This window comes from Rhodococcus gordoniae (assembly GCF_001646655.1).
Classification (GTDB): Bacteria; Actinomycetota; Actinomycetes; order Mycobacteriales; family Mycobacteriaceae; genus Rhodococcus; species Rhodococcus gordoniae.
This window is the reverse complement of record NZ_LPZN01000002.1, coordinates 1-55,494: the sequence shown is the minus strand read 5'-3', so window position 1 is coordinate 55,494 and position 55,494 is coordinate 1. Positions and strand designations below refer to the sequence as shown.

The following is a 55,494-nucleotide window of genomic DNA, read 5'->3' as shown; positions in this document are numbered from 1 at the left end:
AGACCTTCCTGCCGCGCATCGGACCGTGGGCACTGTACGGACTGCTGTTCACCATCGTGATCCTGTTCGCACTGCAGGGCGAGCAGATCACCTCACGACCACTCGACGTCGTACGCATCGCCCTGCCATTGCTGGCGTACTTCGCGATCATGTGGGGGAGCGGTTACCTGTTCGGTGCTGCCGTAGGACTCGGCTACGAACGCACCACCACACTCGCCTTCACCGCCGCGGGAAACAACTTCGAACTCGCCATCGCCGTCGCGATCGGCACGTTCGGAGTTGCGTCCGGGCAGGCCCTGGCGGGAGTCGTCGGCCCTCTCATCGAAGTGCCCGTCCTCGTCGCGCTCGTCTACGTGGCTCTGGCTCTGCGCACACGTTTCGCCACACGCGCCGGAGGTGCGTCGTGACCGCTGTTCCGTCGGTGCTGTTCGTGTGCGTCCACAATGCCGGTCGGTCCCAGATGGCAGCCGGATTCCTGAGCCACCTCGCGGGGGACCGCATCACAGTCCGTTCCGCCGGGTCCGCGCCCGCCGACGAGGTGAACCCTGCTGCGGTCGCAGTGATGGCCGAGGCCGGAATCGACATCTCCGGCGAGAACCCGAAGATCCTCACCGCCGACGCCGTGCAGACCTCCGACGTCGTGATCACGATGGGGTGCGGCGACACCTGCCCGGCGTTCCCCGGCACCTCGTACCGGGATTGGGTGCTCGACGACCCGGCCGGACGAGGAATCGACGCCGTGCGTCCGATCCGTGACGAGATCCGGGCGAAGGTCGAAGCTCTGATCGCCGAGCTGACATCGTCGGCATGATCGAGTTCGGCGACCGCATCCACCGGGTACCCACAGGTCTGTCACACTGGGCGCCCGCGTAGGGCGCTCGGTGTGGACGCACGTCGTCCCCGGCATGCTCCGGACACCGCGTTGCACGTCATCGCAGGTCCGGTAGCGTTCCGAGACGACTCGTAATCGCGTGTCGGTCGATCGGCTCGGTGCAGCCGAACTGTGGGAGGTTCCCGTGGCTGGTGGTCTCGTCGCCCTTCTGGACGACGTCGCGGTACTTGCGAAGGCAGCCGCGGCATCCATAGACGACATCGGCGCTGCGGCCGGCAGGGCGAGCGTCAAGGCAGCGGGCGTGGTCGTCGACGACACGGCCGTCACCCCTCGCTACGTGCACGGGTTCACCCCCGATCGCGAGCTGCCGATCATCCGCAAGATCGCGATCGGGTCGATCCGCAACAAGCTGCTGATCATCCTGCCGGTCGCGATGATCCTGAGTCAGTTCCTCCCGCAGGCCCTGCCGTATCTGCTCATCGCCGGTGGTCTGTTCCTCTGTTACGAGGGCGCCGAGAAGGTCTACGAAGCGCTCACCGGCGGTCACCACGAAGAAGAAGCCACCGCGGCGGAGAAGGGCCCCGAGTTCGAGAAGGCCATGATCGGCGGCGCGATCCGCACCGACCTGATCCTGTCCGCCGAGATCATGGTGATCTCGCTGGCCTCGGTCGAGGACGAACCCTTCCTGACCCGCCTGCTCGTCCTCATCGTCGTCGCCGTCCTCATCACCGTCCTGGTGTACGGCGTGGTCGCCCTGATCGTGAAGATGGACGACGTCGGCCTGGCGCTCGCGAAACGGAAGTCCACCTTCGCTCAGCGCGTCGGTCGCGGTCTCGTGACGGCGATGCCGAAGCTGATGACCGTTCTCACCGTTGTCGGTATCGCCGCCATGCTGTGGGTCGGTGGGCACATCCTGCTCGTCAACGTCGGCGAGGCCGGATTCCACTGGCCCGCCGATCGCCTGCACGACCTCGAGCACTGGTTCGGCGAACTCGTGCACGGCGGATTCGGCGGCGTTCTGTCGTGGACGGCGGGAACGGTAGCGTCGGCCGTCGTCGGTCTCCTCGTGGGCGCGATCGTCGTGCTGATCATGCACCTGATCCCGCGGCGGAAGAAGGCCGACGCCGCGCACTGACGCACGGTTCGCTCGGCCGAACAGGTCACTCCGGGGCTCGTCCCCGGACCGACCACGCGAACGCCCTCATGAGACCGGCATCCTTGACGCCGCGCTCGGCTTCGATACCGCTGGAGACGTCGACACCCCACGCCCCGGACGTGGTGATCGCCTTGTTCACATTCTCGGGATTCAGTCCGCCCGCGAGGATCCATCGACCGGACGGCAGAGCACTGCGATCCTGCCAGTCCCACGTCTTGCCGGCACCGGCGACGGCACCGTCGACGAGCAGCAGGTCGGCACCGAAGTCCTCGGACAGTGCCTCGGCTCCTCCGGTGTTGACCGCGCGGATCACCGTCAGCCCGGCGTCGTGCAATATGCGTACGTCGTCGGCCGACCGCAGGTCGTGCACCTGGACGTGGTCGAGATCGGCAGCGCGGGCGGTCGCGATGATCTCGTCGAGCGGCATCTTCACGTAGACGCCGACCGCGAGTGTTCCGGCGGGCACGCGGGCGCGAAGGGCTGCAGCCCGGTCGGGGGGGATTCGACGGGGACTCTCGGCGAAGACGAAACCGACCGCGTCGACATCCAGTTCGACGGCGAGATCGACCGTCGCCTCGTCCTGCAATCCGCACATCTTGATGAACGTCATCGTCTACCTTCCCACCGGTCCGCCACGTCGAGGATAGGCCCGGCAGTGACGCAGACGATCGCCGCGCCTACCGCGACAACTCGTCGGCCAGGTCGGAGGGAACGGTCATGGGCGTGGTCAGCCCTGCACTCACTCGTCCCGTGTTGCCCTCGGGATATCGTCCCGTCCACGAGCCTGGGGCAGCGACGAGGATTCGCACCACCTGTCCGAGCGCCTCCCGCCGATCACGTTGCCGCAATGCGAGGGCGAGCATGGCGACGTGATTGCATGTGTGCAACCACGGATCGGGCTGGGACGCAATGTGGGCCCGCTCGAGGTGACGCCACCGATCCTCGGCCTCTGCAGCATTTTTCGCTGCGTCCATCTCGTGCCGATACACCTCACGAGCCCTGCCCGTCATTCGTGCCTTCATCGATGTCCGCCCTTCTCGTCGTCACAGCAGTCGCAATGGGTTCCGGTTGCCGACGAAGCAGCACTCGGGGTCGACGTCCAGCACGAGGCCGATCAGGCCGTCGAGTGCATGCCCGAGTCGGGGATCCGCCGACCCGTATCGATTCCGCCGGCTTTCCGGGACCGCGACCATCGATCCGCAACCCCGCAGGCACGCGAGGTGATTCGAGAGGATCTGCCGGGAGACGCCGGTCTGTTCCTCGAGGCCGGACGGATAGCGAGGCGCCCACTCGTTTCGCGGATTCGATCAACGGCAGCAGTTCGGATCCAGAACGACCCTGAGCGCCTCGAGGGACTCGGAGCGGGCGCGGTGATAGACGTTCATTCCGCGTCGCTCGGATTCGACCATGCCGGCCTTGCGCAATTGTCCGAGATGATGACTCACCGTCGATTCCGCAAGATCCACACCGGCTGCAAGATCGCATGTGCACACCGCACCTTCGTCTGCGGTGAGCAGGATCGACACGAGTTTGATGCGCACCGGGTCGGCCAGGGCCTTCAACCTCAACGCGACTTCGAGGGCGGCATCGTCACTCATCGGTGCGGCCGATACCGGTGCGCAGCAGATCGGAGCGCGAACATCGATCACGGGCAGAGCTTTCGGCATGATTCGACTCTAGCGACCTTCTTGACATATGTCGAAATAGGGGAGGATCCTGTAGTAGAAATTCGATATATGTCACACTAGTGGAGGCTGTCATGTCACGCATCCAGCTCGCCCTCGACGTCGACGATCTGCCCGAAGCGGTCGCCTTCTACTCGACACTGTTCGGCACCGAACCGGTCAAACTCGAACCGGGCTACGCCAACTTCGCGATCGCCGATCCACCGTTGAAACTGGTGCTGTTCGAAAATCCCGGCAAGGGCGGGACCATCAACCATCTCGGGGTCGAGGTCGACTCGTCCGAGAAGGTGCACACCGAGATCGCCCGATTGACCGAAGCGGGCCTGTTCGCCGACGAGGAGATGGGCACGACCTGTTGCTACGCCACGCAGGACAAGGCGTGGGTGACGGGACCGGCAGGGGAGAAGTGGGAGGTGTACACCGTCCTGGCAGATTCGGAGACCTTCGGGTCGAGCCCACAGCATCTCGACGGCCCGAGGGAATCCGGCAGCGGAGCCTGCTGCACGGCCGGCACCCCGGACGAGCAGCAGGACGGCAACTTCACGTCGAAGTCCGACGCAACCTCCTGCTGCTGAGCACCTTTCACTACGAAGCTCGCAGAGTCAGGACGAGGGCTGTCGCCTCCCCACAGGCCGAAGCGACGACTCGGATCAGCCTCGCGCCATGTCCACGAACCGCGACAGGTGCAGCTGGTGGGCAACAGTGATGGTCGCGGTCGGGCCGTTACGGTGCTTGCCGACGATGAGGTCGGCCTCGCCACCACGCGGGTCGTCGCGCTCGAATGCATCAGGGCGGTGCAGCAGGATGACCATGTCGGCGTCCTGCTCGAGGCTGTTGTGCACCGCGATGCCGTCGGCGACGAAATTGTGTGTGCCGGGCACCGTTCCGTCGTAGACGTCCTGTTCGCCGAGGCTCGTGATCGAGACGATCTCGTCCCAGAACACGTTGTTGGTGGCAACCATGTCGATGTCGGCCGTGTCGAGGACGTCGGCGACCCGGGCAAGTCGCGAGCGTGCGCCCGTGACGGTGCGCGGGGTGGCGGATGCGACCGGCCCGATCGGGGCGAGCTGCTCGACCGCGAGCAGTTCGCCGAGCTCGGCTTCGATCTCGGGCGTGACGGTGTCGGGGCTGTGCTTGACGAGCTTCGGTCCGAGCTGCGCCAGGACCCACTGCGCCGCGGTTCCGTGCTTACCCACGTCGTGGAGGAAGACCGCCTGGTTCTCCGCCCCGGTGACCGTGAGGTCCCAGCCGTCGCCGGTATCGGTGATCCGCGCGAACACGCCGATGCGCAGGAGCAGGCGCGCGAGGTCGTCGGCGAGGCGGCGATCCGCCGACCGGTAGCGGACGACGGCGCGGGCAGTGCCTGCGTCCCAGGAGACCTCACCGCCGTCTTCCCAGATGTGGCAGACCAGCTCGGCGACCTGCTCCTTGGGGAGCGAGAACGCGCGGGTGGGGACCGGTCGGCCGGCCACGGCGGTATCTGCGAGAGCGGCCACCTCGTCGTCGGACGCGGGCATGACGTCGAGCGGTGCGGGCACCGCGCGCGGCACTGCGACACGCTCACCGGCGATCAACTCGCCCAGCGGCATCCAGCCGTCGATGGTGAGGAAGGGATGGTTCGCCGTGGCGTCGACACGGCGCCCCGAGGCCAGCTCCAATCGGAAGACTTCCTTACGTCCGCTGGGGAAGACCTTCACCATCGGCCGGACGACCATCCGCATGCGTTCGTCGAGCGACCACACGAGGGGCTCCTCGCCCGACTCGAGCAGTTCGCCGAGCGTGACCTCGGCACCGGTGTCGGCGCGCATGATGCGCGTGGACGCCGGCAGGCAACCCGACTCACGAAGGTCGGAGACCTGCGGCCGCTTGTCGGTGCGCTGCTCCGGGCCACGGTTGAGCTGACACACCGCGACGACCGGAACCTCGAGCTCCTTCGCCAGAAGCTTGAGGCTACGCGAGAATTCGGAGACCTCCTGCTGACGCGACTCGACCTTCTTACCGGACGACATGAGCTGCAGGTAGTCGATGACGATGAGACGAATGTCGTGTTTCTGCTTGAGCCGCCGCGCTTTCGCGCGAATCTCCATCATCGTGAGGTTCGGTGAGTCGTCGATGAACAGCGGCGCCTCGCTGATCTCGCTCATGCGGCGGGCGAGGCGCGTCCAGTCGTCGTCGGTCATGCGCCCGGATCGCATGTCGCCGAGCTTGATCTTCGCCTCCGCGGACAGCAGACGCATGACGATCTCGGTCTTGCCCATCTCGAGGGAGAAGATGACCGACGCCATGCCGTGCTTGATGGAGCACGACCGCATGAAGTCCATGCTGAGCGTGGAGTTGTGCGTGGGCACCATCGCGCGACCCGCGAGGTACATGTGGTCGCCGTCGACCTCGACGCACCGCACCGGGACCGACGGAACCGGACGGACGGCGACGACGCGGCGTCCACGCGGCGCCTCGGCACGGCATTCCTTGTGCCGCACGGCCTTACTGGGCAACACGAAGACGTCGTCGTCGGCGGTGAAGGAGATCTCGACGCCGTCGAGAGCGGGTGCGTAACCGAGACCTGCGAGAAGTTCGGCGACGCCCTGCGCCAACTGCTCGGACGAGCCGACGAACCGGATGGTGCCGTCGTCGTCGACTTCTCCACCGGCGTCGAGCAGGCCCGCGAGGAGTTCGCGGCGTTGCTGTTCGGATGCTCGCTGGTACTCGGCGGGGATATGGGCACCGAGGGCGACGAGGGCGCTGGTGAAGCCGCCCTCGCCTTCGACCCGCATGTGCAGTTCGGGATCGGCCGACGGACCGCCGAGCCACGCGCCGAGTGTGAAGGGGGAGACCGGCAGTTCGACGGCGGGAAGCGCCAGGGGAGCGGCATTGGCGATATCGTGCGGTGCCTCGGCGGTGGCGAGGAGTTCACCGGTGGTGCGGATCGCACCGTCGCCGGTGCGCCACTGGTGCTGCTCGTCGGCGACGATCACAGTGCCGTCGGAGAACACGACGTCGAAGCACGGACGGCCGTGCATCACCTCGGTGGCGGCGAGGACGCGCGTAGGTCGGCCGTCGGCGCCGAGGAGTTCGTCGCCCACGCCGACCTCGCCCATGGTGGTCCAGCCGGTGGGGGTGGGCAGGGGGGTGTCGAGCGCGAGGGCCTTGCCCACACCGGGGCGGGCGGCGACGATGATCATCTGGCCGGCGTGCAGCCCGTTGGTGAGCTCGTCGAGTTCGGCGAAGCCGGTGGGCACACCGAGGGAGATGCCACCGCGACTGGCGATGGAGTCGATCTCGTCCATCGTGGGCTGCAGAAGTTCTTCGAGCGGCACGAAGTCTTCGGTGGTGCGTCGTTCGGCGACCTCGAAGACCTCGGCCTGCGCGCGGTCGACGACCTCGGCGACATCCTGGCCTTCGGCACCGGCGTAGCCGTACTGGACGATGCGGGTGCCGGCCTCCACGAGCCGTCGCAGGACGGCCTTCTCGGCGACGATCTCGGCGTAGTAGCCGGCGTTGGCCGCGGTGGGCACGGTCTGGGTGAGCGTGACGAGGTAGGCGGCTCCGCCGAGACGCTTGAGCTCGCCGCGCCGGTCGAGTTCGGCCGACACGGTGACCGGGTCGGCGGGTTCGCCACGGCTGTAGAGATCGAGGATCGCGTCGTACACGGCCTGGTGAGCGGGCCGGTAGAAGTCGCCGGGCCTCAGTACCTCGAGAACGTCGGCGATGGCGTCCTTGCTCAGCAGCATGCCGCCGAGCACGGACTGCTCGGCCACGAGATCCTGAGGGGGCTGGCGGCCGAAGTCTCCACTCGGTTCCTCGGGAGGTCCCGAATATTCGGGATTACCACGATCGTCAACGACGGCCACTGCAGTGCCTGCCTTCCTCCACATGTCCCCACTCGGTGCGCTGCGCACCGGCGGATACCTGCACGCACTCCCGGTGTCGGTACCCGGGGTTCGTGTCCGGTTCTACTCGCCCCTACCGACATCCTGTGTGTGGAGTCGTGCGCCCGACGTTAGGGATCTGGATGATCGTCCACAACTCGGGTTGTGCACACACTTGGGGATGAATTGTGGAAAGGGGAGGACAGGGTTGTGCACCGGATGTGCACAACCTGGGGACAACACATCTCACATCTCACATCTCCGCAGGTAGAAAGCAAAAAATGGCTTCTCACACCTGTGGAGGAAAAGAATTTCGGCGTGTCGCAGGGCCGGGCGTGTTCACCCTTTCGTTCCCCGAACGACATTCCGAGGAGTCACAACGGTGTGGTTTACCCCCCGGTTTATCCACAGGCTGTGCACAGACGACGAGGAGCCCCACGCCAAGCAGGCGCGGGGCTCCTCGGGAGGCCGGAATCAGGCAGCCACGACGTTCAGTGTGAACTTCGCGGTGACGTCCGGGTGCAGCTTCACGACGATCTGGTGCTTACCGGTCGCCTTGATGTGAGCCTTGGGCAGCTCGACGATGCGCTTGTCGACAACCGGGCCACCGGCAGCCTTGAGAGCACCGGCGACATCGGCAGCGGTGACCGAGCCGAACAGCTTGCCCGAGTCGCTCGAGGTCTTGACGCTCAGCGAGACGTCCTCGAGGCCCTCGATGGCGGTCTTGAGCTCCTGGGCGTGCTCGAGGCCACGCACGGCGCGAGCCTCCTGAGCACGGCGGATGCCCTCGACCTGCTTCTGGGCACCACGGGTGGCAACGATCGCCAGGCCGCGGGGCAGCAGGTAGTTGCGGCCGTAGCCGTCCTTGACCTCAACGGTGTCGCCAGGCGCACCGAGGTTGTCCACGTCAGCAGTAAGGATGAGCTTCATCGTGTCCCTCCCTTTCCTCAGCGAGTCGTCGAGACGTAAGGGAGCAGAGCCACCTCACGAGAGTTCTTCACAGCAACAGCGACGTCGCGCTGGTGCTGCACGCAGTTGCCGGTGACGCGGCGAGCGCGGATCTTGCCGCGATCGCTGACGTACTTGCGCAGCAGCGTCGTGTCCTTGTAATCGATCTGCACGTTCTTTTCCTTGCAGAAGGTGCAGACCTTCTTCTTCAAAACCTTCTCGCGCGCGGGCGACTTAGGCATGGTCGTTCTCCGTAATTTTGGATGTTCCGATCGAGGTCGGATCAGAACGGAGGCTCGTCGTCCCCGGAACCGCCGAAGGAGCCCGACTGCGGGGCATCGCCCCACGGGTCGTCTCCGCCGACGTTCGCGTTCTGAGCGGGACGGCCACCGCCCGATCCACCGGAGGAACCACCGAAGCCTCCGCCACCGCCGCCGCGACCGGCCTTGGTGACCTTGGCCGTGGCGTAACGGAGCGAGGGGCCGATCTCGTCGACCTCGAGCTCCACGACAGTGCGCTTCTCGCCTTCACGCGTCTCGTAGCTGCGCTGCTTGAGCCGGCCCTGCACGATCACACGCGAGCCGCGAGTCAAGCTCTCGGCCACGTTCTCCGCTGCCTCACGCCAGATGTTGCAGCGCAGGAACAGAGCCTCGCCGTCCTTCCATTCGTTGGACTGACGGTCGAACACGCGGGGCGTGGATGCGACGGTGAAATTCGCAACCGCAGCACCCGCGGGGGTGAAACGCAGTTCGGGGTCGGCGGTCAGATTGCCGACCACGGTGATGACGGTATCGCCTGCCATGTGGTTCCTCCTGCAGTGTGGGGAGTCCTGATGCGCCAGAGCCTACGGCCCGGCGCCGACAGGCTCACTTGCCGTGGCGCAGAACCTTGGTGCGGAGCACCGACTCGTTCAGGCCGAGCTGGCGATCCAGCTCTGCAACGGCAGCAGGCGTCGCGCTGATGTCGACCACCGCGTAGATGCCTTCGCTGTTCTTGGCGATCTCGTAGGCGAGACGGCGCTTACCCCACACGTCGACCTTGTCGACCTTGCCGCCTTCCTGGCGAATGACGTTGAGGAACGTCTCCAGCGAGGGAGCGACGGTGCGCTCGTCCAGGCTGGGGTCCAGGATGATCATCAATTCGTAATGACGCATAAGACCTCATCACCTCCTATGGACTGTGAACGGTCACGGACGTTCCGTGACAGGAGGGTCGTTGCGTCAGCAACCCATGAAGGGTACACGACAGCCCGGCGACCAGCGAAATCGCCGGCCTTCGCAGGCAGAGGATTTGTCCTAGGGTGAGGACATGCGCACGAGTTCCGGGACCGTCTCACTCGTCGCCGTCCTGACGTGCGCGGTGATGACGTGGTTCGGCTACCTGAACAAGGCCCGGTGCGCCGGCCCCACCTTCGACGCCGAGGGCCGCACGCTGCGGTTCGAGGACATCAAGGACGCGAACGTCTGCTATTCCGACATCCAGCAGTTGTGGATCGGCCGCGGTATCAACACGCACGTGTTCCCCTTCGTCGACGGAGGGATCACCTCCTCGGGAGCACTGACCGGAGGCACCGTCGAATACCCCGTGCTCAGCGGGGTGCTCATGTGGGTAGGGGCGATCGGTGCCCACACCGACGCGGAGTTCCTCCTCCAGTCGGCTCTCCTGCTCGCGCCCTTCGGTCTGCTCACCGCATGGTTGCTCGCCCGGATGGCCGGGTGGGCCGCACTGTTGTGGTCGCTCACGCCGCCGCTCGTGCTCTACGCCTTCCTCAACTGGGACCTGCCGGTCGTGGCGGTCACCGTCGCCGCCGTCGCGGTGCTGACGCTCGAACGCTGGTCGCTGCGGACTCGCGGGGTGGTCGCGGCGGTGCTGCTGGGAGTCGGATTCTGTCTCAAGCTCTATCCGGGCATCTTCGTGCTGCCGCTCGTCGCCTACGTCTTCACCGGCGGGCCGGATTCCGATCGGAAGCGGGACGTCCCCGGCGCCCTCGCCGTCGCGGGCACGGCGGCGGCCACGGTCGCCGCGATCAACCTGCCCTTCGCACTCCTCGGCTACGAGGGCTGGCGCGCGTCGTTCGCCTTCCAGCAGAACCGGGAAGCCGACGGGACCAGCAACTCCATCTGGTACTGGGGGCTGCGGCCGTTGATGGGCGGCTACCAGGGATACGAGAACACCCCCGCATACAACGACCTGGTGGCCCAGCTGTCGCCGACGCTGATCGCGCTGTCGTTCGCGCTCGCGCTGTGGCTCGGATGGCGCCGGTACCTGCGCGACGGCATCTATCCCTGGCTCGGCACCGGTGCCGCGATGCTGTGCGGTTTCGTGCTCTTCCACAAGGTGCACTCACCGCAGTACACCCTGTGGCTGCTGCCGCTGCTGATCCTGTTGCGTGTGCCGTGGGGTCTCGTCGCCGCGTATCTTCTCGCCGACCTCGCCATCGGCATCGGCATCTTCCGGTGGTTCGCCGCCACCGCCGGCGAAACGGACATGGCCCTGCCGCTCACGCTCGTCCACATCGGGGTGTGGGGACGTGCGGTCCTACTGGTCGTGCTGTTCTTCGTCTTCCTGCGCGTCTCGCCCAGAACTCCGTGGCAGCAGACGGAACGAACCGGTTACGCTCGCCCTCCGACGACGACCGGGGGAGGGCGATGAACGACAACTGGACGGAACATCCCGTCCTCGAGGGTCCTCGTATCCGACTCGAGCCCGTCACCGACTCGCACGCCGAGGGGCTGCTGAAGGCCGCCGACGATCCGGACACGATCTTCCGGTGGTCGTCCACCGAGATCCGCGACCTCGACAGCGCACACGCCTTCGCCCGCGACGCCGTGGCCGATCCCGGGCGCCTCCCCTACGCGATCGTCGACCGGACGACCGGCGAGGTGCTGGGGTCGACGTCGTACTACCTGCTCGAGCCCACCTACCGCACGCTGGTGATCGGTTACACCTGGCTGTCGACGCGCGTGCAACGGACCCACGTCAACAGCGAATCGAAACTGCTTCTGCTGCACCGCGCGTTCGACGAGCTGGGATCCGTGCGTGTGACCTGGCACGCCGACGAGCACAACACCCGTTCGCGCGACGCCCTGCGCCGACTCGGCGCCACCGAGGAAGGCCTGCTCCGCAAGCACCGCAGACGCCGCGACGGCAGTTGGCGGAGCACCGCGTTGTTCTCCCTCACCGACGACGAGTGGCCGGAGGTACGCGCCCGGCTCGAGGAACGCCTGAGGCGATGAGGACGAGGCGCGCGCTCGCAGCCCCCATGGCGGTCGCCGCGGGTGCGATCGCGGTGTGCGCAGCGGTGGCGTGGGCCGACCCGACCACGCCCGGCGGGATCATTCCGCCCTGCCCCACCTATTCGCTGTTCGGAATCCTGTGTCCCGGTTGCGGTTCCTCCCGGATGATGTATTCGCTCGTCCATCTCGACGTGCCGGCCGCGCTGCACTACAACGCCCTCGCCCTGGTCGCGCTGGGCGTGCTGGTCGTGGTCTTCGGAGCATGGACGTGGAGCAGGAGGCGGGGCACACCGATGCCGCGGTGGACGCGGTACCGGTGGGCCCCGCACATCGTGCTGGTCCTCACCGCGGTGTGGTTCGTCGTGCGCAACATTCCGGTCGCGCCGTTCACCGCCCTACGGATCTGACCGTCGGAGGACCGGGCAGTCGACCGTGTGCTCCCGATCCGTCCCGGGTCACCGGTCACGCGGACGAGAACCGAGTTCGCGCTCCCTGCCGGCACGTTCACCACCGCCGATCCGGTGCCTTCGTCGATGCTGTCACCGATACGGCCCGTGTCGTAGATCGGGGAGCCGCCGTAGAACACCTGGATTCGGTCGGGAACGTCGTAGGTCTTCCGTTCCGGCAGGAACGAGGTCGGATATCAGCGACGAACTTCACGAAGATGCGCTGTTCGTCCACCCGGCTTCAGGCTGCGCGCAGTGAGCTCAGGGCCGCGTGTTGCTCGAGACCGACCCGTCCCGGCGCGACGGCGAGAGCCACCGCGGTCTGCCGCGCATCGAGACCGACGATGGTGCGCAGGATGAGGATCTCCTGCTGGAGACGAGTCAGGGGGATCGCCTCCGAGCTCACGAACTCGGAATCGGCAGTGTCGGAGACCACCGTGTACGCCAGCCGCAGGAAAGGCCGGTCGGCCCCGGACGGCGCGGCGAGTTCGGCGAGGATCGCGCGGCAGGCGGCCGGAGCGAGCCGGTCGGCCTCGGCAAAGGTGCCTCCGGCGGCTTTCGCGCGTGCCCGGAAGTAGGCGGTCACGAGCGGATGCAGGTCGCGCAGAAGTCGCGGGATCGCGGTGGCGTCGCCGGCCGCGACCGTCCACGCCAGCTCGCACGTCGTGAACTGCGATGCGGTGACATCCGTCCCCGCGCCGAATCTCCATCTGCCGCTCGTCATTCGCCCCCCTCGTGGCTCGATTCCGAGCCTAGGGCGAGGACGTCGCCTCCGGCAGCCATCGTTCGGATGATTCTTCTCTTGTGACCCGATGGTGAGCGGGCCGCAATCTGTGGGGCAGCCACCGGGGCGGACGATCGGGTGCCTGATCGAGTACCCCACCGACGGGATCGTCGACGAAGCCGTATCGCACAGGATCCCTCACCGGACGCCGGATCTGCCACAGCACCACCGCACACAACGCCACCACGGCGACATCGCGCAGGAAGACCGTGCCGGTGAACCACTGCTCCGGCAGCCCCTTCCGATCAGGGCCCAGGTAGTAGTACATGCGCGGAACCCACACCAGCGCATCGATCGTCATCCAGGCGAGCAGCGCGCGGCGGTGGGGTACCGCCAGCACGGCGAGCGGCACGAGCCACAACGAGTACTGCGGACTCCACACCTTGTTGGTGAGCAGGAAGGCCGCGACGAGAAGGAAACACAACTGCGCCAGGCGGGGACGCCGCGGCGCGGTGAGCCCGATCCAGCCGATCACAATGCAGGCCGCCGCGAACAGCACGAGCGACACCCCGTTGAAGGTCGACGCCGACCAGCTCGGCCACCCCAGGAAAGAACGCAGCACGTTGTAGATCGAATCGGGATCCGCTCCGCGATCGGAGTTGAGGCGGAAGAACTCCGCCCATCCGCGCGGGTACAACACCATGATCGGCAGATTCACGGCCAGCCATGCGGCGGCAGCAGCTCCTGCGGTGCGGGCGAACGACCGCAGGTGGCCGGTACGCAGACACAGCACCAGCAGTGGACCGAGCAACAGCACCGGATACAACTTCGTCGCCGCACCGAGACCGAGCAGGACACCGGCGAGAACCGGTCGGCGTCTGGCCCACGCCAGCAGGCCACCGGCAGCGAACGCCGTGGCCAGGGCATCGAAATTCGTGAACGCGTGCACCACGACCAGCGGGGACGCCGCGACGAGGGCAGCGTCCCAGATCCTCCGGCCCGCCGACATCGCAGTGGCCCACACCGTGACGAGCCAGGCGAGCGCGAGCCCGACCGCGACGACCGAGAAGTAGATCGCGACCTGCAGAGCGTGGGGAAGCCACGGTGTGGCATCCCACGCCTTCGCGATGCGCATCGAACCGTACTGGTACAGACCCGCGAGCACCGGATACTCCATGTACCGGGTCTGCATCTGCCCGTCGGGACCGGGTTCCTCCCACGACGTCCGGTACGGGAAGGCGCCCTCCGCAAGGCGTTCGGCGCCGTAGAGCGGAACGATGTCGGAATAACACATCGCCACGTACTGCCGGTCGCCGCTCCAGTCCAGACCGAGCGCGCCGTCGGATCCGACGGGTCCCTGCTGTACACAGGCCGCCTTCGTGAACCATCCGAAGGCGAGGAAGACGACCGCGAGCAACAACATCGCCCGCAGGGGAGTGAAGAAGCGGGTGCGACCCAGCACGGCATGCCGCCCGACCGGACCACCGATGACCGCGGTCAGCCGCGTCACCGTCGGATCGGTGCGCCCGGGGGTGTCGCGCCAGTCCAGGGAACGACGATCCTCGGCCGGTGGTGCAGCGGACACCACCGGCCGGACGTCGGATCGCCGGTCGTCGCTCACGCGGCGAGGCTACCCGGCCGGAGCGTATTCGAACGCGCCCTGGGGACTACCGCCCTGCGCGCCCGGAATCGCGGGGCTCTCGAGTCCCGGGATGCGGTTCTGCGGAGGCGATCCACCGCCGTCCGACTCGTCTCCCGTGCCACCACCGGTTCCGCCGCCGGTGTCCTCGCTCTCCTCCTGCTGACCGCCGGTACCGGGACGGGTGGGCACACTCTGGGTGGTCGTCTGCGGAGCGACACCCGGAACCGGGATCGTGACACCGGGGAAGATCTCCACGTTCTGAGTGGTGATCTCGGGAACCTCCGGCAGGCTCGGCACCACACGCGAGGTGGTGGTCTCCTGACGGGTGGCCGGGGCGGTGGTCGTCGCGGTCCAGGCCGGTACCCCGGAGACACCGGCGATCGCTGCCGGCTTCGGGAACGACTCGACCTCGGTGCCCTCGAGAGCGCCGTCCATCGTGTCCTTCCAGATGTCCGACGGGATGCCCGAGCCGTAGATCATGCCGCCCCAGCTGTTCTCCAGCGGCAGTCCCTCCTCCGTGCCGACCCACACCGCGGTCGACAGGGACGGCGTGTAGCCGACCATCCACGCGTCCTTGTTGGAGCCGGTGTCACCGAGCTGGGCGGTGCCGGTCTTCGCCGCGGACGGACGGCCTCCGGCCAGGGCGTGACCGTTCGAATACGCGGCGATCGGGGTCATCGCGGAGGTGGTGTTGTCGGCCACCGCCGCGTCGACGACCTGCTCGCCGGTGGGAGTGCCGCGGTCGAGGAGGACCTCACCGTCGGACGTCACGACCTTCTGCACGAAATAGGGCTCGTGATGACGGCCGGACGCCGCGAGCGTGGCATAGGCCGACGCCATGTCGAGCACGCGTGACTGGTACTGACCCAGGACGATGCCGTAGTTGGGGCCGGCACCGTCCGGCTCGGTGAGGGTCTCGCCGATGCCCGGCAGCTCCTTCGCGACGCCCAGCTTGTGCGCCATGTCGGCGATGGCCTGCGGGCCGTTGTCCATCGCGAGCATCATCCGGTAGAAACTCGTGTTCAACGACCGCTTCAGGGCTTCGGCGATGGTGCACTGCCCGCACGACTCGCCCTCCACGTTGCCGATCTCGATGCCGTTGACCGTCAGCGGACCGCTGTCGTAGGTCTGCGACAGCGGCACACCCTGATCGAGGTTGGCCGCCAGACCGAATACCTTGAACGACGAACCCGTCTGCAGACCCGACTGCGCGAAGTCGTAACCGACACCGCTCTCACCGCCGTAATAGGCGCGGATCGCCCCGGAGCGGGGATCGACGGACACCACCGCGGTGCGCAATTCCTCGGGCTCCCCCTCGAGATTGGTCTGCGCCGCCTCGACCGCCGACTGCTGTGCCTGCGCGTCGATCGTCGTGGTGATCTGCAGTCCGGCCGTGTTGAGGAGATTCTCGTCGATACCCTCACGCGCCAGCTCGGCGAGCACCTGGTTCTTGATCAGCCCCTCGGGACCGGACGACTGGTCGCCGTTGTCGAGTTCCGCGATCGGCATGTATGCCGGGTACCGCATTCCCGACCGCTCGGCCGCATCGAGCGTGCCGGCGGAGACCATACCGTCGAGCACGTAGTTCCACCGTGCTTCCGCACCCTCGGGGTTCTGCTCGGGATCGAGCAGCGACGGCAGCTGGATCGACGAGGCGAGCACGGCACCTTCCTCGACGGTGAGTTCACCGACGGGCTTGCCGAAGTACGCGTTCGACGCCGCTGCGATGCCGTAGGCACCGCGGCCGAAGTAGATGGTGTTGAGATAGGCCGCGAGGATGTCGTCCTTGGCCCACTGGTTCGCCATCTTCGTCGACAGCACCAGCTCCTTGAGCTTGCGGGTCAACGTCCGCTCGGAACCGACGACCGCGACCTTCACGTACTGCTGGGTGATGGTCGAGCCACCACCGGCGCTGTCGCGACCGAGCACGTTGTCGCGGGCAGCGCGCGCGAAACCGGTGATCGAGAAGCCGGGATTGCTGTAGAAATCGCGGTCCTCGGCGGCCAGTACGGCATTGCGGACGTGCACGGGAATCGCATCGAGTTCGACCTCGGTGCGGTTGCCCTCCGGCGGGATCACCTTCGTGATGACGCCCTCACCGTCGGAATTGAAGATGGTCGCGGCCTGGTTCGTCTGAAGCTCACCCGGACGCGGCACGTCCTGGACGACGTACGCCAGCATGAACATGAGGATCGGGACGAGGATGCCCGCGGCGACCACGCCGTAACCGACCCGGCGGATCGTGCGCCAGTGGTTGCTCCTGCCGTCGCCCTTTCCGCCACCGGCCCCGCCGCCGGAACCGCCACCGGGCGGAACGGTGGGAGGACCACCCGCAGGCGGGCCCCCGGCGACGCGGGTCGTGGGCGCCTCACCCGCACGATCGGCACCGCCGACGGGTGTCGACGCGGCAACCCGCTGGGTCGGGGCGTCCGCTCCGGGACGCTGTGCCTGGGCGTCCGCTCCGGGACGCTGTGCCGGGGCGTCCGCTCCGGAACGCTGTGCCGGGGCGTCCGCTCCGGGACGCATCGCAACGGTCGGATCGGCCTGCGGCGAGCGCTGGACGGGGGGCAACGTGCCGGGACGCGGCATCGGCTGGTCGGGATTACGCGGCGGGTTCGCACCCGGGGCGGGCATCGGTCCGCGCGGCGGGTAAGGCTGCCCCGGCCGGCCCTGCTGGGGACCCGGTCCCTGCGGTCCCTGACCTTGTCCGGGACCTTGGGGACGCGGCCCCTGACCGGGAGCTTGCGGCGGGTACGGCGGGCGTGCGCCGGGACGCGGCGGCGGGCCGGCGGGACCGCTCGGCTGTCCTTGACCCCCCGGGCGACCCGGCTGCCCCGGTGCTCCCGGTTGCCCCGGTGCTCCCGGTTGACCCTGCGGTCGGGGCTGCGGAGGCAACGGGCGACCCTGCACCGGGCCCGGAGCAGGGCGCTGCTGTCCCTGACCGGCAGGAGGACCGGGGCGTTGCGGCCCGGGCTGCGGTCCGGCAGGACCACCGCGCCGGGGCGGAACGACCTTGTTGTCCTCGGGTTCGTTGTCGGGGGAACTCACGTACTCATCTCCAACTGTTCTCGCGACGCATCACGCCGCGGCCTCGACACTGCTCCACGGACAGCCGATCGACGACGCCGGTGGACGGCAGCCGTTCGACGATGTGCGCAGCGGACGACGCGACGATCAGGTCGTGCGGGTCGGACCCAGGAGCGAACTCCAGAGGAAAGCGTACGGGCACGTCGCCGGCGCCCCTTCACTCGCTGGCGGTACGACGGCTCGATCCCGTCGACCGGCGACGCGGGCTCTTGGGGGCAGGTTGCGAACCCAGGACGTACGACTGCACCAGGTGGTTCCAGCTACAGGTACGGCACACCTCGACCAGATGGACCGAGAATTCCTCCTGGCTGGCGGCCAGACGCACCAGCTCCTCGGGAGTGCGCGCCGACCCGGACACCGGACCGAGCTTGTCGCCGAAGACCCACGAGACGAGGGTCAACTGCTCCTTACGGCAGATGGGGCACACCACATCGCTGCCCCGTCCGTGGAATTTCGCCGCCCGCAGCAGATAGGGGCTCGCGTCGCAGACCTCGCTGACTCCGCGCCGCCCCGAGTAGACCTCCGCGAGCAGCGAGCGCCGCTGCAACGCGTAGTCCACCACCTGCCGCTGAATTCGCACGGCTTCCAGAGTACGTGCGGGCGATGGGGCGATGGGCGTGGAGTCGCCCACTCGATACGAACCCGTGTGGTCCCGGTCGACTCCGGAGAGGGATGTCCGTCCGGAACGTCGTGTGACATCCGGCCCGTGCGGCGTATCGTCGTATATATCGGCACGATATAGTTCTGCGTCGTATCAATCGGTTGGTTCGAACGGAAACAGGAGGTGACCCGTGCTGGAATTGGCGATACTCGGGCTCCTCCTCGAGTCGCCCATGCACGGCTACGAGCTGCGCAAGCGTCTGACCGGGCTCCTCGGGGCCTTCCGTGCCTTCTCCTACGGGTCGCTCTATCCGACCCTGCGGAGGATGCAGGCGGACGGCCTCATCGAAGAGGATTCGGGAACTCCCGGTCCCGTGAAGCGACGTGCCCGCCGCGTCTACCAGCTCACCCCGAAGGGGCGAGAACGCTTCACCGAGCTGGTCGCCGACACGGGACCGCAGAACTACACCGATGACGGATTCGGCGTGCACCTCGCCTTCTTCGGTCGCACCCCCGCCGAAGCGCGGATGCGAATTCTCGAAGGCAGGCGCCGCCAGGTCGAGGAGCGCAGAGAAGCGCTCCGCGATGCGATCGGACGGGCCAGCGGCACTCTCGATCGTTACACCCGTCAGCTCCATCAGCTCGGCCTCGAGTCGAGCGAGCGCGAAGTGCGCTGGCTCAACGAACTCATCGCCGCCGAGCAGTCGTCAGCAGCACGCAACAAAGAAGGAGAACCCGACCATGGGTGAGAACAGCACCGCGGTGCGCGTGGCCATTGTGGGCGTGGGGAACTGTGCCTCCTCCCTGGTCCAGGGCGTCGAGTACTACAAGGATGCGGACGCCGAGACCACCGTCCCCGGTCTGATGCACGTCGAATTCGGTCGCTACCACGTGCGCGACGTCAAGTTCGTCGCCGCGTTCGATGTGGACGCCAAGAAGGTCGGCTTCGACCTGTCCGAGGCGATCCTCGCGAGCGAGAACAACACCATCAAGATCGCCGACGTGCCGCCGCTCGGCGTGCCCGTCCAGCGCGGCCACACGCTCGACGGTATCGGCAAGTACTACTCCGAGACCATCGAGCTCTCCGACGCCGAGCCCGTCGACGTGGTCAAGGCACTGAAGGACGCCGAGGTCGACGTTCTCGTCTCCTACCTCCCCGTGGGTTCCGAAGAGGCCGACAAGTTCTACGCGCAGTGCGCCATCGATGCCGGTGTCGCCTTCGTCAACGCCCTCCCCGTGTTCATCGCCTCCGATCCCAAGTGGGCGCAGAAGTTCACCGACGCCGGTGTCCCGATCGTCGGCGACGACATCAAGTCGCAGGTCGGCGCCACCATCACCCACCGCGTGATGGCGAAGCTCTTCGAGGACCGCGGTGTCGTGCTCGACCGCACGTACCAGCTCAACGTCGGCGGCAACATGGACTTCAAGAACATGCTCGAGCGTGAGCGTCTCGAGTCCAAGAAGGTCTCCAAGACCCAGGCCGTCACCTCGAACCTCAACGGCCCGCTGGCCGGCAAGGTCCACGACCGCGACGTGCACATCGGTCCCTCCGACTACGTGCAGTGGCTCGACGACCGCAAGTGGGCGTACGTCCGCCTCGAGGGTCGCGCCTTCGGCGATGCCCCGCTCAACCTCGAGTACAAGCTCGAGGTGTGGGACTCCCCGAACTCCGCCGGCATCATCATCGACGCCATCCGCGCGGCGAAGATCGCCAAGGACCGCGGCATCGGTGGCCCGATCCTCCCGGCTTCGGCCTACCTGATGAAGTCCCCGCCGGTCCAGATGGCCGACGACACGGCACGCGCCGAGCTCGAGGCGTTCATCATCGGAGCCGACGCGTAGAGCCGCTCTCCGGAGCGATTTCCGACGAAGGCCGCATCCTTTCGGGATGCGGCCTTCGTCGTTGTCGCTCTGCGGGTTCCGACCCCGTCTACGCCATCTTCCGGATCACCGACAGCGGCAGCACCTTCATGGCGTAACCGAGCGGAATCCACGGCCATCCCGGCACATACGCCTTGGCGGGCTCCTTTTCGATCGCAGCAGCCAGTGCGCGACAACCTGTTTCGGTGTCGACGATGAACGGGACCTTCTTCACCTTCTCGTTGATCTCCGACCGGATGTATCCGGGGAAGATCGTGCTCACCGAGATATCGGTGTCGGCGAGGTCGGCACGCATCCCCTCACCGAGAGAGGCGACGGCGGCCTTGGACGCGGCATAGGTCGTCAGGTTGCGCGGCATGCCGCGGAGCGCACTCATCGACGAGATCAGCACGACGTGGCCGCGCCCGCGGGGGCGCATGAGTTCGAGCGCCGCTTCACTCTGCGCGAGCGCACCGAGGAAGTTGGTGTTCGCAGTCTGGGCATTGGCACGGAAGTAACCGGTGCCCAGGGGCTGCCCCTTGCCGAGACCGGCATTGACGATCACCCGGTCGAGACCGCCGAGCTCGTCGTCGAACTCGCGGAAGACGGTGAACACGTCGTCGTGCCGGTTCACGTCGAGGGCGCGCACGCTCACGGTGATGCCCGGGTGCGCGGCGAGCAGTTCGTCCCGCAACTCCTCGAGTCGTTCGACGCGACGGGCGGCGAGCGCGAGATTCCTTCCACGCGCCGCGAACTCACGCGCCATACCGGCACCGAGCCCGGAACTCGCACCGGTGATGAGGATGTTCCGTCGCTGCGGGCGGCTCATCGGTTCTCCTTCTCGTATCGATCGATCAATGCACTGCAACGGGATTCGAGGTAGCCGACCACGATCCAGAAGTCCTCGAAGGCCGAATTGGTGGTGTGGCCGTGGTGGTAGCGGTAGTAGATCTGCTGGGCGATCACGGCGAGGCGGAACAGTCCGAACACCTCGTAGAATCCCCAGCCGTCCACCGGTAATCCGGTTCGCTCGGAATAATATTCGACGATCTCCTGCCGGGTGAGCATGCCGGGCAGGTCGGACGGTTGCCGCTTCGTGAGCAGCAGCATGTCGTCGTCGTCCGCCTGCACCCAGTAGGCGAGCGACGATCCGAGATCCATCAGGGGGTCGCCGATGGTGGCCAGTTCCCAGTCGAGCACCGCGACCGGCTTCAGCGGGTCGTTCTCGTCGAGAACGATGTTGTCGAGGCGGAAGTCGCCGTGGATCACGGTCTGTGCGACGTCCTCGGGTTGCCGCGCCGCCAACCACGTGGTGACACGGGCGAAGTCGGGAACGTTGTCGGTGCGGGCCTTGGTGTAGCGCGACGTCCAGCCCGCGACCTGCCGTGCGACGTAGCCGGAACCGCGACCCAGTTCGGACAGTCCTGCGGACTCCGGATCGATGCCGTGCAGTTCGACGAGCAGGTCGACGATGCGCAGGCACAATGTGCGGGTGTCCGCCTCGGTGAGGTCGAGGTCGGTGGGCGGATTCGTCCGCAGGATGGTGCCGGGAACCCGGTCCATGACGTAGAAGTCGCTGCCGAGCACACCGCGATCGGTGCACAGGCCGACCATGGTGGGAACGTACGGGTAGACCGGTGCGAGCATCGACTGGATGCGGTACTCGCGTGCCATGTCGTGCCCCGACGACGGCTTCGCCCCCGCCGGCGGGCGACGCAGCACGAGATCGCGGTCCGGATACCGCAGCAGATAGGTGAGATTGGATGCGCCGCCGGAGAACTGGCGAACCTCCGGGACCCCTCGGATACCGGCGTTCTCGTCGAGCCAGGCGGCGACCGCGTCGACGTCGAAGGCGTCCTCGTCGCGAACGGTGCGGGCGTTGTCGGGAAGTGCGGTCATCGTCGGAATCTCCCGTCTCACGCGTACTTGCCGAGTTCGAACCGGGCGACGAGCCCCTGGTGCACCTCGTCGGGCCCGTCCGCCAGCCGCAGTGCGCGTGCCGCCGTCCATGCACCGGCGAGGGGGAAGTCGTCGGAGAGCCCACCGCCGCCGTGGATCTGGATGGCGAAGTCGGCGATCTGCTGGGTCACGCGCGGTGCGACCACCTTGATCTCGGAGACCGCCGAGCGTGCCCCGGCGAGTCCCTGTGTGTCGAGCAGCCATGCCGCGTGCAGGACGAGCAGACGCAGCTGGTTGATCGCGATGCGCGCGTCGGCGATCCGTTCCCGGTTGCCGCCGAGATCGATGATCGGCTTGCCGAAGGCGGTGCGTTCGAGACCGCGACGGCACGCGAGCTCGAGAGTGCGTTCGGCGAGCCCGACGAGGCGCATGCAGTGGTGGATGCGTCCCGGTCCGAGGCGTCCCTGCGCGATCTCGAATCCCCTTCCGGGGCCCGCGATGACGGCGTCGAGCGGCAGGCGCACGTCGGTGAAGGACACCTCGCCGTGGCCGCTGGGCTCGTCGAAGAAGCCCATCGTCGGGAGCATGCGCTCGACCTCGACGCCCGGCGTGTCGATGGGCACGAGCACCATCGAATGTCTTTGGTACTTGTGGGCTTCCGGATCGGTCAGGCCCATGAAGATGAGCACCTTGCAGTCGGGGTGGCCGATGCCGGTGCTCCACCATTTGCGGCCGTCGAGGACGATCTCGTCGCCGTCGACCACGGCGGTCGCGGCCATGTTGGTGGCGTCCGACGAGGCGACCTCGGGTTCGGTCATGCAGAAAGCCGAGCGGATCTCGCCGTCGAGCAGGGGCCGCAGCCACTGCTCCTTCTGCGCGGCGCTGCCGTAGTGATAGAGCACCTCCATGTTGCCGGTGTCGGGCGCGTCGCAGTTGAACACCGCGGAGACGAACGGCGAGCGGCCCATCTCCTCGGCGAGCGGGGCGTAGTCGACGTTCGACAATCCGGCACCGAGTTCGGCGTCGGGAAGGAAGAGGTTCCACAGGCCCTCGGCGCGGGCCTTGCGCTGCAGCTCGCGGAATTCGGGGGAGACGGCCCACCTCTCGGCGGCGTCGATGTCGCGTCGTCCTTCACCCGCCGTGCGTCGCGCGGCCCGCAGTTGCTGCTCGACAGGCGTGACCTCGCCTGCGATGAACGCCCGCAGACGTTCGAGATAGTCGCGACTGCGCTCGGACTGTGCGAAATCCATCGGGTGCCTTCCGTCGAGTCGACCGGGAACTGCCCGGCCGGGCGGCCTTAACTGAGCGATGCTCAGTTAGGCTATCGGTGTGAGCACCCCGCGACAAGAGGCATCCACAGGTCGGCGTCGTCTGCCGCCGGCGGAACGTCGCCGGCAACTCGTCGCCATCGGACTGCAGGAACTGTCGACCCGGCCCATCCACGCCCTGTCCATCGACCGCGTCGCCGAGATCGCCGGTATCTCCCGCGGCCTGCTGTTCCGTTATTTCCCCACCAAGCAGGACTTCTACGTCGCGGTCGTCGGCGCCGCGTCACGCCGGTTGCTCCGCGCCGCGGATCCCGACCCGGACGAGCAGGATCCGCTCCGGGCCGTAGTGCACCCGTTCGTCTCGTTCATCGACCGCCACGGCGACAACTATCAGGCCTTCTTCCACAGCGGCGTCGGATCCGACCCCCAGATCCGCGACATCCACGACTCTATGCGCGACACCATGGTCGGGCGAGTCGTCGCGGCGCTGGGCTGCGACGACACCCGCGTGACCCGAATGCGGCTGCGGGCCTGGTGGGCACTCGTGGAGTCGCTGGCGATCGACCGGTTCCGCGACGGGACGCCGAGCATCGACGAGGTCGTCGACTATTCGGCCGCCCTGCTGCCGACGGTGCTGACGGGGCCGTAGTCCCCGGCCGGCTCGTCGACGACGAAGGGGTGGAGTACATGTCTACAAGCCGGGGATCTGGATCGTGACGCCGGGGAACACCTCGATCTGCGAGGGCACCGGAACGGGGAGATCGACCGGCGGTGCGGGAATCGTGATCGGCGGCAGGTTCGACAGGTCGGGCAGCCTGAAGGTCGGCGGCGGGGGGGTGCTGGTCTCGATACCGGCGTCCTTGGGGACACCCGCCTGTCCACCGATGGGCGCCGGCCACGGGAAGCTCTCGACCGGCGTGCCCTCGAGGGCGCCGTCCATCGTTCCCTTCCAGATGTCCGAGGGCAGACCGGAGCCGTAGATCGACCCACCCCAGCTGTTGGTGATCGGCCCGGCGTCGGGTGTGCCCATCCACACGGCCGTCGACAGCGACGGGGTGTACCCGACCATCCAGGCATCCTTGTTCAGGCCGGTGTCGCCGAGCTGCGTGGTACCGGTCTTCGCCGCCGACGGCCGGCCACCGGCGAGCGCGTGCCCGCGCGAATACGCGGCGATCGGCATCATGGCCTGGGTCGTGTTGTCGGCGACCGCGGCGTCGAGGCGCTGCTCGCCGGGTGACGCCGGTCGATCGAGGAGCACGACCCCGTCGGCCGTCACGACCTTCTGCACGAAGTACGGCTCGTGGAAGACACCGGACGCGGCGATCGTCGCGTAGGCCGACGCCATGTCGATCACCCGCGCCTGGTACTGACCGAGAACGATGCCGCCCTCCGGGGAACCGCCGTTCTCGCTCAGCGTCTGCCCCTCGACGCCGGGGATCGTCAGGGGGATTCCCGCGGCGTGCGCGGCGTCGGCGATCTTCTGGGGACCGTTCGACATGGACATCATGAGCCGGTAGAAGCTCGTGTTCAGCGACCGCTTGAGCGCCTCGGCGATCGTGCACCGCCCGCACGACTCGCCTTCGACGTTGCCGATGCGGACAGTGCCGACCGTCAGCGGCGAGCTGTCGAAGCGCGCGTTCAGGCCGATCCCGTCGTCGAGCGCGGCGAGCAGGCCGAACACCTTGAACGCCGACCCGGTCTGGACGGGCGCCTGCGCGAAGTCGAAGCCGGCGCCGTCCTCACCGCCGTAGTAGGCGCGCACGGCCCCCGAGCGGGGGTCCACCGAGACCACCGCGGTACGCAATTCCCCGGGTTCCCCCGACAGCGTGGACCGGGCGGAGTCGATCGCCGCCTGCTGTGCCCTCGGGTCGATCGTGGTGGTGATCCGCAGACCCTCGGTGTTGAGGGTCTGTTCACTGATCCCCGCCGCGGACAGCTCGCGCAACACCTGCGTGCGGATGTGGCCTTCCGGCCCCGTCGCCTCCGTGGCCAACACGAGGGTGTTCGACGGCACCGTCGGGGGGAACACCTGGGCCGACCTCTCCGACGGGTCGAGGACGTCCATGTCGACCATGCCGTCGAGCACGTAGTTCCAGCGCTCTTCGATCGCCGGCAGGTTGTACTCGGGATCGAGCGAGGACGGTGTCCGGATCACCCCGGCCAGGACGGCACCCTCGGAGACCGACAGCTCCTCGACGGGCTTGCCGAAGTACGCCTGGGACGCCGCGCCGATGCCGTAGGCACCCCGGCCGAAGTAGATGGTGTTGAGGTACGCCTCGAGGATCTCGTCCTTCGACCACTGCCGCGCCATCTTGGTGGAGATGACGAGTTCGCGCATCTTGCGTTCGAGCGTGCGGTCGGCGCCGACGAGCACGTTCTTGACGTACTGCTGGGTGATCGTGGAACCACCACCGGCGGTGTCCTTGCCCATGACGTTGTCGCGGGCCGCACGAGCGAAACCGGTGATCGAGAAGCCGGGGTTGCTGTAGAAGTTGCGGTCCTCCGCCGACAGCACGGCGTTGCGGACGTGCTCGGGGATCTGCGCGATCCCGACCTCGAGACGGTTGCCCTCCGGCGGGACCACCCGGGTGATCTCGGTGGCGTCGTCGGCCGCGTAGACCCGCGCGAGCTGGTTCGTCTTCATGTCCGACGGGGTCGGCACGTCCGCCGAGTAGTACGCGGTGGCGAAGACGCCGAGCGGTACGAGCACGGCGAGAACGAACGCGACGAGTACGGCGTAGCGGACGATGTGTCCCCTGCTCTTCTTCGCTGCGGCCGCAGCGGCACGCGAGGAGGTAGACCTCTTGGGGCTCGTCACTCGTTCCACCTTCTCCGTACCGGACATCCGAGCGGGAGGGACTCCCGCCCACCGTATGGTACGGAAACGACCGAGGGACACCTCCGGACCACCGTTCCGGTGCTTCTCACGCCACGTGCGTGGTCATCCCGATCGGCGCCACGCGCGGAACGCGAGCCCCCACATCACGACGAATGCGAGCAGCACGAGAGACGGCACGACACCGGGTTGCGGCGACGTCAGCTCGGCGACTGCGGCGATCACGGCCATCGCCGTGAACACCGTGAGGAGGCCGAGCAGCATCTCGAGTCGGTTCCGGCGCGGAACCTTCCTCACGACTTGACGCCACCCGCGGTCAGGCCCGAGATGATGCGCCGCTGGAAGATCAGCACCATCACCACGAGCGGCACCATGACGAGGGTGCCACCGGCCATGATCGATGCATACGGGGTGACGTACGGATCGGTGCCGGTGAATCGTGCCATCGCGACCGTCACCGGGGCCGTGCTCTCGTTCGACAGCTGCGACATCAGCAGATACTCGTTGACGGTCGCGATGAAGGCGAGGATCGCTGTGGTGAACAGGGCGGGGGCGGCGAGCGGCAGCATGACCAGACGGAACGCCTGCCCCCGCGTCGCACCGTCCATGCGGGCGGCCTCCTCGAGTTCCCACGGCAGTTCCGAGAAGAACGAGGTGAGCGTGTAGATGGTCAGCGGCAGCACGAACGAGATGTTCGGGATGATCAGCGCCTGGTACTTGCCGATCCAGCCGATGTCGGTGAACAACTGGAACAGCGGCGTCACGAGCGCGACGACGGGGAACATCGACGCGCCGAGGATGATGCCGGTGACGAAGTACTTGCCGCGGAAGTCGAAGCGCGACAGTGCGTAGGCGGTGAACACGCCCAGCAGCAGCGCGACCGCCGTGGTGGCACCGGCGATGATGACGCTGTTGAGCAGCGCCCGCGAGAAGTTGACCTTGGCGTCGGGGTCGAGTGCGTCGGCGAAGTTCTGCAGCGTCGGGTTCGACGGCCACAGGGTCGTGCTGAACGTCTCCGACGGGTCGCGCAGAGCCGTGACGACCATCCAGTAGCAGGGGGCCAGACCCCACACGACGATCAGCGCGACGCCCGCATAGGTGCCGACCGTGCTCAATCGGCGCTTCATCGGCACCTTGCGGACCTGCACCGGATCCGGCTCGGTGCGGGGTGCCTCGGTGGTGGTGACGGTCATACGACTTCCCCCTTACGCTGCTTCTCCTGCGTGCTCACCGCGTTGGCGCCGAGGAACCGCACCAGCACGAAGGCGACGGCGAAGATGAGCAGGAAGGTGATCGTGGACAGGGCGGACGCGGAGTTCGCACCCTGACGCATCTGGTCGACGACGAGCACCGAGATCGTCGACGTCGCGGGATTCGAACCCATCATGATCGCGGGCAGGTCGTACATGCGCAGCGCATCCATGGTGCGGAACAGGATCGCCACCATGAGGGCGGGCTTCACCAGCGGCAGGGTGATCATCTTGAACCGCTGCCAGGCGTTCGCGCCGTCGACCTTCGCCGCCTCGTAGACGTCCTGCGGGATCATCTGCAGTCCGGCGAGGATGAGCAGCGCCATGAACGGCGCCGTCTTCCACACGTCGGCGACGATGATCGCGACCCGGGCGGGCCACGGATCGGCGGTCCACAGGTAGTCGGTGCCGAGCAGCTTGTTGGCGGCACCGTCGTTGGCGAAGATGAAGAACCACAGCTTGGCGGTGACGGCGGTGGGGATCGCCCACGGCACGAGCACCGAGGCACGCAGCAGACCGCGACCCCGGAACGACTTGGCCATCACGACCGCCATGGCGAAACCGATCACCGTCTCGAGCGAGACCGTGACGACGGTGAAGAAGAAAGTGTTGAAGATCGACTGCCAGAACTGCGAGCCGAGGGTGCCCGGAGGGCAGGGGATCGAACCGGTGGCGGTACCGCAGGTCTGGGTGATCCAGCGCGTGTAGTTCTCGATCCCGACGAAGCCTCCGGTGACGAACCGCCCGGTCTCGGGATCGAGCCGCTTCGCGTCACCCTGCAGCGACATCCACATCGCTCGACCGAGCGGATACAGGATGATCACGGCCAGGACGAGCATCGACGGTGCGACGAACATCCATACCGGGACCTTGCGCCGCGTCTTCACCTCCGCGGCGGGAGGCGCGGGCACGCGGTGACGTCCGCCGACACGTCCGCGGTCGGGACCGGACACGGTCCCGACCGCGGAGGCGTGTGACGGATCCGCGGGATTATCGACCTGCGGGTCAGCCATGTACTTGCTCCTGGAGCATCAGTTGCCGGCGGTCTCGATGCCGGCCTCGGTGTCGTCCAGCGCCTGCTGGACGGTCTTCTCGCCACGGATCGCAGCGTAGGCGTTGTCGGCGATCGCCTTCGACACGGCCGAGTAGTACGGCGACGCCGGACGCGGCTTCGCGGCCTCGAGGGCTTCCTTCAACGTCGAGAAGTAGGGGTACTGCTCGAGGATCGACGCGTCGTCGTAGACCTCGGCGAGAACCGGGGCGCCGCCCGCCTCCGCGTAGTGCATCTGCGACTGGCGGGTCTGCATGAACTCGAGGAAGTCGCGCGCGGTGGCGGGAGCATCCGAGAATGCGCTGATGCCGACGTTGTACCCGCCGAGCGTCGAGACGCCGGGACCGTCGACGCCGGGCAGGACGGCGATGCCGTACTTGCCGGCGACCGACGACGTCTCACCGTCGGTGTAGAAGCCCGGCCACGTGCGCAGGAACAGCGCCTCACCGTTGCCGAAGGCGGTCTGCGACTCACCCTCGGTGTAGGTCTGGGCGGCGGCCGGGATGATGCCGTCCTCGAAATTGTCCACGAGGAACTGCAGGCCTTCGGCCGTCTTGTCGTCGACGGCCGGGGTCAGGCCGTCCTCGGAGACGAAGGAGCCGCCGAAGGCATTGACGATCTCGGTGACGTTGACCGTCAGGCCCTCGTAGTTCTTGAACTGACCGATGTAGCAGGCGATGCCCGCCTCCTCCGCCTTCGGGCACTCGGCCTTCAGGTCGTCCCAGGTCGCGGGCGCCTTGTCGACGAGATCGGTGCGGTAGTACAGGAACGCGCCGTTGGTGTTCTTCGGGGCGGCGTAGAGGGTGCCGTTGTAGGTACCCGACTCGACGGTCGCGGGCAGCACGCCCTCGGTGTCGATCGCCAGGTCGCCCTCGAGGGGAAGCAGCCAGCCGTTCGCGGCGAACTCCGCCGTGTTGGTGACATCGACGGCGATGAGGTCGTACTCGTCGCTCTTGGCCTGCATCCGCTGGGCGATATCGGCGTACTGGTCGTTGGCCTCCTTGGCGAGCGGCTTGAACGTCACCTGCTCGTCGGGATGCTCGGCGTTCCAGTCGGCGATGATGCTCTCGAGCGCCGTGTTCAGGGGATCCTGCCCCTCGACGATCGTGATGGGGCCGCGGCCCTCACCGGAAGCAGCGGTGCCCTCACCGCCGGTCGAGGTGTCGTCGCCCCCGCTGTCCGACGAGCAACCCGCGAGAACGAGCGCGGTCGCGGCCGTTGCGGCGATCGCAGCCCTCCGCATCGCCTTCGTATTCAGAACCATCAACAACTCCCCATTTCGAGGTCGAAGAACACACGTCGGTGACCAGGTGCACCGACACCGGCCACTACTGTGGCACGCACCACCGGTAAAAGTCGGCATTCCGCCCATCCTGAATCGGTCGAGTGTCGACTCCGCGGCCCGATTCCGGAGCGGGGGTCAGCCGATTCGCTTCCCGTCCGACGTTCCGAAGACGTGCACGTGCTCGGGGTCGAAGCGCAGGTACAGCCGGTCGCCCTTCTGCGGAGGGTTGCGCCAGTCGCTGCGCGCGACGATCTGCTGCACGATGCCGCCGACGTCGGCCCGGCCGTAGACGTACGCCTCGGATCCGAGTTCCTCGACCACATCGACGTCCATGGCCAGGCCGTCGTTCGAGATCTCGAGGTGTTCGGGGCGGATGCCGAGCACGACCTCCTTCTCGGTGACCTGGCCGACCACGTCGCGTGGGATCGGGACGTGCGTGTCGCCGAGCAACGCGCCGCGGTCGAACACGGGGAGGCGGAAGAGGTTCATGGCGGGCGAGCCCATGAAGCCGGCGACGAAGACGTTCGCGGGCCTGTTGTAGAGCACGCGCGGCGACGCGCACTGCTGCAGGATGCCCTTCTCGAGCACCGCGACGCGGTCGCCCATCGTCATGGCCTCGACCTGGTCGTGGGTGACGTAGACGGTGGTGGTGGCGAGCCGTCGCTGCAGCTGCGCGATCTGCGTGCGGGTCTGGACGCGGAGCTTGGCGTCGAGGTTCGACAACGGCTCGTCCATGAGGAAGACCTGTGGCTGACGGACGATGGCACGTCCCATCGCCACACGCTGACGCTGACCACCGGACAGCGCCTTGGGCTTGCGGTCGAGGAACTGTTCGAGGTCGAGCATCTTCGCGACCTCGACGACCCGCTCGCGGATCTCGTTCTTGGGTGTCTTGGCGAGCTTGAGCGCGAAGCCCATGTTCTCGGCGACCGACATGTGCGGGTACAGCGCGTAGTTCTGGAACACCATCGCGATGTCGCGTTCCTTCGGATCCTGCCCGGTGACGTCGTCGTCGCCGATGAGGATGCGCCCGCTGTGCACCTCCTCGAGGCCGGCGAGCATGCGCAGCGAGGTCGACTTGCCGCAGCCCGACGGCCCGACCAGGACGAGGAACTCACCGTCCTCGATCTCGAGGTCGAGCGCGTCGACCGCGGGCGTACTCGAGCCGGGGAACAGGCATGTGGCCTTGTCGAAGGTCACCGACGCCATTTCGCAGATCCTTTCCGAAGCGGAACACGCTCGTGCGGTAGGGGAATCTACCGTGTCCTGTCCGCATCACGGTCGACCGGCGCGAGGTCCTCGTCCGTCCACACCTGGATTCCACGCACCCCCGGTACGTCGCCCGCGTGGAAGACCGGGTCGCGTCCCTGCTTGCGCTGCGCGGAGTAATGGTGGAACAACGCGTAGGCGATACCCGACAGCGGGATCAGCGCGATGAGGTTCACCGTGGCCATGATTCCCATGGCGAGGTCGGCCAGCGCCCACACGAGGGGGAGGGAGCCGACGGCTCCGAGGAACACGCACACCACGACCGCCGCCCGCAGGTAGGGGAGGATTCGGCGCGAACCGGTGAGGAACTCCATGTTCGATTCGCTGTAGTAGTAGTTGCCGATCACGGAGGTGAACGCGAGGAAGAAGATCAGCACCGCCAGGAAGTGGACCGTCCAGTCGCCGAGTTGCAGGGCGAGCGCATTCTGCGTCAGGGCCGCGCCTTCGAGGCCGCTGCCGAACTCGGGCTCGGACAACAGGATGATGAAGGCCGTGATCGAACACACCAGCAGGGTGTCGAAGTAGACACCGAGGCTCTGGACCAGACCCTGCTTCACCGGATGCGAAACTGCCGCGGTGGCACCGGCGTTCGGCGCCGACCCCATGCCCGCCTCGTTGGAGAACAACCCGCGGCGGATGCCGTTCATGAAGGCTGCGGCGAAGCCTCCACCGACGATCTCCTCGAGGCCGAACGCGTTCTCGACGATCAACCGGAACATCGCGGGAACCTCACCGATGTTGAGGATCACGACGATGACGCCGATCACGAGATAGGCGATCGCCAGGATCGGCACCAGCACCTGCGACACTCCGGAGATGCGGCGGATTCCGCCGAAGATCACCACGGCCACGAGGACGGCGACGACGAGGCCCACACCCACCTGCAACCCCGTGGACTTCTCGCCCACGGAACTCGAGACCGCGTCGACGATGGAATTGGTCTGCACCGCGTTGAACACGAAGCCGTAGGTGATCGTGATGATCACCGCGAAGATCATGCCCATCCACCGTTTTCCGAGTCCGTACTGCATGTAGTAGGCGGGTCCGCCGCGGAAGGAATCCTTGTCGCGCACCTTGTACAACTGGGCGAGGGTGGACTCGAGGAATGCGGTGGCCGCGCCGATCGATGCCATCACCCACATCCAGAACACCGCGCCCGGTCCGCCGAGGCTGATCGCGATCGCGACACCTGCCACGTTGCCGGTGCCCACACGCGAGGCCGCGGATACCGAGAACGCCCGGAAGGGCGAGATCCCCTTCGTGCCGTCGGGCATCGTCGTCGGTTTCTCGACCACGGAACGCAGCATGTCCGGCACGAGCCGGATCTGGATGAATCGCGAGCGCACGGTGTAGTACAGGCCGGAGCCGACGAGCAACGCGATCACCGCGTACCAGAAGGTGTCGTTGATATCGGTGACGAAATCGACCGCAGTGTCCATCTGCACGATCTTGCTGGGTAGTAGGCGGTTCTGCAGGAATTTCGGGACGTGTTCTCGCTCTCGTGGGTGGAGTCGGTGCCGGGCTCTACGCTCGCGGGGTGAGTTCGGACAAGATGTTGAGTCGTATCGGCGGGTTGCTCCGCCAGGCGGAGTCCACCGACAACCCTCACGAGGCCGACGCCTTCCTCGCCGCAGCGCAGCGACTCGCGACGTCCGCCTCGATCGATCTGGCGGTCGCGCGCAGCCACACCGCGGCGAAGGAACGCCGTGCCGCCCCCGTCCAGCGACTGATCACCATCGGTGAGACGGGCAAGAAGGGACTGCGTACCTACGCACAGTTGTTCATCGCGATCGCCGCGGCCAACGACGTGCAGTGCGACATCACCGCGAACTCCACCGTCATCTACGCCTACGGCTTCGCCGACGACATCGACGTCTGCGAGGCCCTGTACTCCTCCCTGCTGGTGCAGATGGTCCGGGCGTCCGATGCGTATCTGCGTGAGGGCACATACCGGGCCGAGACCACGGTGCGTACCGTCGTGGAGGAACGCGGCGACCGGCGTGTGCGCACACGCGTACGCAAACCCGTTGCCCCGGTCACGGCCCGACTGAACTTCCAGTCGGCGTTCGCCGCCCGGATCGGCGCCAGGCTGGCCGAGGCGAAGCAGCAGATCGAACGCGAGGCGGAAACATCCGCGCCGGGCACGGCGTTGGTGTTGCGTGGGAAGAATCTGGAACTCCAGGACTTCTACAGCAGTACGTCGCAGGCGCGGGGCAGTTGGCGGGGCAACCGGGCGCCGTCGGCGCGCTCGGCCGACGCCCAGCGCGCGGGCGATCGCGCCGGCCGGGCGGCACGACTGGGAACGGCACCCGAACTGCCGTCGGCTCCGAGGAGGCTGGAACGGTGACCAAGGTGCGCGACACCCGCAGAACCGCTGTGTACGAAGCGGAGTCGATCGTACGGAAGATGCTCGACCGCGCCGACGAACGAGGTCTGAGAACGGTCGAGGTCGCCGGTTCCCACGTCACGCTTCCGGTCGAGAGACGATTCGCCTCCATCGCCTCCGTCCAGGACTACATCGATGCCGTGCTCGGCCTCGACTGGGTGATCATGCGGTGGGAACGCGCCGCCGTGCCCGTGCGCGTGCGGGCCCGGGCCGGCAACGCGGCCGCGCACTACGAACGCGACTGCGCGACGATCGCCCTTCCCGAGCACCGCGCGAACACCGCATGGGCGTTCCGGGAGATGGTGGTGCTCCACGAACTCGCGCACCATCTCGATCCACAGAATCCGGACGACGCCACCGAGGGTGCCCATGGTCCCGCTTTCGTCGACCGGTTCCTCGTCCTCGTCGGCGAGATCATCGGCCCGGAAGCGGCATTCGCGTTGCAGGCCACGGGGATCACCGCTCCGGCCGGGCCGGGGCGATAGATCCGTTTTCCGAATGCATTGCCGGTACGAGAACTGTTCTTTGGGAACAGCGCGCTGCGCGGACCGAATATGTAGCAACACTCGTATCCTGCTGTAGAACATACTGATTGGTACTTTACCGACCCTCGTCGTCTGCCCGGATCCGCATGGCGGCGAAGCATGCGAATCACGGTCCCGAGTGACGTACTGTGGTTTGCATCACATAAATACACGCGTCGGCTGCGTACCGTACCGAGACCTTCCGGCCACCTTCCGAGCACGCCTACACGACGCGCGGCAGATGAAGGAGAACGGTGATGAAACCCGGAGCACGAGTCGCCCTCGGTGTGGGCATCGGATATTTCCTGGGCCGAACCAAGAAGATGCGGTTGGCCATGATGCTCGCCGGTGCCGGAGTCACCGGCAAACTGCCCAGCAACCCGCAGGAACTCCTGCAGCGAAGCGCCTCGATGCTCGGTTCGTCTCCCGAGGTCAGCAAGATCACCGAATCCGTTCGCGGAGAACTCATGCACGCGGCGCGTGCCGCAGCCGTGACCGCGGCCAGCCACCGCATCGATGCCCTCAACGAGCGTCTGCAGGCGCGGGCCGGGGGCGGAGCGGACGAGGAGCCCGAGGACGCGGAATACGAAGACGAATACGACGAATCACGCGAGGGGGAAGAAAGTCGCGGCGGCAGGAGTCGCGGCAGCAGGACCCGCGACGAGGAACCGGATTACGACGAGACGGACGAAGAGGGTGCCGACGAGGAGGATTCGGGCGAGGAGGATTCGGGCGACGACGAGGAACCGGAACCCGAGCGCCCCGCACCCCGGCGCCGCGCCGCGCGCGCCACGTCCCGTCCGCGGGCTTCCCGCAGCAAGAAGACATCCGACAGCGACGACTCGGACGATTCGGAAGAGGCATCTCCCAAGCCGCGCAAGCGCGCAGCGCGTAGCAGTGCGTCGTCCTCCGGTCGTGCGCCCGTACGTCGAACGAAGCGGTGAGAGCGATGGCCGGATTGAGTGATGTATCGAGTGGAGTCACCGACGCGGTGGGCAAGGCCGGGAAGACCGCGACCGATACCGCCGGTAAGGCCGGCCGAACCGCCACGGATACGGCGGGGAAGGCCACGGGCGGACTGACCGGTGGTCTGCAGCAATCGTTGCAGGGCCTCGCGGGAACCGTCGCGCAGAATGCGTTGTCGAGCCTGTCGGACAGGGTCACCGGCACGGCGGGACGATTACAGGATTACTCCGAGGGCAAGGGCGGAAATCTGGCCAGCGCGCTGACCGGTGTCGACAAGCTCGCTCAGGGCGAGTCGCCGTTGAAGGCGGCGGCGAGCTCGGGGTTCGAGAACCTGAAGAACACCGCGAAGGACAAGTTCCAGGACGTCAAGGAGGCCGTCACCGGCGGGGGCAAGGGCGGCGGTGGTGGCAACAAGAAGATCAAGCTCACCAACATCGTCGAGAGCATCGACGTAGGAGTGCCGATCGACCTTGCCTACGATCTGTGGACCCAGTTCGCCGACTGGCCGAAGTTCATGAAGAAGGTCGAACAGGTCGAACAGGTCGAGGACGAGAAACTTCACTGGACCGGCAAGGTCTTCTGGTCGCGCCGGAACTGGGAGTCCACGATCCTCGAACAGGTGCCGTTCGAACGGATCGTGTGGCGCTCCAAGGGCGGAAAGGGTTACATCGACGGCGCGGTGACCTTCCACGAACTCACACCGGATCTCACCCGGATCCTCCTGGTCCTCGAATATCACCCCCGGGGCCTGTTCGAGCGCACCGCGAACCTGTGGCGGGCAGTGGGTCGCCGGTCCCGCCTGGAACTGAAGCACTTCCGGCGCCACGTCATGACCGAAGCCGTACTGCATCCCGACGACATCATGGGCTGGCACGGAGAGATCCGCGACAGCGAAGTCGTCAAGGACGACGAGACGGCGCGCAGAGAGGAAGAGGAACGGGAACAGGAGGAGGACACCGGCGAGGAGACCGAGGAGGACTCCGCCGGAACAGGTGACGAAGAAGACGTCGACACGTCCGGCGACGAGGACGAGATCCGCGACGAGGACGAAGATTTCGACGAAGGCGAAGGTGAAGGCGAGGAAGAGGGCGAGGAGTCGCCGGACGACGAGGACCTCCGGGACGAGGAGGAGGAGGACCTCGAGGACGAGTATCCGGATGAGGAGGACGAGGAACCCGACGAAGAGTCCGGCGAAGAGGAAGACGAAGAAGAGGACGAACCCGAACCGCCTCGGAAACGCGCCCCCGCGAAACGAACCCGGGCGGCGAAGTCCACCGGCACGCGTTCGGCACGCTCGAGAGGATCCCGCTCATGACCATCCAACCTGCAGGGGGCGGTGGCGGCGGTGGCGGTGGGGGCGGCATGGCCCGCCCCAACTCGTCCGGCCTCGCCGACGTCATCGATACGATCCTGGACAAGGGACTCGTCATCGACGCATTCGTGCGAGTCTCACTCGTCGGTATCGAACTGCTCACCATCGACGCCCGCGTCGTCGTCGCCAGCGTCGACACCTATCTGCGGTTCGCGGAAGCGGTCAACCGACTGGAGATCTCCGACAACGAACCGAAAGGACTTCCGGATCTGGTCGGCGACATCACCTCCGGTGGATCCAAGCACAAGACGAAAGGAGCTCTCGAGGCCGCTGGGGAGAAGGTCAGCGAGTTTCTCGGGGACGTGCAGGAACAACGGCAGCCTGCTCGACGATCACGCAGGGGTGATGATTGATGTCCACCGAACAGACCGAACGATCCGGTCAGGGTGAGAATGACGAAACCGCCACGACCACTGCAGTATACGTGTACGGAATCGTGCCGTCCGATGTGGAACCGGAAGATCATGCGGAGGGCGTGGGTAACCCACCCGCGCAGATCTCCGTCGTCCGCTCCGGAGGTATCGCCGCTCTGGTGAGCGAGATCCCGACCGACCGGGCACTGGGCACGCCGGACGATCTCAAGGCACATGCCGCACTGCTCGACGGGACCGTGGTCGTCGCACCGGTCCTGCCTCTCCGGTTCGGTGCTGTTCTCACCGACCGCGACGCGGTGGCCGAGGAGTTGCTCGAGGGGCACGAGGACGAACTCGCCTCGGCGCTGGAGCAACTCGAGGGTCTCGCCCAGTTCGTCGTGAAGGGGCGATACGACGAGAGGGCCATCCTGCAGGAGATTCTCGAAGAGAACTCCGACGCAGCACAATTGCGGGAACAGATCAGAGGACAGTCCGAGGACGCGACCCGTGAGGCCCGGATGGCGCTCGGAGAGATCATCAACGCGACGATCGAAGCCAAACGGAACGAGGACACGCGTCGCACGGTCGAGGCTCTGTCCTCCCTCGACCCGATGGTCAACGAACGGCAACCCACCCACGAGCAGGATGCCGTGCACATCGCCATCCTCGTCGAGCTCGAGCGGCAGGACGAACTCGAGCAGATTCTCCGCGAGCTGGGCCAGGAATGGGAGGACCGGGTCGACATCTCGTTGCTCGGCCCGATGGCGGCCTACGACTTCGTGGCGAAATCCGATCCGGGGGAGGAGGGTTGACGCATGGGACTGCTGTCCTCCCTGTTCACGTTGCCTCTCGCTCCGGTGAAGGGCGTGATGTGGCTCGGAGAGATCATCCAGGAACAGGTCGAGCAGCAACTGCACGATCCGGCCAACGTACGACGCGAGCTCGAGCAGATCGAGGAGGCGGCGGAGGCCGGTGAACTGACTCCCGAGGAGAAGGACGAGGCGCAACAGGCCGTGCTCAACCGGATGATCTCCCGCGGTGGTTCCGCTCCCGGCGAGGGAGGGGGGTGATCCCGTGGCAAGAGATACCGGCCCGCCCGCGATCTCGGCGGCCGAGGCCGCATCGGCGGCCCTCACCCACCTGAAGGAGCTGACCTCGAAGGAAGCTCAGGGCGTCACCTCGATCGAACCCACCGAGGACGGATGGGTCGTCGAGGTGGAAGTCGTCGAGGACAGGCGGATACCGTCGTCGGCCGACATGCTCGCGCTCTACGAGGTGGAGATCGATCTGGACGGGGGTCTGCTCGCGTATCGGCGGACCCGGCGCTACGGACGCGGAAGCAGCGATATCGGAGCGAGGGCCGGGACATGACGGTCGTGGGTGGAGGCGGCACGTCGTCGCCGCAACCCTACGGGGGCGGCGGACGATCGACCAATCTCGGCGACATCCTCGAACGGGTCCTCGACAAGGGACTGGTGATCGCCGGCGACATCCAGGTGAATCTGCTCGACATCGAACTTCTCACCATCAAACTCCGCCTCGTCATCGCCTCGCTCGAGACGGCCAAGGCCGTCGGAATCGACTGGTGGGAGAGCGATCCGTGGTTGACGAGCAAGCCGCGTACACCCGAGGTCGATTCGGGCCGGGCGGAACTCGAGTTGGAGAACAGGCAACTGCGCGAGCGGTTGGCCGCACTCGAGGCGGCCACGGAAGCGGAACCGGCGGAGATCGTGGACGAGGAGGACCGTGACTGAGACGACGGGTGTGTGGATGTACGCCGTGACCGACGGGGCGCTCGCCGGTGACGAGACCGAGGCCGCCTCCGGTGTGGCCGGAGAACATGTCCGTGCGGTGCACGAGGGGGGATTGACCGCCGTGGTCGGAACGGTACCTCTGGACGATTTCGGCGAGGCCGCGCTGGCACGCAATCTCGAGGACCTGGACTGGCTGGAAAGGGTGGCGCGTGCCCATGATTCGGTTGTCGCCGGCCTCGCGCGGCACGTATCGGTCGTACCGCTCCGGCTTGCGACCGTCTGCCTCGACGACGCTCGGGTCCGTGCGCTCCTGACCGAACACGAGGAGCAGTTCTCGTCGGCGCTGACCCTCGTCGCGGGACGCACCGAGTGGGGTGTCAAAGCGTTCGCGGACCGGAAGACGCTGACCGCAGCCGTCGCCGAATCCGACTCGGGCGAAGCAGATTCCGGAAGCGGCACGGCCTATCTGCTCCGTCGTCGCGCGCAACTCGCAGCACAGGAGAACGTCGAACGCGACGCGGCGGCACGCGCGAACGAGATCCACGACCGATTGTTGCGCACGTCGGCGGCGGGTCGCCGGGGCGCGCCGACCGATCCGGCACTGAGCGGAAGCCACGAATGGATGGTGCTCAACGGCACGTATCTCGTCGACGACGACCGGACGGACGAATTCCGTTCCGAAGTGGAAGAACTCGGATCGCAATTCTCGGGGATCCGCCTCGAGACGAGTGGGCCGTGGCCGCCCTATTCGTTCGCGGGAGCAGAACGGATATCACCATGAGGTACGCCGACGGGTCGGTGGACGAGGAGCGGCGGATCGCCCTGATCGATCTGCTGGATCGGGTGCTGTCCGGAGGTGTGGTCATCACCGGCGACATCACCCTCTCGATCGCGGAGATCGATCTGGTGCGGATCTCGCTGCGTGCGCTCATCTCGTCGATCAGCACGCTGTCCGTACCGGGGATCGATGCCCCCGTTCCGCGTGGAGCGCGGGAGGGCACGTGAGCGAGTCCGCACACATCCCCTCCCGCATCGACGCCGACCCCGAATCCGTGGAGCGGGGCCTGGTGACGCTGGTGCTCACACTCGTCGAATTGCTCCGGCAACTCATGGAACGTCAGGCACTGCACCGCGTGGACGCAGGCGACCTCAGCGACGAACAGATCGAACGTCTCGGAACGACTCTGATGTTGCTCGAACAGCGCATGGCGGAACTGCGCGACCATTTCGGGCTCACCCCCGAGGATCTCAACATCGATCTCGGTCCGCTGGGGACACTGCTGCCCCGGGAGTGAGCCCGAGCGGTCACATTCCGGCGATCTCCACGAGCTCGTAGTCCTTCAGGCCGCCGGCGAGCACCCGCAGGTGATCGTCCATGGTGCCGAGGGTGTGCTCGATCGCGGTCAGGCGGCTGAGGTAGTGACCGATGGAGTGCTCGGCCGTGACACCGATGCCACCGTGCATCTGTACCGCCTCCTGACCGATCTTGCGTGCGGACCGGCCGACCTGCAGCTTGGCACGCGACGCGATCGCCGGATCGACGATGCCGTCGGCGAGTGCCATCGTCGCGTACAGGCTCATGCTCGACGCCAGCTCGTACAGCACGTACATGTCGGCGGCGCGGTGGGTGAGCGCTTGGAACATCGACAGCGGCACACCGAACTGCTTGCGCTGCTTCAGGTAACCCGTCGTCAGCTGCACCGAGGAGTCGAGAGCTCCGACCACCTCGGCGCACAGCGCCGCCTGCGCGTGCACCTGAGCTGCGGTGATCGCTGCCGACGCGTCGACCGCCTCACCGAGCGGGGTGGCCGCGACGTTCTCGAGCACGACCTGCGCGCCGCGACGCCCGTCGTGGGTGCGGTAGGGCGTACGGGTGAGACCGTCGGCTCCGGCGTCGACGACGAACAGGCCGATGCCGCCTTCGGGGAGCTTCGCGGAGACGATCAGCGTGTCGGCGCAATCACCGTGCAGCACAGGGTTCTTACGTCCGGACAACGTCCAGGAGTCGCCGTCGCGCGCTGCGGTGGTGGCCACCTCGGTGTGCGGCCAGCGGCTGCCCGGTTCGTCGTGTGCGAACGCCAGCAGCGCGGTGCCCTCGGACAGTCGCGGAACGATATCCGAGCGCTGCGCGTCGCTGCCGATCTCGGCGACGAGGCGGCCGGGCAGGTAGACGCAGTCGAGCACGGGCTCCGGCGCGAGGGCACGACCGATCTCGGTCATGACGGCCATGACCTCCACCGGTCCGGCCCCCATACCGCCGTGTTCCTCGGCGAAGGGCAGACCGAGCACGCCGAGTTCGGCGAGCTGCTTCCACACGTCGCGGTTCCATCCCAGGTCGCTCTCGGCCACCCGGTTGCGCGACTCGATGTCGTACGCGCCCGAGAGCAGGTCGCGGACGGTCGCGCGAAGCATGTCCTGTTCGGTGTCGAGTTCGAAATTCATGTCCGGGGCCTCACAGTCCGAGAATCGAGGAAGCGATGATCGAACGCTGGACCTCGTTCGATCCACCGTAGATGGTGACCTTGCGGTTGTTGAGGTAGGTCGGCGTCGTGAGCCGGGCCCAGTCGGGCGAGTCGATATCGGCTTCACCGGCGGGTAGCGAATCGGGGCCGGCGATGTCGACGAGCAGCTCGGTCGCGGCCTGCTGCAGCTCGGAACCGCGCATCTTGAGCAGCGACGACGCCGGGTTGGGCTTGCCGTCGGCCGACCCGGCGACGACGCGCAGCTGGGTGAGCTCGAGAGCCAGCAGTTCGTTCTCGAGTTCGGCCAGACGTGCCGCGAAGATCGGATCGTCGAGCAGTGATCCGCCCCCGAGGCGGGTCTCGGCCGCGAGGGACTTCGCACGGGCGAGCTTCACCTTGGTGGCGCCGACGCGGGCGATGCCGGTGCGCTCGTTGCCGAGCAGGAACTTCGCCTGTGTCCAGCCGGTGTTCTCCTCGCCGACGAGGTTCTCTGCGGGAACCCGCACGTCTTCGAAGAAGACCTCGTTGACCTCGTAGCTTCCGTCGATCAACTTGATCGGGCGACGGGTGACACCGGGGGTGTCCATCGGGAAGAGCAGCATCGAGATACCGGCCTGCTTCTTCGCATTCGGATCGGTGCGCACGAGGCAGAAGATCCAGTCGGCGTGCTGGGCGAGCGTCGTCCACGTCTTCTGCCCGTTGACGATGTAGTCGTCACCGTCGCGGACGGCGCGGGTCTTGAGGGAGGCGAGATCGGAGCCGGCCTCGGGCTCGGAGAAGCCTTGGCACCACCAGATGTCGAGGTTCGCGGTGGCGGGAAGGAAGCGTTCCTTCATCTCCTGCGAACCGAACTGGGCGATGACCGGGCCGATCATCGACGCGTTGAACGGCAGCGGATCGGGCACCGAGGCGAGTTGCAGCTCGCTGAGCCAGATATTGCGCTGCATCGGCGTCCAGTCCTGGCCACCCCATTCGACGGGCCAGTTGGGAACGGCGAGGCCCCGCGAATGCAGGATGCGCTGGACGGCAACGAAGTCGTCCTTGCCCAGCGGGGTGCCGGACGCGGTCTTCGCGCGCACGTCGGCGGGGATCTCGGTGGTGAAGAAGGTGCGCAGCTCGTCGCGGAACGCGCGCTCCTCCTCGGTGAGCTTCAGGTTCATGGAGAGACCTTCCAGGGATGCCGGCGCCGTAGCGCTTCTCGCGATTCCAAACTAACCTTACATCGTTAGTTCGTCCAGGCCTGCCCGTAAGGAGGACCACGGATGGCGCGCCCCCGCACGCCTCTGCTCAGCCGTGAACTCATCCGCGACGTCACGCTGCGACTCGTGGACGAACACGGCCTCGACGCCGTGTCGATGCGCCGGATCGCCACCGAACTCGGTGTGCGCGCCCCGTCGCTCTACAGCCACTACTCCACCAAGGAACAGCTGCTCGACGACATCGCCGATGCCATCGGCGAATCGGTCGACGTCAGCGCGTTCGCCGGGGACGACTGGCAGGAAGCGCTACGCCGGTGGGCCCGTACCTACCGGGACGCGCTCGCCGCGCACCCGAACATGGTTCCCTTCCTCGCCGCGAGCCCCGGCACCCGGCCCGTCTCCCTCCAGGCGTCCGACGCCATCCACGGCGGTCTCACGCGCGCCGGCTGGCCACCACGGTTCGCGACGATGATCGGCGCCTCGATCAAGTACATCGTCATCGGCTCCGCGATCACGTCGTTCGCGGGGGGGTTCGACGATCACATCGACACCTACAACGAGCGGTATCCGCATCTGTCACAGGCGCATCGGCTCCGCGAGTACGCAGCCGAGATCGACGCCGAGAGCTTCGACCTCGTTCTCGAGTCCTTCCTGCGAGAACTCGGGCGACGATACGAGATGTTGCCCTAACGTGGACTCCATGACGCGCCCCATTCGCATCGGACTCCAACTTCAGCCCCAGCAGCAACCCGACTACGGCGTCATCCGCGACACCGTGCTCCGCGCCGAGGACGCCGGCGTCGACATCGTGTTCAACTGGGACCACTTCTACCCGCTCTACGGCGACCCCGACGGCGCCCACTTCGAATGTTGGACGATGCTCGGCGCCTGGGCCGAGCAGACCGAACGCGTGGAGATCGGCGCCCTGGTCACCGGAGGCGGCTACCGCAACCCCGACCTGCTCGCCGACATGGCCCGCACCGTCGACCACATCAGCGGCGGCCGTCTCATCCTCGGCATCGGCTCGGGCTGGTTCGAGAAGGACTACGACGAGTACGGCTACGAATTCGGCACCAAGGGTTCCCGCCTCGACCTGCTCGCCGAGTACATGCCCCGCATCGTGAACCGCCTCGGCAAGCTGAACCCACAGCCCACCCGGCACATTCCCATCCTGATCGGTGGCGGCGGCCCGAAGAAGACACTGCCGATGGTCGCGAAGTACGCCGACATCTGGCACAGCTTCGGCGAGATGGAGACGCACGCCGAGAAGTCCGAGATCCTCGCGCAGCGCTGCGCCGACGCCGGTCGTCGTCCCGAGGAGATCGAACGGTCCACCTCGTGGCCCGGCGCCGAGGCCGCACCGTCCTATGTCGATCTCGGTATCACCCAGTTCACCGTGGGTGTCGGCGGTCCCGACTACGATCTCGACGAATTGCGGGAAGCGATCGCATGGCGCGACGAGAACTCCGCACCGCCGCTGACAGGGCTCAGCTGATCTTCGTCGTCAGTACCATCGGTGGTGCATGTCGAACGCACCATGGCTTCCGCCCTGCACCGCCGACGACTGGGACGACAGTCGCCGGCGGCGCCGTCTCCGCGACACTCGCACCGGACATCACTGGGTCCGGTTCGGTCGGCTCCGGCGAGCTCTCGCACGCACGGCCGTCGCGGCGCTCCCACTCGTCGCCCTGTTCACCCAGTACTGGGCGTGGGACGTCACGCCGGTCCGTGAGCGGCTCGCCCTCACCCGACCTCAGCTGCATCCGATATACGACGCGGCGGCACGGGAGGATCGCGACACGGCCGTGGTCGATCTCGTGGGTCTCGGCAACCTCGACGCGACCGACACCGCCACGGCGCTGCCCGCACTGAGCGAACTCGGACAGGTGTGGGCGGTCGAGTACGACAACAGTGGTCTCGACACCGCCGTCGTCAGCCGCCTGATCCAGGAGCGTGCGGCGTGGACCGGCATAGAGAACATCGTGCTCACGGGGCACAGCATGGGCGGGATCATCGCGCTCGAGGTCGCCCAGCATCTGTACCAGGACACCTCGCTGGAGGTGACCGGTGTGATCCTGGACTGCACGCCGCTGGACCTGCACGCCGTCCGGGCCGGCGCACGCGATGCCGGTGAGGATCTGCTGCGCTGGATCGGCTGGTTGCCGGGTGCGCGGGAGAGCCGCAGCATGCGGATGCTCGTCGAGATCGTCGCCCGGAAGGATCGCTTCGTCGTTCCTTCCGAGCGGCGGTACCGCCGGATCGACACCGAGGAATTGAGGAAGGCCGCGACCGAGGTGCTGCACGACAAGATCTTCTCGACGGACGCGGCGAGCAACGGGTTGATCGAGTCGCAGTTCCGGGCGATCGTCGCGTCCGGCGCGGTGGACAACCTGAAGGCACTGGCCGACGAGCGCGGCGACAAGATCCGGCCCGCCGTGGTGTTCCTCCGACCACGGAATGCATCGGCCGACACTGTCGTGGACGTCGAGTACAGTCACCGGATTCTCGTCGACCAATCGGGTGGTATCGACGGCACCCTTCTGGTGTCGAAACTCGACCGCACCGGGCACGCCGATCCCATCCGCGCACCCGACTCGTACAACGACGCGATCGCCGACCGGGTGGTGCCGTTCGTCGACGCGAGACCCGGCGAGATGCAGGACGAGGACGAGCAACCACCGGACGAGTTCTTCGACGGCGAACGTCCCGGCGTACGGCCGATCATGGACCTGGACCGCATCGCCCCGGGCTGAGTTCGCTCCCCTCCTGTGATTGCCGTCTCACGGCAGCCGAATGCTCATCGGGTGTTCACCTTCTCGTTCCGTCCGACTCGCCTGATGCTCCTACGGTTCCCGCGTCGAACCGATTCCGAGGAGATAGTCGTGGCCCGTAGGATCCTGCCCCTGTTCGTCACGCACGACGGCATATCGTCGCGCTCGAACATCACCTGCAAGTACAAGTGCGGGGACGCCTGTTCGCACGCAGTTCCCAACACCTCGCGCGGTGAGTACTTCGGCGACATCGTTCGAGCCGCCGTCTCGCGTCGCGGGGTGCTGCGGGGTGGTGCCATGGCGGTGCTCGCCGTCGGTGCCGGTGGTGTACTGACGGCCTGCGCGGACGATTCCGCCGCGGCTGCCAGCAGCGACGCAGCGGGCGCGGATGATCTCGGTCCGGTGCCGGACGGCACGAACTTCACCGCCGTGGCCCCGAACACCGATGACGCGGTGACGGTTCCGGACGGCTACGAGCAGGAGGTCGTCATCCGCTGGGGCGACCCGGTGTTGCCCGACGCTCCGGCCTTCGACATCGGCAGTCAGACGGCCGCCGCTCAGGAGAAGCAGTTCGGGTTCAACAACGACTTCGCCGGTCTGCTGCCGGTGGACGGCAGGCCCGACACCCATCTGCTCGTCGTCAATCACGAATACACCACCGAGCCTTTCATGTTCGCCGACTACGACGCGGATTCCCCCACCGAGGAACAGGTACGCATCGGCATCGCGGGTCACGGACTGTCGGTGGTCCAAGTGAAGGGTGAACCAGGGACCGGTCGTCTGACACCGGAATTCGGTGAGTACAACCGTCGAATCACCGGAACCACACCATTTCTCCTCACGGGACCGGCCGCGGGCAGCGACCTGCTGAAGACCTCCGCCGACCCGACCGGCACGCGGGTCGCCGGGACGTTCAACAACTGCGCCGGTGGTCTCACGCCCTGGGGCACCGTGCTGTCCGGCGAGGAGAATTTCGATCAGTACTTCGCCAACGCCGAGAGCGTGACGGACCCGGTCGCCGCCGAACGTCTCGCCCGGTACGGACTCGAGGGCACGGAGACCGAACGGAAGTGGGAACGTTTCGACCCCCGCTTCGACATCGCAGCAGAACCCAACGAGGTCAACCGGTTCGGATGGATCGTCGAGATCGACCCGTGGGATGCGAACTCGGTACCCGTCAAGCACACCGCCCTCGGACGGTTCAAGCACGAAGCGGCCACCGTTCACGTCACCGGTGACGGCACCGTCGTCTCCTACAGCGGCGACGACGAACGCTTCGACTACATGTACAAGTTCGTGTCGTCGCGGAGGATCCAACCCGGAAGATCCCGGGCTGCCATGCGGCACAACATGACCCTGCTCGACGCGGGAACACTGTACGTCGCGAAGCTCAGCGGCGACCATCCGGACGCGATCGACGGATCCGGAACTCTGCCGAGCGGCGGCGAGTTCCGCGGTAAGGGCGAGTGGATCGCGTTGCTGCGCACGAACGAGGACGGCAGCGCCGAGTCACTGGTCGACGGCATGAGCGCCGAGGAGGTCGCGGTGTTCACGCGACTCGCGGGCGACAAGGTGGGCGCGACGAAGATGGATCGTCCCGAGGACTTCGAACCGAACCCGGTCACCGGCAAGGTCTACGTCGCGCTCACCAACAACACCAAGCGCGGTGTCGACGGAGCGGCGCCGGCGGACGAGGCGAATCCGCGCGAGAACAACAAGAACGGTCAGGTTCTCGAGATCGACGACGACCACGCGGGTACGTCCTTCACCTGGACCCTGCTGCTCGTGTGCGGCGATCCGAACGAGGCCGACACCTACTTCGGCGGTTTCGACAAGTCGCAGGTCAGCCCGATCTCGTGCCCGGACAACCTGGCCTTCGATTCGTACGGCAACCTGTGGATCTCCACGGACGGCAACGCACTCGGCTCCAACGACGGGTTGTTCAGCGTCGTCCTCGACGGACCGCGCCGCGGGGAGACGAAGCAGTTCCTCACCGTGCCGATCGGCGCGGAGACGTGCGGTCCGATCGTGCAGGACGGCCGTGTCGTGGTGTGCGTCCAGCATCCCGGGGAGACCGACGACGCGTCGTGGGCGTCGCCGGCTTCGCACTGGCCCGACGGAGGCGACTCCCAGCCGCGTCCTTCCGTGGTCGCGGCGTGGAAGTCGGACGGCGGCCGGATCGGAGTCTGATGCCCCTCGTGCGTGGTTTCGGTGGTCGCGGTTGCCGAAACCACGCACGGGCCGCGGAGCGGCCTAACCCAGCCAGTCCAATACCGCTGCGGCGGTCCACGACTGCTGCATACTGCCGAGCGGGTCGCCGGTGAACGGTTCGTAGTACTCGGCGAAGGTGCCGTCGCTCGCCTGCCGGAGTCCTTCCGCGCGAAGCACGTTCGCGCGCTCGGCCCAACCTCGACGAGCAAAGGCCCACGAGAACAGCCAGGTCATCACGGGCCACACCGGTCCGCGCCAGTACTCGCGCGGTCGGAAGTCGCCCGAGACGGGGGAGGTGGACGGCGGTACCGCGTAGCGCAGATCCGGATGCCCGCAGAACTTCGGTCCTTCGAAGGTGCGCAACAGTGCCCGTTCGGCCTGCCGGTCGAGCCCACCGCACAGCAGCGGGGCGAACATCGCGAGAGTGTCGGTAGCGACCCACTTCCCGCTGCGCAGATCGAAGTCCTTCGCCGCTCCCGTCCGGGAGTCGGTCGTGGCGATCACCCCCTTCCGGAATCGGTCCGACCATGAATACAACTCGCGCACATCGGCGTTGGGACGGGCGTGCTCTTCGCCGATGGTCGCGAGCACCTCACACGACAACGAGAACACCGCACTGACGAAGACGTCCTCCACCGCGAAGCTCATGGCCTTCGCGAGCACGCCGTCTTCGTAGCGCGCCGTCTTCATCTCCTCGAGCAACCACAGATAACGCGTGTATTCACGATCGCTGGGTCGCTGGGTGGCGTCGGCGACGTGCTCGAGATCCTCACGGTGGAAGGGTGGTACCGGACCTGCGACGACGTTGGCGTACGCCGCATCCCAGCGCGGCGAGTTGTCCATGCCCGACTCCCATCCGTGGTACAGCGCGATCCGGCCGTTGCCGTCGAGATCGCGCGCGTGGGCGAGCCAGCGGTGCCAGCGCACCAGATCCGCCCACCGGCGGTCCAGGAACTCCTCGGCGACAGCACGCGTCGAGCGACCGTGCCGCCTCGAATGTTCGAGGATGCGCTGCACGGCGACGGCGTGCACGGGAGGCTGGGTGATGCCCGAGGTCTGCACCTGACCCGGTGCGTGCGCGGCCAGCTCGGAGACCGCCCAGCGCGACGGGCCGGGGAAGTAGCCGTCGACGCCGTTGGCGAAGACGATGTGCGGGATCATCCCGTTCTTCCACTGCGCCGACAGCAAGGTGTCGAGTTCGACCACTGCTCGTTCGACACTCAGCGGCGCGAGGCCCACGGCGACGAACGCCGCATCCCAGCTCCACATGTGTGGATAGAGCTTGGGAGCGGCACTCGTCATGGTGCCCAGGTCGTTGCCACGCAGCAAGTACGCCGCGCGGGCGGCGAGCTGCGTGGAAGTGAATCCTCGGTCCGGCATGGCCCCATTCTCGGTCGTGCGGACGGATTCGCACGACGAGGGCCGTAGCTGTAACAGCGTCGACACATTCGGCGCGACCCACGGTCGGTGGCTCGCCTGCGGTGATCTCGTCCTCACGCCCGTCATCAGCGTCGTTGCGACCTCGATGATGCACAAGGAGGAGCTCCACCTCTGCTCGGACACCCGGCGGGTGGTACTAGGCTCGTCCTATGAGCAGGCAACGAGGTGGCCGCGCCGCATCGTCGCCGCGCAAGGAGAAGACGGGTGCCCCGGGCGGCCCGGTCGAGGGGTTGTACGACATCGACACGGGCACGTGCGAGCTCGTCAAGGACCGCTATCTCGCCGACGGATGGGTGCTCGAGATCAACGGGGTGCCCAGCTCGCACATCGACCTGAGCGACCCCGCCCTGCTCGAGTTCGAGTACATGCGGTGGATCGCGATGCTCGTCGAGAGCAGGTTCGACCGCGACTCGAGACTGCGCGTGCTGCATCTGGGCGGAGGCGCGTGCACGATGGCGCGCTACTTCGCCGCGGTCCACCCCGACGCGCGGCAGGTCGTCGTCGAGATGCCGCGCGCACCGCTGCTGCGCATCCGGGTGGGCGAGGCCCGCCAGGTACTCACCTCGCTCTCCGATGCGAGCCGTGATGTGATCGTGCGCGATGTCTTCGCCTACAACCGCACTCCCGTCGCGCTCACGACCGTCCAGTTCACGCAGCACGCCCGGCGGGTGCTCGCACCCGGCGGTGTCTACGTCGTCAACTGCGGCGACTTCCGCGATCTGGCCGTCGCGAAACGTGAGGCCGCGACGATCGGCGAGGTCTTCGAGCACACGGTGATCATCGCCGACCCCGCGATGCTCAAGGGACGTCGCTACGGCAACGTCGTCATCGCCGGCAGCGACCTGCCGCTCGGCGAGTCCCCGGCCCTTGCCCGCGACCTGCTCGGCGGGGCCGTACCCGCACAGATACGCCTGGGTGACCAGGTGGTGAAGTTCGCCGCCGGGTCGCGGGTACTCGACGACAGTGAGGCCACCACACCACCCGGAACAAAGAGCACGGGTACAGAGTTGCACCGGTCATGACCTCAGCAGCCTCCACTCCGGTACTCCAGGTGTTCCGGCTGGGTTCGCCCTGGCAGACGCTCGATCCGTTCCTGTTCGCCGTGCACCACCTCGACGCCTATCCGGCGGGCAACGACGATCTCGGACCCGACGCATCGCTCGACGGCCGCCCGCTCGGCCAGGACTTCGGCAATCCGGCGGGCTGGAGCATGTACCACGGCACCACCGTCCCCGGCTTCCCCGGACATCCGCACCGCGGCTTCGAGACGGTGACCTTCGTCCGCTCGGGTTTCGTCGACCACTCCGATTCGGTGGGTGCGGCGGCGCGTTTCGGTGAGGGCGACACGCAGTGGCTCACCGCCGGCAACGGCATCGTGCACAGCGAGATGTTCCCTCTGCTGAACAAGGATTCGGGAAACCCGCTCGAGTTGTTCCAGATCTGGTTGAACCTGCCGGCCGAATCGAAGTCCGCCGACCCGCACTTCTCGATGCTGTGGAACGAGGACACTCCCACGGTGACGGTCGCAGACGAGGACGGACGCACGGTCTCCGTCCGGGTCCTGGCCGGTGAACTCGACGGCTCCACTCCGCCTCCGCCCCCGCCGAATTCGTGGGCGTCCCGACCCGACACCGACGTAGCGATCTGGAACATCGACCTGTCGTCCGGCGCGTGCCGGGAGCTGCCGGCCGCACGCGGCGACCGGACGCAGCGGGTCCTGTACGTGTACAGCGGCTCCCCGGTGCGGATCGGCGACCGGACGATCGAGTCCGGACACGGGGTCGTCGTCGACGCGTCGGTGCCGGTACACCTCACCGGCGGCGACGAGGGCACGCAGATCCTGATGCTGCAGGGCCGACCGATCGGCGAACCCGTCGTCTCGTACGGCCCGTTCGTGCTCGACGACGAGGCCGGCATCCGCCAGGCGTTCGAGGACTACCGTCGCACCGGATTCGGTGGATGGCCCTGGGACAGCGACGGTCCCGTGCACGACCGCGACGCCGGGCGGTTCGCCCGGTATCCCGACGAGAAGCTCGAGCAACGCTGACCGCGTGCGCAGATCCTGTCGATCTCCGGCAGGATCTGCGACGAGAACTACTCGTTCGACGGTTGCACATCCGGGACGAGGTATTCGGCCACCGCCATCGACCGGATCCAGCGGGCCTGATCGTCGCCGGGCCCGCTGCCGCGGAAGGTGTCGAGGTGTGCCTGCGACTCCCACCGTTCGTAGATGCAGACGCGGTCGGGTTCGAGCAGGTCCGCGGTGACGGCGAAGTCGAGGCAGCCCGGTGCTCTGCGCGCGGCCTCGACGACGGCCTCACAGGTCGCCAGGTAGGACTCGCGCCGCTCGGCGTCGACGGTGAGATGTCCTGCGACGATGATCATGGATCCCTCCCGCGGTAACCGATTCGTCGTCGGTAGGACCTGTGGACGGAGTCGAACTCATCGCGGCCCGCCGTACCATGCCGGAGTGACCCAGCCCGGATACGACGCTCTCGCGGATCTGTACGTCGAACTGTTCCCCGATCCTTACCTGACGCCGCTCGAACGCCACACGGTCGCCGCCTTCGCCGAGATGGTGCGGCACAGCCCGGTGCAGGGCGTCGTGCTGGACGTGGGGTGCGGACCCGGATACGTGGCCGCGGACCTCGCCGAACGCGGACTCGACGTGGTCGGCCTCGATCCCAGCACGGAGATGCTGCGCATCGCGCGGGGTGCTCATCCCGCCCTGCGATTCGTCCGGGACGATGCACGACTCGGATCCGGCGAGCTGCGCGGAGTGGTTCCGAGCGCGATCATCGCGCGGTACAGCCTCATCCACGTTGCGCCGTCCGAGATCCTCGGGATCCTCGACGGGTGGGCGGAAAGGATCCCGTCCGGGGGCGTGGTGCTCATCGCGGGCCAGACCACCGACACCCCCGGCGAGGTGGTCGAGTTCGATCACGCGGTGGCGCCGGCATGGCGGTGGCACCCGGATCGTCTCGCCGCGGCATTGTCCGATGCCGGTTTCGACGAGGTGTGGCGGACGGTCGGTCGTCCCGACGCCGGCCATCGCTTCCCCGACGTCCATCTGGCGGCGCGCCGGCGCTGACGGTCAGGGTGTGAACACCATCGACTCGTCGATGCGCCCGAACCGCATGGTGGGCAGGTCGAGCAGATAGTTCTGGCGCATGAGCCACGGACTGCGCGAACCTTGCTTGGGGAGAGCACCTTCCGCCCGGTGGATGTAGCCCGAGTCGAGACCGAGAAGCGGACGGGTGCGTCCGTCGCCCGAATACCTCGGAACCGCCGAGCGGTAGCCGTTGCGGCGCATGTGCCGCAGCACCCGACACACGTAGAGGGACGCGAGATCGGCACGCAATGTCCACGACGCATTGGTGTAACCCAGGCACATCGCGGCATTGGGAACGCCGTCGAGCATCATGCCCCGGTAGATGAACCGGGTGGAGAGGTCGATCTTCTCGCCGTCGACGACGAATTCGATTCCCCCGGCCGGCACCAACCGCAGACCGGTTGCGGGAATCAGGATCTCGGCCTCGAGTTCTCGTCCGGACTCCAGCCGCACACTCTTCTCGGTGACGGTGTCGATCCGGTCGGTGACGATCTCGGCCTTCCCGGCGCGCAGGGTGCGGAACAGGTCGGAATCGGGGACCACGCACAGCCGCTGATCCCACGGGTCGTAGCGCGGCGAGAAGTGCGGATCGACCGGGACGCGGCCACGCAGACGACGCGCGACGAGCGTGCGCAGCACGCGCTTCGCCGCCGAGGGAAATCTCTGGCAGAACTGGTAGAAGCCGAGATTGAGCACCACGTTCTTCGCCCGCACCGCACGGTGGGCCACCGGATCCGGCAGGGCACGCCGTATCCGCGCGGCGATCGGGTCGCGCGCAGGCAGCGACATCACGTAGGTGGGGGAGCGCTGCAGCATCGTCACGTGCTCGGCCTTCTCCGCGAGAGCGGGCACGAGCGTCACAGCCGTGGCGCCGCTGCCGATCACCACGACCTTCCTGCCCTCGTAGTCGAGATCGTCGGGCCAGAACTGCGGGTGCACGATGGTTCCGGCGAAATCCTGCAGACCGGGGATGTCGGGGAGATAACCGGACTCGTAGCTGTAGTAGCCGCTGCAGATGTAGAGGAAGGTACAGGAGATCTCGACGGTACCGCCCCCGGTCGTGGCGCGGACCGTCCAGCGGGCGTCCTCCGAGGACCAGGATGCATCGATCACCTTGTGGCCGAACCGGATCCGTTTGTCGATGCCGAACTCGGCGGCGGTGTCGCGGATGTACTGCAGGATGTCGGGACCGTCGGCGATGGACTTCTCGCCCCGCCACGGGCGGAACGGGAAACCGAGCGTGTACATGTCGCTGTCCGACCGGATTCCGGGGTACCGGAACAGATCCCACGTACCGCCGATCGCCTCTCGACTCTCGAGGATCGCGTACTCGAGATCCGGGCAGCGTGTCTGCAGCCGGTAACCGGCACCGATGCCGGACAGTCCGGCTCCGACGATCAGTACGTCGATGTGTTCCACGTGCATCCCCTACCTGTCGGTCCACGCCAGCAGGTCGTCGACCCCCCAGGTGTTGATCACCTGTTCGGGTTCGACACCCCGCTCGGCGGCACGTTCGCAACCGTACCCGAGCCAGTCGAGCTGCCCGGGTGCGTGCGCGTCGGTGTCGATGGAGAACAGGCACCCGATCTCGAGTGCCAGATCGACGAGACGCGAGGGCGGGTCGCGTCGTTCGGGCCGGCAGTTGATCTCGACGGCGGTGTCGTGGTCGCGACATGCGGCGAAGACCTTCTCGGCGTCGAACTTCGATTCGGGCCGGCTCCCACGGCCACCGGCGACGAGCCTCCCCGTACAGTGCCCGAGGACGTCGACGTGGGGGTTCGCTGCCGCACGCAGCATGCGTTTCGTCATCACCGACCGGTCGGCCCGCAGGTTCGAGTGCACGCTCGCGACGACGACATCGAGTTCGGCGAGCAACGCCTCATCCTGATCGAGCGAACCGTCGTCGAGGATGTCGACCTCGATCCCGGTGAGAATCCTTGCACCGCCGTTCTTCTCATTGATCTGCGCGACGATGCCGAGCTGCTGACGCAATCGCTCCGCGGTCAGGCCGTTCGCCACCTTCAGCCGAGGAGAGTGGTCGGTGAGGGCGAAGTACTCGTGCCCGATCATCGTCGACGCGACACGGTGCATCTCGTCGATCGGGCTGCCACCGTCGGACCAGTTCGAATGGGTGTGCAGATCGCCGCGCAGCGACCCGAGCAGGTCGCGGGCGCCGCACCCGATCGGCTCGGCCTCCTCACGCAACTGCGCGAGATAGGCGGGCACTCCGTCGAACGACTCGCGAACGATCGTCGCGGTCTTCTTCCCTACGCCCGGCAGGTCGGTCCACGAGTCGGTCTTCCGTAAGACCTCGCGCTTGTGTTCGCTCACGTCGGCGAGCACCTCGGCCGCACGGCGGTAGGCCTGCACGCGATAGGTGTCGGCACGGTCGCGTTCGAGCCGGAAAGCGACTTCACGGAGGGCGTCGACGGGGTCCACCCCTCCATTGTGGCCGTGGGGCGTCCGTAATCTGGGATGCATGCTCGAATCCGTCAGGTCGTCGTCTCCTCTCGGTGCGGTCTCCGCACTGGCCGTCGGTGCGGTGTCCGCGCTGACACTCGTCTCCGCGCGTGTGGCGGCCGAGGCGAAGGACCTCGTATACGAGGTGGACGATGCGCCGGCGGCGCCGGTGGTGATCGTGCCGGGTGCGCGGGTGCACCGGGGACGTCCCATGCGGGTGCTCCGCAGCCGCCTCGACGTCGCGGTCTCGCTGATGGAGCAGGGACGGGTGCAGGCCGTGCTCGTCTCGGGTGATGCGGCGGGAAACTCGGGCGACGAGATCGAGGCGATGATCTCGTATCTCGTCGAGCAGGGCGTGAACCGCGAGCGGATCGTCGCCGATCCGTACGGTCTCGACACCTACGACACCGCCCGGCGTGCCGTCGCCACCTACGGAGTGCGACAGGCACTGATCACGACCCAGTCGTTCCACCTGCCGCGCGCGGTGGCGTTGTGCAGGCGGGTGGGGATCGACATCGCCGGGGTTCGCGCTGCGAACGACGTGCGGCCGCGCACGCGGATCAGGAATCTGGCGCGCGAGTACATGCTGTCGCGGCCCAAGGCATTTCTCGAGCTCCGGTTTCCCCGCGACCCGGCGGTGTCGACGCCGCCGGACGACCGGCTGGCCGAGATCCTGTCCGGTCTCGAGCACGGTGTGGTGGCCACCCCGCCGTCGGATTCCTAGGCTCGTGTCCATGCGCCCCACAGCTCTCGTCACCGGAGGGGGTCGCGGTCTCGGCGCCGCGATCGCCCACGAACTCGCACCCACCCACGATCTGCTCCTCGGCGGCCGACGTCGCGAGTCGCTCGATGCGATCCTCGAGGAACTCCCCGACGCCACGCCGTGGCCGGTGGATCTGCTCGATCACGACGCCGTCGCCGCGGCCGTGGCGGACATCGACCGGCTCGACGTACTCGTCCACAACGCCGGTGTCGCCGAGCTCGGCACCGTCGCCGACACCGAACCACGGCAGTGGCGCGAGACGTTCGAGGCGAACGTGGTCGCCGTCGTCGCACTGACCCAGCTGCTGCTGCCGGCCCTGCGGGCCGCGAGCGGGCACGTGGTGCTCATCAATTCGGGGGCCGGTCTGCGCGCCCGTCCCGGCTGGGGTGCCTATGCCGCGAGCAAGTTCGCGCTGCGCGCGTTCGGCGATGTGCTCCGTGAGGAGGAGCCCGCTCTGCGGGTCACCTCGATCCACCCGGGCCGGATCGACACCGACATGCAGCGCGCGATCGTCGCGTCGGAGGGTCGCGAGTACGACCCGTCGCAGTTCCTCACCCCCGGATCGGTCGCCCGCGCGGTGCGGCAGGTGGTCGAAGCGCCCGTGGATGCGCATCCCACCGAGATCGTTCTGCGCCCCCGCTGATCCGGTCAGAACGGTAGCGGGATCACCACCGGAGGGCCTCCCGGAATCTGGATCTGGATCTGTGGTGGGGGCGGTGGTGCAGGTGCGGGGGGTGCCGGCGCCGGAGGAGGTGCCGGCGCCCCCCGCACCTGCACC

At 67.1% G+C, this 55,494-nt stretch carries 60 protein-coding genes and 1 pseudogene (1 of these 61 only partly in view); 31 read left to right on the top strand and 30 right to left on the bottom strand.

The window, feature by feature from the left end:
• The 3 genes from arsB to A8G18_RS00775 form a co-directional block, all read left to right on the top strand.
• Positions 1–407: the 3' portion of an ACR3 family arsenite efflux transporter gene (arsB, locus tag A8G18_RS00785; RefSeq protein WP_064062342.1), read on the top strand. The gene continues 673 nt to the left of window position 1, outside the view; the window shows 407 of its 1,080 coding nt (coding positions 674–1,080); its start codon lies beyond the left edge, outside the window; the stop codon is at positions 405–407.
• Complete coding sequence (locus A8G18_RS00780; protein ID WP_064062341.1) at positions 404–811, top strand: arsenate reductase ArsC; 408 nt, start codon at positions 404–406, stop codon at positions 809–811. Before arsB ends, A8G18_RS00780 begins: the two co-directional genes overlap by 4 nt.
• 205 nt (positions 812–1,016) lie before the next feature.
• Positions 1,017–1,967 (top strand): DUF808 domain-containing protein, encoded by a 951-nt coding sequence (locus A8G18_RS00775; RefSeq protein WP_172506131.1) that lies wholly within the window; start codon positions 1,017–1,019, stop codon positions 1,965–1,967.
• A 25-nt stretch (positions 1,968–1,992) separates the two neighbouring features.
• Here A8G18_RS00775 and A8G18_RS00770 read toward each other — a convergent pair whose 3' ends face one another.
• From A8G18_RS00770 to A8G18_RS00755, 4 genes and pseudogenes are all read right to left on the bottom strand, one after another.
• Positions 1,993–2,598 carry a phosphoribosylanthranilate isomerase gene (locus A8G18_RS00770; RefSeq protein WP_064062339.1) on the bottom strand — a complete coding sequence of 202 codons (606 nt, stop codon included), beginning with the start codon at positions 2,596–2,598 and terminating at the stop codon, positions 1,993–1,995.
• Positions 2,599–2,665: 67 nt separating this feature from the next.
• Positions 2,666–2,998 carry a DUF3703 domain-containing protein gene (locus tag A8G18_RS00765; RefSeq protein WP_425337681.1) on the bottom strand — a complete coding sequence of 111 codons (333 nt, stop codon included), beginning with the start codon at positions 2,996–2,998 and terminating at the stop codon, positions 2,666–2,668.
• A 33-nt stretch (positions 2,999–3,031) separates the two neighbouring features.
• Positions 3,032–3,271: pseudogene (locus tag A8G18_RS00760) on the bottom strand (helix-turn-helix domain-containing protein); the annotation flags it as partial.
• Positions 3,272–3,295: 24 nt separating this feature from the next.
• Positions 3,296–3,655, bottom strand: coding sequence for an Rv2640c family ArsR-like transcriptional regulator (locus A8G18_RS00755; RefSeq protein ID WP_064062337.1), 360 nt, complete (start codon positions 3,653–3,655; stop codon positions 3,296–3,298).
• Positions 3,656–3,747: 92 nt separating this feature from the next.
• Here A8G18_RS00755 and A8G18_RS00750 point away from each other — a divergent pair, with 92 nt between their 5' ends.
• A complete protein-coding gene (locus A8G18_RS00750) occupies positions 3,748–4,248 on the top strand; it encodes an ArsI/CadI family heavy metal resistance metalloenzyme (protein WP_064062516.1) in 501 nt (166 codons plus the stop codon).
• A gap of 75 nt (positions 4,249–4,323) precedes the next feature.
• On the opposite strand, the gene dnaB is transcribed toward A8G18_RS00750, so the two are convergent.
• The 5 genes from dnaB to rpsF form a co-directional block, all read right to left on the bottom strand.
• The gene (gene dnaB / locus A8G18_RS00745) at positions 4,324–7,548 is read right to left on the bottom strand and encodes a replicative DNA helicase (protein ID WP_084421320.1); all 3,225 of its coding nucleotides are present in this window, start codon (positions 7,546–7,548) and stop codon (positions 4,324–4,326) included.
• A gap of 468 nt (positions 7,549–8,016) precedes the next feature.
• Positions 8,017–8,472, bottom strand: coding sequence for a 50S ribosomal protein L9 (gene rplI / locus A8G18_RS00740; RefSeq protein ID WP_026002765.1), 456 nt, complete (start codon positions 8,470–8,472; stop codon positions 8,017–8,019).
• A gap of 17 nt (positions 8,473–8,489) precedes the next feature.
• Positions 8,490–8,732, bottom strand: a complete 243-nt coding sequence (gene rpsR / locus A8G18_RS00735) for a 30S ribosomal protein S18 (RefSeq protein WP_006550800.1) — start codon at positions 8,730–8,732, stop codon at positions 8,490–8,492.
• Positions 8,733–8,773: 41 nt separating this feature from the next.
• On the bottom strand, positions 8,774–9,292 hold the full coding sequence (locus tag A8G18_RS00730; RefSeq protein ID WP_064062336.1) for a single-stranded DNA-binding protein: 519 nt from the start codon (positions 9,290–9,292) through the stop codon (positions 8,774–8,776).
• 64 nt (positions 9,293–9,356) lie between these two features.
• Positions 9,357–9,644 carry a 30S ribosomal protein S6 gene (gene rpsF, locus A8G18_RS00725; protein ID WP_016931707.1) on the bottom strand — a complete coding sequence of 96 codons (288 nt, stop codon included), beginning with the start codon at positions 9,642–9,644 and terminating at the stop codon, positions 9,357–9,359.
• Positions 9,645–9,798: 154 nt separating this feature from the next.
• On the opposite strand from rpsF, the gene A8G18_RS00720 reads away from it, so the two are divergent.
• The 3 genes from A8G18_RS00720 to A8G18_RS00710 are packed head-to-tail and all read left to right on the top strand — an operon-like array spanning position 9,799 to position 12,133.
• A complete protein-coding gene (locus A8G18_RS00720) occupies positions 9,799–11,142 on the top strand; it encodes a glycosyltransferase 87 family protein (protein ID WP_064062335.1) in 1,344 nt (447 codons plus the stop codon).
• Positions 11,139–11,726: a GNAT family N-acetyltransferase gene (locus A8G18_RS00715; protein ID WP_064062334.1), complete on the top strand. Its 588-nt coding sequence runs from the start codon at positions 11,139–11,141 to the stop codon at positions 11,724–11,726. Before A8G18_RS00720 ends, A8G18_RS00715 begins: the two co-directional genes overlap by 4 nt.
• 26 nt (positions 11,727–11,752) lie before the next feature.
• Entirely contained in the window at positions 11,753–12,133 is a 381-nt protein-coding gene (locus tag A8G18_RS00710; RefSeq protein ID WP_084421316.1) for a DUF2752 domain-containing protein, read from the top strand.
• A 280-nt stretch (positions 12,134–12,413) separates the two neighbouring features.
• On the opposite strand, the gene A8G18_RS00705 is transcribed toward A8G18_RS00710, so the two are convergent.
• The 5 genes from A8G18_RS00705 to A8G18_RS00690 all read right to left on the bottom strand — a co-directional run bounded on the left by A8G18_RS00705 (position 12,414) and on the right by A8G18_RS00690 (position 18,205).
• On the bottom strand, positions 12,414–12,896 hold the full coding sequence (locus A8G18_RS00705) for a hypothetical protein (protein WP_064062332.1): 483 nt from the start codon (positions 12,894–12,896) through the stop codon (positions 12,414–12,416).
• A gap of 28 nt (positions 12,897–12,924) precedes the next feature.
• Positions 12,925–14,517, bottom strand: coding sequence for a glycosyltransferase family 87 protein (locus A8G18_RS00700; protein WP_064062331.1), 1,593 nt, complete (start codon positions 14,515–14,517; stop codon positions 12,925–12,927).
• Between the two features lie 9 nt (positions 14,518–14,526).
• The gene (locus A8G18_RS00695; RefSeq protein WP_167352064.1) at positions 14,527–17,172 is read right to left on the bottom strand and encodes a transglycosylase domain-containing protein; all 2,646 of its coding nucleotides are present in this window, start codon (positions 17,170–17,172) and stop codon (positions 14,527–14,529) included.
• 418 nt (positions 17,173–17,590) lie between these two features.
• Positions 17,591–17,767 (bottom strand): hypothetical protein, encoded by a 177-nt coding sequence (locus tag A8G18_RS22695; protein WP_157100841.1) that lies wholly within the window; start codon positions 17,765–17,767, stop codon positions 17,591–17,593.
• Positions 17,768–17,782: 15 nt separating this feature from the next.
• On the bottom strand, positions 17,783–18,205 hold the full coding sequence (locus A8G18_RS00690; protein ID WP_051017502.1) for a DUF5318 domain-containing protein: 423 nt from the start codon (positions 18,203–18,205) through the stop codon (positions 17,783–17,785).
• Between the two features lie 211 nt (positions 18,206–18,416).
• Here A8G18_RS00690 and A8G18_RS00685 point away from each other — a divergent pair, with 211 nt between their 5' ends.
• Positions 18,417–18,974 (top strand): PadR family transcriptional regulator, encoded by a 558-nt coding sequence (locus A8G18_RS00685; RefSeq protein WP_016932952.1) that lies wholly within the window; start codon positions 18,417–18,419, stop codon positions 18,972–18,974.
• Positions 18,967–20,067, top strand: coding sequence for an inositol-3-phosphate synthase (locus tag A8G18_RS00680; RefSeq protein ID WP_064062329.1), 1,101 nt, complete (start codon positions 18,967–18,969; stop codon positions 20,065–20,067). Before A8G18_RS00685 ends, A8G18_RS00680 begins: the two co-directional genes overlap by 8 nt.
• An 88-nt stretch (positions 20,068–20,155) precedes the next feature.
• Here the strand turns inward: A8G18_RS00680 and A8G18_RS00675 are convergent, their stop codons facing one another.
• Genes A8G18_RS00675 through A8G18_RS00665 form a run of 3 tightly spaced genes read right to left on the bottom strand, consistent with a single transcriptional unit; the run spans position 20,156 to position 23,234 of the window.
• Complete coding sequence (locus tag A8G18_RS00675) at positions 20,156–20,914, bottom strand: SDR family oxidoreductase (protein ID WP_064062328.1); 759 nt, start codon at positions 20,912–20,914, stop codon at positions 20,156–20,158.
• Complete coding sequence (locus tag A8G18_RS00670; RefSeq protein WP_064062514.1) at positions 20,911–21,984, bottom strand: phosphotransferase family protein; 1,074 nt, start codon at positions 21,982–21,984, stop codon at positions 20,911–20,913. The genes A8G18_RS00675 and A8G18_RS00670 overlap by 4 nt, the downstream gene beginning before the upstream one ends.
• A 17-nt stretch (positions 21,985–22,001) precedes the next feature.
• Positions 22,002–23,234, bottom strand: a complete 1,233-nt coding sequence (locus A8G18_RS00665; protein WP_064062327.1) for an acyl-CoA dehydrogenase family protein — start codon at positions 23,232–23,234, stop codon at positions 22,002–22,004.
• A 79-nt stretch (positions 23,235–23,313) separates the two neighbouring features.
• On the opposite strand from A8G18_RS00665, the gene A8G18_RS00660 reads away from it, so the two are divergent.
• A complete protein-coding gene (locus tag A8G18_RS00660) occupies positions 23,314–23,901 on the top strand; it encodes a TetR/AcrR family transcriptional regulator (RefSeq protein WP_064062326.1) in 588 nt (195 codons plus the stop codon).
• 42 nt (positions 23,902–23,943) lie between these two features.
• On the opposite strand, the gene A8G18_RS00655 is transcribed toward A8G18_RS00660, so the two are convergent.
• The 7 genes from A8G18_RS00655 to A8G18_RS00625 form a co-directional block, all read right to left on the bottom strand.
• Complete coding sequence (locus A8G18_RS00655; RefSeq protein ID WP_371053445.1) at positions 23,944–26,097, bottom strand: transglycosylase domain-containing protein; 2,154 nt, start codon at positions 26,095–26,097, stop codon at positions 23,944–23,946.
• Positions 26,098–26,193: 96 nt separating this feature from the next.
• Positions 26,194–26,385 carry a hypothetical protein gene (locus tag A8G18_RS00650; RefSeq protein ID WP_016931804.1) on the bottom strand — a complete coding sequence of 64 codons (192 nt, stop codon included), beginning with the start codon at positions 26,383–26,385 and terminating at the stop codon, positions 26,194–26,196.
• Positions 26,382–27,281, bottom strand: a complete 900-nt coding sequence (locus A8G18_RS00645) for a carbohydrate ABC transporter permease (protein WP_371053444.1) — start codon at positions 27,279–27,281, stop codon at positions 26,382–26,384. Before A8G18_RS00645 ends, A8G18_RS00650 begins: the two co-directional genes overlap by 4 nt.
• Positions 27,278–28,351, bottom strand: coding sequence for a carbohydrate ABC transporter permease (locus tag A8G18_RS00640; RefSeq protein WP_064062325.1), 1,074 nt, complete (start codon positions 28,349–28,351; stop codon positions 27,278–27,280). Before A8G18_RS00640 ends, A8G18_RS00645 begins: the two co-directional genes overlap by 4 nt.
• An 18-nt stretch (positions 28,352–28,369) precedes the next feature.
• Positions 28,370–29,653 (bottom strand): ABC transporter substrate-binding protein, encoded by a 1,284-nt coding sequence (locus tag A8G18_RS00635; protein WP_064062324.1) that lies wholly within the window; start codon positions 29,651–29,653, stop codon positions 28,370–28,372.
• 156 nt (positions 29,654–29,809) lie between these two features.
• Complete coding sequence (locus tag A8G18_RS00630; RefSeq protein WP_064062323.1) at positions 29,810–30,883, bottom strand: ABC transporter ATP-binding protein; 1,074 nt, start codon at positions 30,881–30,883, stop codon at positions 29,810–29,812.
• Positions 30,884–30,930: 47 nt separating this feature from the next.
• Positions 30,931–32,382, bottom strand: coding sequence for an alanine/glycine:cation symporter family protein (locus tag A8G18_RS00625; protein WP_064062322.1), 1,452 nt, complete (start codon positions 32,380–32,382; stop codon positions 30,931–30,933).
• Positions 32,383–32,480: 98 nt separating this feature from the next.
• Here A8G18_RS00625 and A8G18_RS00620 point away from each other — a divergent pair, with 98 nt between their 5' ends.
• From A8G18_RS00620 to A8G18_RS00565, 12 genes are all read left to right on the top strand, one after another.
• Complete coding sequence (locus tag A8G18_RS00620; RefSeq protein ID WP_064062511.1) at positions 32,481–33,290, top strand: DUF2786 domain-containing protein; 810 nt, start codon at positions 32,481–32,483, stop codon at positions 33,288–33,290.
• The gene (locus A8G18_RS00615) at positions 33,287–33,814 is read left to right on the top strand and encodes a TIGR04338 family metallohydrolase (RefSeq protein WP_064062321.1); all 528 of its coding nucleotides are present in this window, start codon (positions 33,287–33,289) and stop codon (positions 33,812–33,814) included. Before A8G18_RS00620 ends, A8G18_RS00615 begins: the two co-directional genes overlap by 4 nt.
• Positions 33,815–34,110: 296 nt before the next feature.
• Entirely contained in the window at positions 34,111–34,797 is a 687-nt protein-coding gene (locus A8G18_RS00610; protein WP_064062320.1) for a hypothetical protein, read from the top strand.
• A gap of 5 nt (positions 34,798–34,802) precedes the next feature.
• Positions 34,803–36,134 (top strand): SRPBCC family protein, encoded by a 1,332-nt coding sequence (locus A8G18_RS00605; protein WP_064062319.1) that lies wholly within the window; start codon positions 34,803–34,805, stop codon positions 36,132–36,134.
• Entirely contained in the window at positions 36,131–36,544 is a 414-nt protein-coding gene (gene gvpJ, locus A8G18_RS00600) for a gas vesicle protein GvpJ (RefSeq protein ID WP_172506068.1), read from the top strand. The genes A8G18_RS00605 and gvpJ (A8G18_RS00600) overlap by 4 nt, the downstream gene beginning before the upstream one ends.
• Positions 36,544–37,356, top strand: coding sequence for a GvpL/GvpF family gas vesicle protein (locus A8G18_RS00595; RefSeq protein ID WP_064062318.1), 813 nt, complete (start codon positions 36,544–36,546; stop codon positions 37,354–37,356). The genes gvpJ (A8G18_RS00600) and A8G18_RS00595 overlap by 1 nt, the downstream gene beginning before the upstream one ends.
• A 3-nt stretch (positions 37,357–37,359) precedes the next feature.
• A complete protein-coding gene (locus A8G18_RS00590) occupies positions 37,360–37,614 on the top strand; it encodes a gas vesicle protein GvpG (protein ID WP_064062317.1) in 255 nt (84 codons plus the stop codon).
• Positions 37,615–37,618: 4 nt separating this feature from the next.
• Positions 37,619–37,915: a gas vesicle protein GvpO gene (gene gvpO, locus A8G18_RS00585; protein WP_016931791.1), complete on the top strand. Its 297-nt coding sequence runs from the start codon at positions 37,619–37,621 to the stop codon at positions 37,913–37,915.
• Positions 37,912–38,298 carry a gas vesicle protein GvpJ gene (gene gvpJ / locus A8G18_RS00580; RefSeq protein WP_064062316.1) on the top strand — a complete coding sequence of 129 codons (387 nt, stop codon included), beginning with the start codon at positions 37,912–37,914 and terminating at the stop codon, positions 38,296–38,298. The genes gvpO and gvpJ (A8G18_RS00580) overlap by 4 nt, the downstream gene beginning before the upstream one ends.
• A complete protein-coding gene (locus tag A8G18_RS00575) occupies positions 38,291–39,079 on the top strand; it encodes a GvpL/GvpF family gas vesicle protein (RefSeq protein WP_064062315.1) in 789 nt (262 codons plus the stop codon). Before gvpJ (A8G18_RS00580) ends, A8G18_RS00575 begins: the two co-directional genes overlap by 8 nt.
• Positions 39,076–39,303 (top strand): gas vesicle protein, encoded by a 228-nt coding sequence (locus A8G18_RS00570; RefSeq protein ID WP_064062314.1) that lies wholly within the window; start codon positions 39,076–39,078, stop codon positions 39,301–39,303. Before A8G18_RS00575 ends, A8G18_RS00570 begins: the two co-directional genes overlap by 4 nt.
• Positions 39,300–39,593, top strand: coding sequence for a gas vesicle protein K (locus tag A8G18_RS00565; RefSeq protein WP_016931787.1), 294 nt, complete (start codon positions 39,300–39,302; stop codon positions 39,591–39,593). Before A8G18_RS00570 ends, A8G18_RS00565 begins: the two co-directional genes overlap by 4 nt.
• A gap of 10 nt (positions 39,594–39,603) precedes the next feature.
• On the opposite strand, the gene A8G18_RS00560 is transcribed toward A8G18_RS00565, so the two are convergent.
• Positions 39,604–40,740 carry an acyl-CoA dehydrogenase family protein gene (locus A8G18_RS00560; RefSeq protein ID WP_064062313.1) on the bottom strand — a complete coding sequence of 379 codons (1,137 nt, stop codon included), beginning with the start codon at positions 40,738–40,740 and terminating at the stop codon, positions 39,604–39,606.
• 10 nt (positions 40,741–40,750) lie between these two features.
• The gene (locus A8G18_RS00555) at positions 40,751–41,920 is read right to left on the bottom strand and encodes an acyl-CoA dehydrogenase family protein (RefSeq protein ID WP_016931785.1); all 1,170 of its coding nucleotides are present in this window, start codon (positions 41,918–41,920) and stop codon (positions 40,751–40,753) included.
• Between the two features lie 102 nt (positions 41,921–42,022).
• Between A8G18_RS00555 and A8G18_RS00550 the strand changes: the two genes are divergently transcribed.
• From A8G18_RS00550 to A8G18_RS00535, 4 genes are all read left to right on the top strand, one after another.
• On the top strand, positions 42,023–42,649 hold the full coding sequence (locus A8G18_RS00550; RefSeq protein WP_064062312.1) for a TetR/AcrR family transcriptional regulator: 627 nt from the start codon (positions 42,023–42,025) through the stop codon (positions 42,647–42,649).
• Between the two features lie 10 nt (positions 42,650–42,659).
• The gene (locus A8G18_RS00545; protein WP_064062510.1) at positions 42,660–43,454 is read left to right on the top strand and encodes an LLM class F420-dependent oxidoreductase; all 795 of its coding nucleotides are present in this window, start codon (positions 42,660–42,662) and stop codon (positions 43,452–43,454) included.
• Positions 43,455–43,482: 28 nt separating this feature from the next.
• Positions 43,483–44,712: an alpha/beta hydrolase family protein gene (locus tag A8G18_RS00540; RefSeq protein ID WP_064062311.1), complete on the top strand. Its 1,230-nt coding sequence runs from the start codon at positions 43,483–43,485 to the stop codon at positions 44,710–44,712.
• An 84-nt stretch (positions 44,713–44,796) separates the two neighbouring features.
• Complete coding sequence (locus tag A8G18_RS00535) at positions 44,797–46,920, top strand: PhoX family protein (protein WP_064062509.1); 2,124 nt, start codon at positions 44,797–44,799, stop codon at positions 46,918–46,920.
• 63 nt (positions 46,921–46,983) lie between these two features.
• Here the strand turns inward: A8G18_RS00535 and ggh are convergent, their stop codons facing one another.
• Positions 46,984–48,321 (bottom strand): glucosylglycerate hydrolase, encoded by a 1,338-nt coding sequence (gene ggh / locus A8G18_RS00530; protein WP_064062310.1) that lies wholly within the window; start codon positions 48,319–48,321, stop codon positions 46,984–46,986.
• A gap of 209 nt (positions 48,322–48,530) precedes the next feature.
• Between ggh and A8G18_RS00525 the strand changes: the two genes are divergently transcribed.
• Entirely contained in the window at positions 48,531–49,403 is an 873-nt protein-coding gene (locus A8G18_RS00525; protein ID WP_064062309.1) for a spermidine synthase, read from the top strand.
• Positions 49,400–50,428: a pirin family protein gene (locus A8G18_RS00520; protein ID WP_064062308.1), complete on the top strand. Its 1,029-nt coding sequence runs from the start codon at positions 49,400–49,402 to the stop codon at positions 50,426–50,428. Before A8G18_RS00525 ends, A8G18_RS00520 begins: the two co-directional genes overlap by 4 nt.
• A 47-nt stretch (positions 50,429–50,475) precedes the next feature.
• On the opposite strand, the gene A8G18_RS00515 is transcribed toward A8G18_RS00520, so the two are convergent.
• The gene (locus A8G18_RS00515) at positions 50,476–50,766 is read right to left on the bottom strand and encodes a putative quinol monooxygenase (protein WP_064062307.1); all 291 of its coding nucleotides are present in this window, start codon (positions 50,764–50,766) and stop codon (positions 50,476–50,478) included.
• Positions 50,767–50,851: 85 nt separating this feature from the next.
• On the opposite strand from A8G18_RS00515, the gene A8G18_RS00510 reads away from it, so the two are divergent.
• On the top strand, positions 50,852–51,472 hold the full coding sequence (locus A8G18_RS00510; RefSeq protein WP_064062306.1) for a class I SAM-dependent methyltransferase: 621 nt from the start codon (positions 50,852–50,854) through the stop codon (positions 51,470–51,472).
• A 3-nt stretch (positions 51,473–51,475) separates the two neighbouring features.
• Here A8G18_RS00510 and A8G18_RS00505 read toward each other — a convergent pair whose 3' ends face one another.
• Both A8G18_RS00505 and A8G18_RS00500 read right to left on the bottom strand, forming a co-directional pair.
• Complete coding sequence (locus tag A8G18_RS00505) at positions 51,476–52,918, bottom strand: flavin-containing monooxygenase (RefSeq protein ID WP_064062305.1); 1,443 nt, start codon at positions 52,916–52,918, stop codon at positions 51,476–51,478.
• 3 nt (positions 52,919–52,921) lie between these two features.
• Positions 52,922–53,932: a PHP domain-containing protein gene (locus tag A8G18_RS00500; RefSeq protein ID WP_064062304.1), complete on the bottom strand. Its 1,011-nt coding sequence runs from the start codon at positions 53,930–53,932 to the stop codon at positions 52,922–52,924.
• Between the two features lie 40 nt (positions 53,933–53,972).
• On the opposite strand from A8G18_RS00500, the gene A8G18_RS00495 reads away from it, so the two are divergent.
• Complete coding sequence (locus A8G18_RS00495; RefSeq protein WP_064062303.1) at positions 53,973–54,677, top strand: SanA/YdcF family protein; 705 nt, start codon at positions 53,973–53,975, stop codon at positions 54,675–54,677.
• A 10-nt stretch (positions 54,678–54,687) separates the two neighbouring features.
• The gene (locus A8G18_RS00490) at positions 54,688–55,359 is read left to right on the top strand and encodes an SDR family oxidoreductase (protein ID WP_064062302.1); all 672 of its coding nucleotides are present in this window, start codon (positions 54,688–54,690) and stop codon (positions 55,357–55,359) included.
• The last annotated feature ends 135 nt before the right edge of the window (positions 55,360–55,494 follow it).

Coding starts and splice junctions, on each gene's coding strand:
- gvpJ (WP_064062316.1), top strand. CDS start 37,912: ATGACGGTCGTGGGTGGAGGCGGCACGTCGTCGCCGCAACCCTACGGG.
- rpsR (WP_006550800.1), bottom strand. CDS start 8,732: ATGCCTAAGTCGCCCGCGCGCGAGAAGGTTTTGAAGAAGAAGGTCTGC.
- rpsF (WP_016931707.1), bottom strand. CDS start 9,644: ATGCGTCATTACGAATTGATGATCATCCTGGACCCCAGCCTGGACGAG.
- A8G18_RS00765 (WP_425337681.1), bottom strand. CDS start 2,998: ATGACGGGCAGGGCTCGTGAGGTGTATCGGCACGAGATGGACGCAGCG.
- A8G18_RS00625 (WP_064062322.1), bottom strand. CDS start 32,382: ATGGACACTGCGGTCGATTTCGTCACCGATATCAACGACACCTTCTGG.
- A8G18_RS00595 (WP_064062318.1), top strand. CDS start 36,544: ATGTCCACCGAACAGACCGAACGATCCGGTCAGGGTGAGAATGACGAA.
- A8G18_RS00525 (WP_064062309.1), top strand. CDS start 48,531: ATGAGCAGGCAACGAGGTGGCCGCGCCGCATCGTCGCCGCGCAAGGAG.
- rplI (WP_026002765.1), bottom strand. CDS start 8,472: ATGAAGCTCATCCTTACTGCTGACGTGGACAACCTCGGTGCGCCTGGC.
- A8G18_RS00540 (WP_064062311.1), top strand. CDS start 43,483: ATGTCGAACGCACCATGGCTTCCGCCCTGCACCGCCGACGACTGGGAC.
- A8G18_RS00670 (WP_064062514.1), bottom strand. CDS start 21,984: ATGACCGCACTTCCCGACAACGCCCGCACCGTTCGCGACGAGGACGCC.
- ggh (WP_064062310.1), bottom strand. CDS start 48,321: ATGCCGGACCGAGGATTCACTTCCACGCAGCTCGCCGCCCGCGCGGCG.
- A8G18_RS00515 (WP_064062307.1), bottom strand. CDS start 50,766: ATGATCATCGTCGCAGGACATCTCACCGTCGACGCCGAGCGGCGCGAG.
- A8G18_RS00720 (WP_064062335.1), top strand. CDS start 9,799: ATGCGCACGAGTTCCGGGACCGTCTCACTCGTCGCCGTCCTGACGTGC.
- A8G18_RS00710 (WP_084421316.1), top strand. CDS start 11,753: ATGGCGGTCGCCGCGGGTGCGATCGCGGTGTGCGCAGCGGTGGCGTGG.
- A8G18_RS00590 (WP_064062317.1), top strand. CDS start 37,360: ATGGGACTGCTGTCCTCCCTGTTCACGTTGCCTCTCGCTCCGGTGAAG.
- A8G18_RS00680 (WP_064062329.1), top strand. CDS start 18,967: ATGGGTGAGAACAGCACCGCGGTGCGCGTGGCCATTGTGGGCGTGGGG.
- A8G18_RS00605 (WP_064062319.1), top strand. CDS start 34,803: ATGGCCGGATTGAGTGATGTATCGAGTGGAGTCACCGACGCGGTGGGC.
- A8G18_RS00640 (WP_064062325.1), bottom strand. CDS start 28,351: ATGGCTGACCCGCAGGTCGATAATCCCGCGGATCCGTCACACGCCTCC.
- A8G18_RS00520 (WP_064062308.1), top strand. CDS start 49,400: ATGACCTCAGCAGCCTCCACTCCGGTACTCCAGGTGTTCCGGCTGGGT.
- A8G18_RS00665 (WP_064062327.1), bottom strand. CDS start 23,234: ATGGATTTCGCACAGTCCGAGCGCAGTCGCGACTATCTCGAACGTCTG.
- A8G18_RS00505 (WP_064062305.1), bottom strand. CDS start 52,918: ATGCACGTGGAACACATCGACGTACTGATCGTCGGAGCCGGACTGTCC.
- A8G18_RS00635 (WP_064062324.1), bottom strand. CDS start 29,653: ATGGTTCTGAATACGAAGGCGATGCGGAGGGCTGCGATCGCCGCAACG.
- A8G18_RS00715 (WP_064062334.1), top strand. CDS start 11,139: ATGAACGACAACTGGACGGAACATCCCGTCCTCGAGGGTCCTCGTATC.
- A8G18_RS00570 (WP_064062314.1), top strand. CDS start 39,076: ATGAGGTACGCCGACGGGTCGGTGGACGAGGAGCGGCGGATCGCCCTG.
- A8G18_RS00535 (WP_064062509.1), top strand. CDS start 44,797: ATGCTCCTACGGTTCCCGCGTCGAACCGATTCCGAGGAGATAGTCGTG.
- dnaB (WP_084421320.1), bottom strand. CDS start 7,548: ATGTGGAGGAAGGCAGGCACTGCAGTGGCCGTCGTTGACGATCGTGGT.
- A8G18_RS00630 (WP_064062323.1), bottom strand. CDS start 30,883: ATGGCGTCGGTGACCTTCGACAAGGCCACATGCCTGTTCCCCGGCTCG.
- A8G18_RS00705 (WP_064062332.1), bottom strand. CDS start 12,896: ATGACGAGCGGCAGATGGAGATTCGGCGCGGGGACGGATGTCACCGCA.
- A8G18_RS00755 (WP_064062337.1), bottom strand. CDS start 3,655: ATGCCGAAAGCTCTGCCCGTGATCGATGTTCGCGCTCCGATCTGCTGC.
- A8G18_RS00490 (WP_064062302.1), top strand. CDS start 54,688: ATGCGCCCCACAGCTCTCGTCACCGGAGGGGGTCGCGGTCTCGGCGCC.
- A8G18_RS00495 (WP_064062303.1), top strand. CDS start 53,973: ATGCTCGAATCCGTCAGGTCGTCGTCTCCTCTCGGTGCGGTCTCCGCA.
- A8G18_RS00695 (WP_167352064.1), bottom strand. CDS start 17,172: ATGCCCGCCCCGGGTGCGAACCCGCCGCGTAATCCCGACCAGCCGATG.
- A8G18_RS00730 (WP_064062336.1), bottom strand. CDS start 9,292: ATGGCAGGCGATACCGTCATCACCGTGGTCGGCAATCTGACCGCCGAC.
- A8G18_RS00555 (WP_016931785.1), bottom strand. CDS start 41,920: ATGAACCTGAAGCTCACCGAGGAGGAGCGCGCGTTCCGCGACGAGCTG.
- A8G18_RS00610 (WP_064062320.1), top strand. CDS start 34,111: ATGAAACCCGGAGCACGAGTCGCCCTCGGTGTGGGCATCGGATATTTC.
- A8G18_RS00770 (WP_064062339.1), bottom strand. CDS start 2,598: ATGACGTTCATCAAGATGTGCGGATTGCAGGACGAGGCGACGGTCGAT.
- A8G18_RS00545 (WP_064062510.1), top strand. CDS start 42,660: ATGACGCGCCCCATTCGCATCGGACTCCAACTTCAGCCCCAGCAGCAA.
- A8G18_RS00645 (WP_371053444.1), bottom strand. CDS start 27,281: ATGACCGTCACCACCACCGAGGCACCCCGCACCGAGCCGGATCCGGTG.
- A8G18_RS00550 (WP_064062312.1), top strand. CDS start 42,023: ATGGCGCGCCCCCGCACGCCTCTGCTCAGCCGTGAACTCATCCGCGAC.
- A8G18_RS00675 (WP_064062328.1), bottom strand. CDS start 20,914: ATGAGCCGCCCGCAGCGACGGAACATCCTCATCACCGGTGCGAGTTCC.
- A8G18_RS00750 (WP_064062516.1), top strand. CDS start 3,748: ATGTCACGCATCCAGCTCGCCCTCGACGTCGACGATCTGCCCGAAGCG.
- A8G18_RS00655 (WP_371053445.1), bottom strand. CDS start 26,097: ATGTCCGGTACGGAGAAGGTGGAACGAGTGACGAGCCCCAAGAGGTCT.
- gvpJ (WP_172506068.1), top strand. CDS start 36,131: ATGACCATCCAACCTGCAGGGGGCGGTGGCGGCGGTGGCGGTGGGGGC.
- A8G18_RS00560 (WP_064062313.1), bottom strand. CDS start 40,740: ATGAATTTCGAACTCGACACCGAACAGGACATGCTTCGCGCGACCGTC.